This is a genomic window from Asaia siamensis, from assembly GCF_014635085.1.
GTDB classification, from domain to species: Bacteria; Pseudomonadota; Alphaproteobacteria; order Acetobacterales; family Acetobacteraceae; genus Asaia; species Asaia siamensis.
This window is the reverse complement of record NZ_BMCH01000006.1, coordinates 56,985-114,655: the sequence shown is the minus strand read 5'-3', so window position 1 is coordinate 114,655 and position 57,671 is coordinate 56,985. Positions and strand designations below refer to the sequence as shown.

The following is a 57,671-nucleotide window of genomic DNA, read 5'->3' as shown; positions in this document are numbered from 1 at the left end:
TCGTGGCATTATCCAGAGCCAGGAAACAGCCGGTTCGACCGTCATGATCCGCGCTCAGGTGCCGCTGAAGGAAATGTTCGGCTACATCTCGCATCTGCGTTCGGCCACCAAGGGCCGCGCGTCGTTCACGATGCAGTTCCATCACTATGATCCGGTGCCGCGCAACGTGGCCGACGAAATCATGGCAAAGAGCGCCTGATCCTTCGGATTTCAGCCTCTGGTTACGAGAAAGCCGCCCTTCGGGGCGGCTTTTTTCGTTTCAGCGGGCGTCATATTCAAACGGTGCGCGCTCTCCGTAAGGCAGCGTAGCGACGGTAAAGCGTTTTGCCCCTGAAGCTGAGCAGGATCATCCCGATCAGGCTTGTTTTAAGCACGATCCCGGCCGTGAGGGCGTCATGCGGATGCGTGTCCAGATAGAGCAGATAAATCCCCCTGATCAGAAAGAACCCCGCCCATATGCGCGTATAGAGGCGAAAGAAATGATCCAGAAAAGGTGTCTCACTTCCGAAGCCTGAGCCCTCTCTCTGCTCGGCAAGCGCCTGAATGAGCGACACACGGGTCAGACTGCCGATCAGGAAAACAAGCGCAAGAAGGAAGGCACAGAGAGCGCCGAATTCTTCAGGTGAAAGCCGTCCCGTGACAATGAGACTCAGGGCGCCGAAGCTGAGCGCCATGGCATTGAGGACGAACCAGATTGTCGGAAATCCGACATGCATCCGCCATCGGCTGACAGCATCGAGGCTGATCAGGGCAAGTGTCGCGGGGAGGGCGTAGCTTTGCAGCCCGGTGGCCTCGCCTAGCCAGACAAGGACCAGCCCTCCCAGCTCTCCGGCGAGAACGCGCAGGTTTTGCAGTCTGTCAAATAGGGGGCGAGTAGCACACATACCGGGAATCCTCATGAATCTTTACGATGTAAAGAACGCCTATTCCCGCCTCGTCAAGCGAAACTTTTCATTGTAAAGTTTGATGAGAGGGGAGATGGATGTGAGAACTGATGCGACGCCTTATCATCACGGCGACCTGGCCAATGCGCTCTTGCAGGCGGCGCGTGACCTGCTTGAGGAGGGGGGATTGGAGGCGCTCTCCCTGCGCGGCGTGACGCGACGGGCGGGTGTCTCGGCGACGGCGGCTGTGCCTCATTTTGGTACGCTGTCGGGCCTGAGATCGGCTCTGGCGGCGCGGGGATATGACGAACTTGCCGATGCCCTGACCCGCGCAAGGGAAAATTTCCCCCCAGCCGAACTTAGCGCTCAAAGAGAATCCTCAGGGGGGAGGCAGTACCCTACGGCGGCTCAGGCGGTAGGAAATGCCTATATCGCCTTTGCGCTTGCGAACCCTGACCTTTTCCAACTCATGTTTCGCAACGCCTTGCTCGATCATGACCGGGCAGACCTTGCGGCAGCTGCCGGACGAGCTTTTGAGGCTTTGCGACTCCTGTCTGGCCATGAAGTGCCGGGAGGCGCTCAGGCAGCGCGCATGGCGGGGCTTTGGGGACGTGTCCATGGTCTCGCCGTTCTTGCGATTGATGGCATGCTTGGACCGCTTCTGAAGGGCGCGGAATCTGCGTCCCTGACGGGATTTCTGCAGGCCGCGCTCGAGGCAGCCGGGTGACTGAGAGCAGGGTGACGTTTTCGAGAGAAACATGAACGACGTTTAACGTTCACATTCCGGTTACTAACCAAAATATTGCAAAAACATTATATAAAATTAATCAGAACTCTGCTTCTCTCCTTTTCGGCAGAGGGACCCCACTGGGTAAAACCCCCGCTGCTTCAGGCTCAAATCGGGAGGCTGGTCCCATGGCATTCGCCCAACAGACCACATTGGAAACGCAGGAAAGCGGGGCTCCGCTCCTGCATGTGGCGGGTATTTCTAAGACATTTTCCGGGATCAAGGTTCTCAAGGATGTCTCGCTCAACGCCTATGGCGGTGAGATTCTGGCCCTGATGGGAGAGAACGGGGCTGGCAAGTCCACCCTCATGAAAATTCTGTCAGGTGCCTACAGCGCCGATCCGGGCGGCGAGATCCGTATTGCCGGTGAAGTCGCAAAGATCACCAACCCGGCCTCGGCGCGCGCTCTGGGCATCGGGATCATCTATCAGGAACTGGCGCTCGCCCCCAATCTTACCGTCGCCGAGAATATCCATCTGGGTTCGGAGATTCGCAAAGGTGGCATGATCGATCGCGCCGCCATGAATGAGGCATGTCGCGGGCTGCTCAAGGAGCTCGGGGCTCCCTTCGGCCCGGAAGACAGGCTCTCTTCCATGTCGGTCGCCGAGCAGCAACTGGTCGAGATCGCCCGTGCGCTGCATCGCGATGCGCGCATTCTGGTGCTCGACGAACCGACGACCGCGCTGTCTGCGCGCGAAACGGACCGTCTGTTTGCGCTCATCAGGCAGTTACGCGCCAAAGGGCTCGCTCTGATCTATATCAGCCACCGCATGGACGAGATCGACGAACTCGCCGATCGTGTCTCCGTCCTGCGCGACGGAGCCCATGTCGGCACGCTGGAAAAGCATGAGCTTTCTTCCGGCCGGATCGTCAGCCTGATGGTCGGTCGCGACCTGTCGAGCTTTTACGAAAAGGATGGCAATCATATCCGTCATGACGCCGCGCCGATCCTGCAGGTCGAGGGGCTGAGCGACGGCCGGCGCGTGCAACCCATCAGCTTCGACCTGCGCCCTGGCGAAGTGCTGGGTATAGCCGGACTGGTGGGCGCAGGCCGCACTGAACTGGCGCGGTTGATCTTCGGTGCCGATCCCAAGGTTGCAGGAACAATCACGCTCGACTCACGCAAGGTCGACATCCGCTCGCCGCGTGATGCGCTGGCTGCGGGCATTGCCTATCTGACCGAAGATCGCAAATCGCTCGGGCTGTTCCTGGACATGTCCTGCAGCGGCAACATCAATCTCGGTGTTGTGGAGCGTGATTCGCGGCTTGGCGTGCTCGACCAGGGCAAGGGCCGGACGCGTGCGACCGGGTCCTTCGCCGCATTGCGCATCAAGGCGCAGAACATGCTGACCAATGTCGGCGGCCTCTCTGGTGGCAATCAGCAGAAGGTCCTTCTCGGGCGCCTGCTCGAAACCGGGCCGAGGGTGCTGATCCTCGATGAGCCGACGCGCGGTGTCGATATCGGCGCGAAGACAGAAATCTATCGTATTATCAACGATCTGGCAGCTCAGGGGCTGGGGATCATCGTCATATCGAGCGAAATGGCCGAGATCATCGGCGTGAGCGATCGCGTGCTGGTCATGCGCGAAGGTCATCTCACGGGCGAACTCACGGGCGACGCCATCACCCAGGAGGCCATCATGTCTCTTGCTGTTGGTCTTGCCCCCGTTTCCTCACTCGCCGCCTAGGAAATCTCTCAATGAGCACCACTCTCAATCCGGCGGTTGCGGCTACTCCCGCCGCCCAGCTCAACGCGCGCGCAACAACCCGCAGCATTCTTCAGACAGCTGGCATGTTGCCTGTTCTGATTCTGCTCGCCCTCGGCTTTCATTTTCTGGGCGGGCATCGTTTTCTCTCGGGGCAAAATCTTTCGATCATCGCCCAGCAGGCATCGATCAATACGGTCCTTGCTTCCGGCATGACCTTTGTGATTCTCACTGGCGGTATCGATCTGTCTGTAGGCTCAACCCTGGCTTTCGCGGCCATGTGTGGGCTGATTACCTCGCTCTCTCCTCATCTGGCGTGGCTCGCCGTGCCGGCCTGCCTCGGCGCAGGATTGCTGATCGGCGCATTCAACGGCGCCCTGATTGCCGGAGTGAAAATTCCGCCCTTCATCGTGACGCTTGGAACGCTCACCGCTGTGCGCGGTCTGGCCCGTCTGATGGGTAATGACCGGACCATCTTCAATCCTGACCTGTCCTTTGCCTGGATCGGCAATGACGGCATTGCGGTGACGTCGAGCTTCACCATTCCTTGGCTGGCAGTCATCGCCCTCGCTGTCGTGGTGGTGAGCTGGTTCATTCTACGTCGCACCGTTTTGGGCGTGCACATCTACGCCATTGGCGGCAATCCCTCTGCTGCCCGTCTGGCCGGTATTCGCGTCGGTCTTGTGTTGATGTTCGTATACGCCGCAGCGGGCCTGCTGGCGGGTCTTGGTGCCGTCATGTCATCGGCACGGCTCTATGCAGCGAACGGGCTGCAGCTTGGCCAGTCATACGAGCTGGATGCCATCGCTGCCGTCATTCTCGGCGGAACGTCCTTTGTCGGTGGTGTCGGTACGATCTGGGGGACTCTAGTCGGTGCCCTTTTGATCGCTGTTCTCACGAATGGCCTCATCCTGATTGGCGTGTCCGATATCTGGCAGTTCATCGTCAAGGGACTCGTCATCATCGTGGCGGTCGCTCTCGACCGGTTCCGCGCTCCTGCGGCGCGCACCTGATTTCGCGTTGCAGCCCTTTATCCTTCGAGTTTGTTTTTCTTCCGTTCCGGATGTTTCAAGATGATCACTCGTTCCAAAATCCTCCTCGGTATGCTCGCTCTCTCGACCACTCTGGCTGCGCCTGCTGCGCGCGCCGAAGGGATCAGCGCCGTCGGTGTATCGGTCGGTTCGCTCGGTAACCCGTATTTCGTGGCCCTCGTCAAAGGAGCGACGACGCAGCTCAAGACGACGGCGCCCAGTGCAAGCATCAATGCCCTGTCGGCCGATTATGACCTCAACAAGCAATTCTCCCAGATGGACAGTTTTGTCGCGTCAGGCGTCAATCTGATCCTGCTCAACGGTGTGGACCCGCAGGCCGTCATGCCGGCCATCAAGCGTGTGCAGAAATCGGGAGCGACCGTCATCGCCGTTGACGTGGGGTCAGCCGGAGTGGACGGAACCGTCCAGACCGACAACGTGGCGGCAGGACGCATCTCCTGCGAGTATCTTGCCAAAAAGCTGGACGGCAAGGGTGAGGTGGCTATCGAAAACGGCCCGCAGGTGTCGTCGATCATCGACCGCGTGAAGGGGTGCAAGGAGGTCCTGTCGGGCTATCCCGGCATCAAGATCGTCAGCGACGATCAGAACGGGGGCGCAGAGCGTGACCTTGGTTTCAAGGTCATGCAGGGCTTTCTTGTGCGCTTTCCGAATTTGAAAGGCGTGTTCGCGATCAACGACCCCGAGGCGATCGGAGGCGACCTGGCCATTCGTCAGGCGCGTCGGCAGGGCATTACGGTTACTTCTGTCGACGGTGCCCCCGATATCGTTTCGTCTCTCAAGGATCCGAAATCGTCAATCGTCGCCTCTGCCAGTCAGGACCCTTACCAGATGGGGAAGGATGGCATTGCAATGGGGCAGGCCATCAAGGATGGCAAAGTGGCAAAGGGCACGGTACGTCTGATGGCGCCGACCCTCATCACGCGTGACAATGTCGGCAGCTACAAGGGCTGGACTGGCGAATAAGACCCGCTTTCTCCCCGGCCCAAAGGCCGGGGAGTTTTTTCAGTTCTGGCTGTTATTGTTGCTGGCGAAAAGCCGATAGACCAGAAGCAGGATCATGGCGCCAAAAACCGAGGCGACGAAGCCGGCAGGCTGACCTTCATGATAGAAATGAAGCTTCTGCCCGATCCAGCCCGCGAGCAGGGCGCCCGCAATGCCCAGAAAGATCGTGATGATGAAGCCACCCGGATCGCGTCCGGGCATCAGAAACTTGGCGATCAACCCAACGAAAAAACCGACGATCAATGTCCAGATCAGATGCATGTCATCTCCTCATGCCTGAAGGCAGGTAGTCACATTCCTGTGACTAGCATGAGGGGGAAGACCGGTCCACGTCTGCGAGAGTTCCCGCGAGAATCGCCTCTTGAGGGCCTCTTACGGCTTGTGGGGGAACGCTTTTTCGAGCGCGTCATCCGAAGAGAGAAACTGTCCCGGGAGATCGACCGTCTTTTCATAGCGAAAATAGAGCGGTGTCCAGCCAGGCTCGCCATCAGAAGCCACGAGCCGGAAATAATAGAGACTTGCCGGGGCAGGGTCGGGCACAGGGCCGTCCTGATGTCTCAGAGCCTCGACCAGAAACAGCCCCGGATCATGAGGATCAGTCGACTGGGCGAAAGCAAAGGAGAGCAACGCATCCTCGCCGGTGTGAGGCGTATCGACGAGATGATCGCGCAGCGCCTTGTCCTTGCCTACGGGGAGCGGATCGAAACCGATCAGTCTCGTTTTGCCGTCCGGAGCTTGCAGGAGCACGATGGCGAAGTGGTAGCTCCAGGCATTGTTGTTCTCGCGCCATGTCTTGATTACCGAAAACGACGTGCCTGGTGCCACCGCCCATAAACGTTGCGGGTCAAACGCACCGCTGAGCGCAAGCCGTGTCTCACCATCAACTAGAGAAAAGGGCTGTAGCGCAGGCACTGTTGCAGCCCGCGCAGGGGCGGGCTGCACCATCATGGCAAGGAGACTGCACAGGAACAGGGAAGAGGCCGTTCTGACTATTTTCATCTGTCCCGTGCTCCTTGTTTCAGCCGAACGAGCCATTGGCATGCATGACCGCTACGCTGATTTCACGCAGAACGGCAAAAAGACGCGCCATCGGCGCGAAGATTTCTTCGTGCTCGCGCGTGAAGCCATGATCGTCACGCGGCCCGCTGGGCTCATGGAAGTCGAGATCGGTAACCATCCCGGCCGATTGCGGGAAGATTTCCGACAGACGCTTGAGCACAGCCGGAATCTCGAGTTGCAGCACGAGCTTGAGCAGCGTCTCGCGGTTGATGTCATTGCGCGGGCTGAAATAGGGGATGCGCGTGGCCAGAATCCAGATCTGGCCGATGACGGCATGACGGATCGCGTGAAGCGTACGCTCCTGCGCACTCATCTTGAGGGTGTGGCTCCAGACTGATTCGAGCGCGATGTGATCGGCCTGGATGCGTCGGAACATCGCAGGCAGGCTGCGCCAGAATTCCAGCTCTTCCAGTCCGCTCGCCAGAACGAGATGCTGGCTGCGCTGCTCTTCGTTGCGGGCAGAAGCCGCACGGTCGAGCCAGGTGCCGGGGTCGAGAAGGCGCACGATACCGCGCAGGGCACCGATATCGGAATGCGCCGCTGCCTGTCGGGCAAAATCCAGCGCAAGGCCGAAGCGTCGGCTGCTGCGGGCCAGTTTCTCGAAGGTTTCGGGGTGGCGCGAGGCTGCCGTGCCGAAGCCCTGAAGCACATTCGTCCACCAGCCGAGTTGTTCGAGAATGGCGTTGTTCGGGATGGCACGCAGCTGGCTCGGATGGGTGATCCGCGTCACGCTGATGCCATCGCCCTGACGGGCCGAGGGACGCGAGCCTGATTTATCGATGAGTGCCGGACCGAACGCCCCGAGCAGCCCTGCATAGCCGGGATCTTCAACCAGGCTGCTCATGTCGAGTGCGATGGTCGAGAAGAAGTCGGATGAGAAATCCGGCTCGTCATAGATCGGGTCGCGCGCGGTTGAAAGCGGACGGGTCAGATGCTCTGCGAGGGTCGCAATTGTCGAGGCGGCAAGCGGTGCGGTACCGAACAGCGTGTAGCCATCGCCGCCCTGAAAGGCCGCTTCCTCACGTAGGCTGATGCCAGCCTTGGCGAAAAGACCGCGGGTATGGTCCGGCGAGAAATAGCTGAGACGGTCCGACAGGCTGAAGGGATGGGCGCCGCGGCCGATGCTCTCGCCATGGGTGTCGAACAGAACGAGTTCGATATCCTTCATGCCGTGTTTCTGCATGAGCGACAGCGTACGCAGGCGCAGGCGCTCGACCAGATTGGTCGCGGCAAGCTGGCCGATATAGCGTCCCGAATCCGAATAGCCGAATTGCAGGCAGAGACGGCCATTATTGCGGATGTAGTCGCGCCAGTGCGGCGAGCGGAACGCTTCCTCGAGAATGATCTCGCCGTGTTCGAGAGCGCTCTGCGTTTCGAAAAGCGGCGAAATCTGGATCTGGTCGTCACGAATACCCAGCAGACGCGCCAGCCAGAGTGTCGCGAGCAGCGTATAGCCACTCTCGGTCTCGGCAATCAGGAAGCGGATCGGTGTGCCACAATCGATATGCTTGAGGATCTGCGCCATGGTCATCATCAGACGACCAGCCGAAGACTGCTCAATCATCAGTGCGCCGAAATCGACGGGAATGGGCGCCTTGAGCGATTCTAGGGCCTCGTTGATCTGCGACAGAACGAGGCGGCGGCGCGACGGAATGGTGGGATCGTCTTCAATGCCGAGACGATGACGCACCACGTTGTAAATCTGGGTCGCGTTCAGGCGGGTATGGATATGGGCTGCACCCAGGCCGTGTGCCATGAAGCCCGAGCGGGCTGTCAGCAGGGCTGCGCGCTTCGGGCCTTCGACCAGCGCGAGCGCCTCGTCGAAAAGCGGTGCCAGTATCTCGGCTGAACTGAGCGCGGCTTCGCGTCGGCTCACCAGAGTCCGGGCAAAATCGGCGATAGCGACGGCGTCATGATGCTGCTGGTCGGGGCAGGCGGCTTCCTGCTCCTTCACCGCACCCAGCGCGACATCGATACGGGCGACGAGTTGCGAGCATTGCGGCAGCAGGGATTCGAGCTGCGTGCGCAGGCGTTCGAGCTGTGTGCGCTTGAGCGCAAGGCGAATGCGCAGCGTGTCCCACCAGTGGATGTCGCTGCGGCCATCTGTGTCGAACCCGACCCAGGTCGCCAGAATGAGCGTTCTGATATCGAATGAAGCGAGAGCGGCCTCCTGCTCGGGCCAGCGCGCGGCAGCGTGTTTCAGGATGGACGCATTGAAGATATCGAGCGCATCGCGCCCGCGCAGGATGGCGGTAAGCGCCAGATTCTGCTCATGGGCGAGGGTAGGGGCGCCCTCGCGACGGTGCGACTTCAGTTCGGGCAGCTTGTGGCTGGGGTCAGTCGCCATCTCGACGATGTGGCGATAGACATTATCGGCCAGAGCGAAGGTCGGGTGCGCGGTAAAGACGGCTGCAAAGCCGGGGCGGGAAAGCTTGGCAATCAGCCCTTCGACCGTGTCGCAGCTTTCGACCGTCTTGCGTGCGGCCTCGTCGAGGCGCTCCTCGGGTGGTGCCTCACCTTTCAGGCCGACATAGCTGCGCAGCCGCGCAGCACGTTGCTTGAGATTGCCGTCGCGCAGCACGCGCACGGTGTTCTCAAGGGTCGCAACCGAGAGATTGCCGTCGATCAGTTCGTCACCGATCTGGCTCGATAATGTTTCGATCGGGTCCGGTGCGTGGCGCTCATGCGCGGCGCGATCCTGAAGCGCCTGCATCTCGCCTGTCAGACGTTCGGCAAAAACGGCGCCCTCACTGGCGATGGCGGCAGGTTTCTGGTCCGCCTTCTGGGCGGGCGTTCCGTCAGGGGCGTGATGCGGCGCGGTATTGGACAAGGCACTCTCGCTTGAATTCAGGTCACGGACTGCGTTTGGTTTTCCATGCCAAAGACATGATGGCAATGGAGGATCGCGGGAGGTGCAGGACTTTTTATCCGAGTGATGATAATCGGTTGAAAATGCAGCATCCGAATTCCGATAATTCCCCCGGCACTGAGCGTCAGGCAGAGAGCGGCACCACGGAGGCGGAAGCGCTTGCCGGGCTGAAAGCCTCACGTCGTCTTGCTGGTGGGCTGCTCGTCTCGATGGGCGGCGTCATGGTGCTTTCTGCCGGCCTGCCTGCAATGGGGCTGGTGAAGGATCATTTCCTGCTTGAAGTGCTGCGCTCGGGCGCGCGGGCAGGGGTTGTTGGCGGCATTGCGGACTGGTTTGCCGTGACAGCTTTGTTCCGGCATCCGCTCGGTCTGCCGATTCCGCACACGGCCGTTCTGCCCCGTCAGCAGCCGCGTCTGGCGCGGGCCCTCGGACGTTTCGTTTCGACCCAGTTCTTTACAGAGGAAGACGCCAGCCGCGCCCTCGCTTCGGCGGATGTGGCGCGCATTCTCGCCAATCTCCTGCGCCAGCCGCGCACAGCCAATGCAACGGCGTCAGCCCTTCGGCGCAGTGTGCCGGACATGCTCGACAGGCTTGAAGACGGGCGCGCCTCGGCCGCCATAGGCAAGGCCCTGCCGGTGCTGGCTCGTGGCGAAGCCTCCATCAAGGTCGTGACACGAGCCCTCAGGGCATTGGTTGACAACGAGCTGCATCAGGAAGTGCTTTCGGCCCTGCTCGAACGCTTCAAGGGGGGGGTGCAGAAGCGCGAAGCGACCTTGCGCAGCTTCATTGAAGAGCGTGTGCGCGAGCAGGGCGGGCGCATGATCGGCTGGGCCATAGGGCCGTCAGTAGCCAATCGCGTGATCACGGCGCTCTATCTCGAACTGGACCGTGTCGATCCGCAGGATTCGGAGCTGCGTGAGGGCTTTACCGGCTGGATCCGGCAGGAGATTGACCGGCTCGAGCAGGACCCCGAGCGCCGCGCACGCTTTGGCGATGCGATGTCAGGCTATCTCGGGCATGACAGCCTCAAGCTCTGGTGGTCGGAAATCTGGCAGCGTTTCAGAGGGCTCGCAGAGGCCGATCTGGCCAGTGATGACGGCTGGAGCCGCAGCGTGATCGAGGCTGCCCTGCTCAGCCTGGCCGATCAGCTCGACCACGATCCCGCCATGCGCGCCCGTCTGGAGCAGACGCTCAAGACGACACTTTCGCGCATCCTGCCTTCTCTGCGTGACAAGCTTGCCAGTTATATCGCTTCGGTGATGGAGCGGTGGGACCCGTCAGAGCTCTCGGCAAGGCTGGAGCAGCGCGTCGGGCGTGATCTGCAATACATTCGCATCAATGGCACGCTGGTCGGTTTTGTGGTGGGCGCGGTTCTGGACATGCTGATGCGGCTCTGCTTCGGCCATCTCGGCTAGGCAAAGTTTTTCTCTTTGTAACAAGGGCCGAAAAGGGTTGACGCAGAGACCCTCAGCGCGCATCTGCTACTAAAAATAGCACCATTTAGGTCTTTAATTTCTGTCCATGCGGGACTGATCGAGGGAGCACAATGCTCAGGTTATCGAAACTCGCTGATTACGCAACGGTTCTGCTCGTGCAGCTTGGCCAACAGGACACGCTCATGACAGCCACCGCGCTTGCGGGGGCGACTGGCGTGCCGGAGCCGACCGTTGCGAAACTGCTCAAGGGTCTGGCTGCCGATGGCCTCGTGGCCTCGCATCGTGGCGCGAGGGGCGGCTATCGTCTCGCTCGTGCCCTCTCCGAGATTTCGATTGCTGCTGTCATTACCTCGGTCGATGGACCGATCGCGCTGACTGCCTGTGTCGAGGGGCGTGTATGTGAGGCGAAATCGCTTTGCGCCCTGTCATCGGGTCAGTGGGATATGGTGAACAAGGCCATTCGCTCGACACTCGAATCCATCAATCTTGACGATATGAGCCGTGCGCATCTGACAGGCGGTTTCGCGCCTGCGTCGCGCTGCGTCGCTCATGATCACCATCCTGCCAGGGAGGGATGAGATGCCAGCTGTAACGGAAACCCGTGAAGCCGTCGAAACGCTCGGTCAATCGACCTATAAATGGGGTTTCGAGACCGATATCGAGATGGAGTTCGCGCCTAAAGGGTTGAGCGAAGAGACCATACGGTTCATTTCCGCGCGCAAGCAGGAGCCCGAGTGGATGCTCGACTGGCGTCTGCAGGCTTTCCGTGCCTGGCAGTCGATGGAAGAGCCGAGCTGGCAGAAGCCTGAATATCCGGCCATCGACTATCAGGACGCCTTCTATTTCGCCGAGCCGAAAAGCAAGCCCGGCCCGAAATCGCTTGAAGAAGTCGATCCGGAGCTGCTGCGCACCTACGAAAAGCTCGGTATTCCGCTGCATGAACAGGCCATTCTGGCCGGTGTCGAAGGTGCAGGCGAGCAGGAAGCGCGCCTGCCGGTAGCCGTTGATGCCGTGTTTGACTCCGTGTCGGTTGTGACCACCTTCCGCAAGACGCTGGAAGAGGCGGGCGTTATCTTCTGCCCGATTTCCGACGCCATTCGCGAGCATCCCGAGCTGGTGAAGCGCTATCTCGGCTCCGTGGTGCCGGTAAGCGATAATTTCTTTGCAGCGCTCAATTCGGCAGTCTTTACCGATGGCTCGTTCGTCTATGTGCCAGAAGGTGTGAAATGCCCGATGGAGCTGTCGACCTATTTCCGCATCAATGCGCGTAATACCGGGCAGTTCGAGCGCACGCTGATCATCTGCGAAGATCGCGCGACGGTATCCTATCTCGAAGGCTGTACTGCGCCGATGCGCGACGAGAACCAGCTTCATGCTGCGGTCGTCGAGCTGGTGGCCATGAACGACGCCAAGATCAAGTATTCCACGGTCCAGAACTGGTATCCGGGTGACGAGAATGGCAAAGGCGGCATCTATAACTTCGTGACCAAGCGCGGCGCCTGCCGTGGTCGCAATGCCAAGATCTCCTGGACCCAGGTCGAGACCGGGTCTGCCATTACATGGAAATATCCGTCCTGCATTCTCGCAGGAGAGGGATCGGTCGGTGAATTCTATTCTGTCGCCGTGACCAATAACCGTCAGCAGGCCGATACGGGTACGAAGATGATCCATCTGGCACCCAACACGCGCTCGACCATCATCGCCAAGACCATTTCTGCGGGTCATTCAGACAGCACATATCGCGGTCTGGTGCGCATGATGCCCAAGGCTCGTGGCGCACGTAACTTCACGCAATGCGACAGCCTGCTGATCGGCGATCAGTGCGGTGCGCATACCGTGCCCTATATCGAGAACCGCAACATGACCGCGCGCGTCGAGCATGAAGCGACCACCTCGAAGATTTCTGAAGACCAGCTTTTCTATTGCCGGTCACGTGGCCTGTCGGAAGAAGATGCCGTGGGTCTCATCGTCAACGGGTTCTGCAAGGATGTCCTGAAGGAACTCCCCATGGAGTTTGCAGTGGAAGCTCAGAAGCTCCTGCAACTCAGTCTTGAAGGTAGCGTCGGGTAAAGAGCCGCATCATGAATGATTTTCTGAAAATTTCCGGTCTCTGTGCGCAGATTGACGATAACGGAACCCCGAAGGAGATTCTGCGCGGTCTCGACCTCGAAGTGCCCAAGGGCCAGATCCATGCCATCATGGGTCCTAACGGTTCGGGCAAGTCAACGCTCTCCTATGTGCTGGCCGGTCGTGAAGACTATGAAGTGACAGGCGGCAGCGCCGAGTTTCTTGGCGAAGACCTTCTGGCGCTCGAGCCGGAAGAGCGCGCAGCTCTTGGCGTGTTTCTCGCTTTCCAGGCGCCGATCGAGCTACCGGGGGTGAATAACGCCAACTTCCTGCGTACAGCCGTCAATGCGGTGCGTCGCGCCCGCAAGGAAGACGAGCTTGATGCGGTGGGCTTCCTCAAGGCCGTTCGTGCCGAGACGAAGCACCTGCACATGTCTGACGAGATGCTCAAGCGTAACGTCAATGTCGGCTTCTCGGGCGGTGAGAAGAAGCGCAATGAAGTGCTGCAGATGCGCATGCTGCGTCCGAAATTCGCTATTCTCGACGAGACGGATAGCGGTCTCGATATCGATGCCCTGCGTATCGTCGCAGAAGGCGTGAACAGCCTGCGCGGTCCCGACTTCTCTGCGCTGATCATCACCCATCACCAGCGCCTGCTTGACTACATCAAGCCTGACCGCGTGCATGTCATGGCCAAGGGCAAGATCATCCATAGCGGTGGTGGCGAAGTGGCGTTGGCGCTTGAGGCGCAGGGCTATCAGCAATATCTCGAGGCGGTGGCATGAGCGGCGCAACCGCCATTTCTCCCGCGATCGAGTCCTTTCTTTCGCGGGCACATCAGGGCGAAGCACGCATCCTCCTCGAGCTTCAGGGGCTGCCGCAGCGTCGCCTTGAAGCCTGGCGCTACACGCCGCTGCGCGATCTGGACAAGACCGGGTTTGCCGCACCGGATGCCGTGTCGGTCGATGAAGCCAGGGCGCTTCTTGCCCGTCTCGCGCCCGAAGCGCTCGAGGGGCATCGCATTGTTTTCGTCAACGGTGTTGCGATCGCTGCTCTGACCAGCCTGCCGGATACGGTTGAAGTTACGGATCTGTCCGTTCCGCTTCTGGCTGATCGTCCGCTCAGCGTGCTCAATAATGCTATACAGCAGCAGGGCATTGCCCTGCGTGTGGCTGCCGATGTCGATGCTGGCCAGATCGCGCTCGTATCCCTCGTCACTAATGGTGACCAAGTCTCCACGCATCTTGCGCATCAGATCACGCTGGATACCGGCGCGAAACTGACACTGCTCGATATCCAGTCGGGTGAGGGGGCGTATCTCGCCAATCCGAGCCTGACGGTTTCGGTGGCGGAAAAGGCCCATCTGACCCATCTGCGCGTGCAGCAGGACAGTCTGGAAGCAACCAATCTCGCTTTGGTCAATGCCCGGATTGCCGAGCATGGCACCTATGACAGCTTCACCCTCACGCTGGGGGCAAAGCTCTCGCGTCACGAGGTTCTGGCTCATCTGGGTGGCAAGCATGCCATCGTGCATGTCAACGCGGCCCAGCTTCTGGCTGGTTCGCAGCACGCTGATCTGACCTCGGTGATTACGCACGCCGCCCCTGACTGCAATTCCCGCCAGACGGTGAAGAATGTGCTGATGGATGCGGGTCATGGCGTATTCCAGGGCAAGATCTATGTCGATCGCATCGCCCAGAAGACCGATGGCTATCAGATGAATCAGGCGCTTCTCCTTTCGGAGAAAGCTCAGATCGACAGCAAGCCAGAGCTTGAAATCTACGCTGACGACGTCAAATGCAGCCATGGTGCCACTGTCGGCGCGCTTGATGACGAGCAGCTTTTCTATCTTCGTGCCCGTGGCATTCCACACGCCGAAGCCCGCGCCATTCTGGTGCGCGCCTTCCTTCTCGACGCTCTGGCGCTGGTGACGGATGAGGCCGCCTACGCGTTGCTCGACCGGCGTGTCGATGCCTGGTGGCAGAAAAGAGAGGCATGATGACCTCAAACGACGTTCTCGATCGTTTCGCGACCCTGCGCAGCCGGTTTCCGATCCTTTCGGAAACCGTCCATGGGCGCCCGCTCGTTTTTCTGGACAGCGCCGCTTCGGCGCAGAAGCCGGATTGCGTGATCGATGCGATGGCGCAGGCCATGCAGCACCAGTATGCGAATATCCATCGCGGGCTGCATTGGATGAGCGAGCGCACGACGGAAGCGTATGAATCGGTGCGTACACAGGCGGCGCGCTTTCTGAAAGCGCCTGACCGTCACGAGATCATTTTCACACGAAACAGCACCGAGGCGATCAATCTCGTCGCGCATTCCTACGGAGCCTTGCTCAAGCCAGGTCAGGCTGTCCTGATTTCCGAGCTGGAGCATCACTCCAACCTTGTGCCGTGGCAGATGCTGCGTGACCGGCAGGGTATCGAATTGCGCGTCGCGCCCATTACCGAACAGGGCGATCTCGATCTGGCGGCCTATGAGGCCCTGCTTGAGGATGGTCGTGTCGGTCTGGTTGCCATTACGCATATGTCCAACGTGCTCGGCACGCTGACCCCGGCGAAGGAACTGGCGCGTCTTGCCCATCGGTATGGCGCCCGCATTCTTTTCGACGGGTCTCAATCGGCCGTTCATCGCGCGATTGATGTGCAGGATCTCGACGCGGATTTCTTCGTCTGCACCGGGCACAAGCTTTACGGTCCGACAGGGATCGGTCTGCTCTGGGGCAAGACGGAACTGCTCGAGGCGATGCCGCCTTTTCTGGGTGGTGGCGAGATGATCGAGAGCGTGAGCTTCGAGAAATCCACCTGGGCCAGAATACCGCATAAATTTGAGGCGGGTACACCGCCGATTATTGAGGTGATCGGTCTGGGAGCCGCGCTTTCCTTCATGGGAGAGTTGGGCGCCGAGGCGATTACTGCGCATGAAGAGGCGCTCGTCGCCTATACGCGCGAGACACTGGGTGCCTGTGAGGGTGTGCGTCTCGTGGGTGCCCCGAAGGAGCAGGGTGGTGTGGTGTCCTTCGTCGTTGAAGGAGCGCACCCACATGATCTGGCTGTGCTGCTGGACCGGCTGGGTATTGCCATCCGCGCAGGTCAGCATTGCGCTGAGCCACTGATCCGCCGTCTTGGCCTCACTGCGACAGCCCGGGCCAGTTTTGGCGTCTATACGACACGCGACGACATCGATGCCCTGGTCAAGGGCGTAGCCCGTGCCCGGCAGATGCTGGTCTGACACAGGAAGGATCTCTCATGACCGATGAAAACCATATCCTGACCAGACCGCTCGGTGCCCCGGCAGAAGAAGCCGCTGTCGAAGGTGCAGCCCCGGGTGTGCCCGACGAGGACAGCGTCATTTCGGCCATTGCGACCGTTTATGACCCCGAAATTCCGGTCAATATCTACGAGCTCGGTCTGATCTACGCGATCGATCTGCATGATGACGGTCGAGTGGATATCGAGATGACGCTCACCGCCCCCAATTGCCCAAGCGCGCAGGAATTGCCTGAGCAGGTGCGTGAGGCCGTGGCTGCACTGCCCGGTGTCAGCAAGGCGAGTGTGGTGATCGTCTGGGATCCACCATGGGATATGAGCCGCATGAGCGACGATGCGCGTCTTGCGCTGAACATGTTCTGAACGGGGAGAAAAGCCATGAGCGATACACAGACTGCGCCTTCACCCGTCAAGCGGGAACTGCCCCCTCTGATGCAGATGACCGAGCGTGCGGCAAAGCGCCTGAAACAGCTCTATGAAGGGGCCAATAAGGGTCAGATCCTGCGTATTGGCGTCAATACGCGTGGCTGCTCGGGCATGTCCTATGACATGAGCTTTGTGGAAAGCGCTTCACCGGGCGATGAATCCGTGACCGATCACGGGCTCAAGCTGCTTGTCGACCGCAAGGCCACATTGTTTCTGATCGGCACGGTGATGGATTACGAGGTCAAGGACCTCGAATCAGGGTTCACCTTCACCAATCCCAATGAAAAAGGCCGTTGCGGCTGTGGAGAAAGCTTTCACGTCTGACGACGTGAAAGTCTCTTCTTGCTTTTCGTGAAGCTGATGACGGCTTCGACTTCGGTAGACCAGAGAAACTGGTCGATAACCGACACCGACAGGACCTCATAGCCAGCCTTGGCCAACAGGGCTGCGTCTTTCTGCAGGGCCTGCGGGTTGCAGCTGACATAGATGATGTCTTCCACATCCGAACGCGCGATATGGTCCATCTGCGACAGGGCCCCGGCATGGGGCGGGTCGAGAACGATCACGCGTGCCTTGGCGAATTCCTTCGCGATGAGCGGCTGACGTGTCAGATCGCGATGCGTGGTTTCTATACGCTGGCCGATCGCACCGGATTTCAGGGCCGCGATTGCCTCGAAATGGCCTTCATAAGCCAGAACCCGGCCCTTCTGTGCCAGCGGGACTGTCAGCGTGCCGAAACCAGCAAACAGCTCGACAATCGGATCGCGTCGATTGAGCGCAGGCAGGGCGGCAAGAACAGCATCGGCAATGGCTGTTTCGCTCTGGTTGGTCGCCTGCAGGAAGCCACCGGGCGGCGGAGTGAGCTTGACCGCACCAAAGGCATGAAAGACCGGGCCCTGCTGGGCCACAATTTCATAACCCTCATTGGGGCGACGTCTGGACCGCCACGAGATACGGGGAATTTTGTGCTCGCGACCGAAGGCGGCGAGCTTGACCCGATCCGTCGGCACAAGCGCGGAATCGGTTGCGATCAGCAGATCGGGCCCCGAACTGTAGAGATTGATCTGGAGATCGCCGCCACCGGTCACCGCACCTAACCCGCCCAGAACCTCGCGTAGCGGGTCCAGCAGGGCCAAGAGGGTCGGATCGATGACATGGCATTCTGTCATATCGACCACATTGCCGTGGCGGCGATGCAGCCCCAGTATGATTTTTCCCGGTTGGCGCTGGAAAGCGAGATCGATTCGACGGCGGCTCTCTGCGGGGACCTGCATCGACTCGAATCGGGGGAGGGTCTCGAACCCCGCACGATTCAGGGCATGACGGACAAGCCCGATCTTCCAGTCCAGCAGTGCCGGTCGAGCCGTCGTCTGCATGGCACAGCCCCCGCAGGTTCCGAACAGGGAGCAGACAGGCGCGACCCTGTCGGGCGATGGAGACAGCAGGTCGATCACCTCGACATGACGTGATCCGTCATAACGCAGCTTGAGCGTATCACCCGGCACCGTTTCCGGTACGTAGGCGGGCTTGTCTTCAATGAGAACAAGCCCGTCACCATTTGCGCCGAAAGAAAGAACCTTCGTTTCGATAAGGGAAGCCATCAGAACTCAGACAGTGCCGCGATGCTGGATCGGCCCGATCTGGTCGTCATTTTCGGCTTTCCGATTGCGGCGGGGCAGAAGCATGAAGGCGGGTGTGTCGTGACCGAACCCCGTGCGCGGGGCATCGTGATCGAAGGGGGTGGTCGGCGCAACGGAACCATTGGCTGACTCAGCCCTGTCACGCGGCTGTTGACGCGCGGCTTCGTTCGCCACAGGGCGGTCACCACGGTCACCACGGTCACCACGGTCACCACGGTCACCACGGTCACCACGGTCACCACGGTCACGGTTCTCACCGCGACGGTTATGACGTCCACCACGTTCCTTGCCAGAGCGTTCGCGACGCTCAGGCTGTGCGCCGTCCTGCTCCGGGTCGGCCCAGGGCAGGCTTTCCACACCCTCGATTTCGAGCAGCGGAATCGGTGCGTGTTTCAGCTTTTCAATTGCCTCGGCCAGCAGCTTCTGGCGTGGTGATGCCAGGCTGAACGCATGACCCGTCTTGCCTGCACGGCCCGTGCGACCGATGCGGTGGATATAGTCTTCCGCGTTGAAAGGCAGATCGAAATTGAAGACGTGCGAGAGCCCGCCGATATCGATGCCACGCGCAGCGACGTCAGAGCAGACGAGAATCTGCAGCTCACCGCTCTTGAAGCGTTCGAGCGTCTTGAAACGCAGCGACTGCGCCAGATCGCCATGCAGATGGCCGACGGAGAATCCGTGCTTGTGCAGGGATTTGTAGAGCACATCGACATCGCGCTTGCGGTTGCAGAACACAATGGCGTTCTGGACGTTTTCACGCTTCAGCAGCTTGCGCAGAACCCGGCGCTTTTCATGCTCGTCAACAACCAGAAGGGCCTCTTCGATGGTCGTTGCCACAGATGAGGGGCGCGATACCGTGATTTCTTCCGGCAGGTGCAGGAACTGGTCGGCAAGCGTGCGAATTTCCGGCGCCATTGTTGCCGAAAAGAGCAAGGTCTGGCGATGAGCGGGGAGCATCGACACGATACGGGTGATATCGGGAATGAAGCCCATATCCAGCATACGGTCGGCTTCATCGATCACGAGGATGCCAGTCTGGGTCAGAAGCAGCCCGCCGCGATCAAAGAGATCCATCAGACGGCCGGGCGTTGCGATCAGGATATCGACACCCTGATTCAGCACGGCGCGCTGATCGGCCATGCTCTCGCCACCGATGAGCAGGGCATGGTTGAGGCGAAGATGCTTGCCGTAGAGGGTCAGGTTTTCAGCAACCTGCAACGCCAATTCGCGTGTGGGTTCCAGAATCAGCGAGCGCGGCATGCGGGCGCGAGCACGCGATCCGGCCAGACGCTCAAGCATCGGCAGGGTAAACGAGGCCGTCTTGCCCGTACCTGTCTGGGCAACGCCGAGCACGTCCTGACCACTGAGGACCACCGGGATGGCTCGCGCCTGGATCGGGGTAGGATGCTCGTAGCCCATCTCTTCAATGGCGCGCATGATCGGGGCGGAGAGGCCAAGCTCTGAAAACAGCGGCTTGGGAGCCTCGACGATCGCCTTCAGGGCCGGGTCGAGTTCCGGCGTCGCTGCAGGCGCTGCTTCAGGTGCAGGAACGACGGCAGTTGCCTTCGCGGATGCGCCGCGTCTGCGGCGGCCACGCTTGGCAGAGGACTCGCTGACCGCTTCTGGCGTCACTTCAACCAATTCGGCCGCAGGGGCGTCGATCGCAGGAGCATTATCCTGTGCGGCGACTTTCTCTGCGGCGTCCTTCACAGCGGCCTTGCGGGTTTCAGCCTTGGTCGTGCTGCGTGGTGTGCGCTTGCGGGCGGCAGGGGTGTTCTCTGTGGCGACTTCGATGGAAGGTGCTTCTGCCTCTGCTACGACAGGAGCAGTCCTTGCTGCCTTGGCGCGTGGCTTGGGCGCTGCCGATTTGGCAGCAACAGTTTCCATGGCGGCAGCGGGCTTTCTGCCGCGTTTGGGCTTCGGCTCTTCAACTGGCGCCGCAACAGCGGCGGGTTCGCTCACAGAGGCTGCGACAGGGGTCTTACGGGGGCGACCGCGACCGCGCTTGACCGGCTCGGCTGATTCTATGGCCGCAACAGTCTCGGGAGCCTGCGTTGTCTTTTCGACGGGTGCGGCCTTGACCGTCTTCTTGCGCGCAGGCTTTGCAGCAGCGACAGGTGTCTCGACAGCTTCAGGTGCCTGAGGCTTGCGCCCGCGCTTCGCCTTGACCGGGGGTTCAGCCGCCGGGGCTTCGGACGGAATGTCGCGTGGCAGGGCTTCTGCCACGGATTCCACCACACCATTTTCCGTCTTGGAAGAGGAACGTTTCTTGCGTGCGGGGGAGGTTTTTGCCGAACCTGCGGTCGATTTTGCGGTCAAACTGCTCTCTGATAACTATGGAGGTCTAGAAAAATAATCTGGCGCTCGGGCAATGCCACGCTGAAGCCGGGCAAGCGCAGAGCCTGAGCCAATCGCCCGTGCGTTATCTTGAAATCCTGCAAAAGGCAAGATTTTCCGTTGCTTGGGCACGAAAACGCAATGAATGACGCGTTTTTCGCACCTCAAGCCAGTATCGGAGTGTGAAAGATCAGAAATCGCCGCCCATGGCAGCGCAGAAAACGGTGAGCACGCCCACAGCGACCATCAGAATGACGCGCAGGCGCACCTTGGCGAAAAGGGCGGGCTGGGGGCGGATGGCGCGGCGCAGGCTCTGGAAAGGGCCGAAATAGGCGCTCAGGAAAATCAGCGCCATGATCAGCGCAAGGCCCTGCATGATATTGATCGGCAGGCTCATCGCGCCGAATCCGCCCATATGCAGAACAAGAAGCCAGCCCGTTACCAGGGCGGTCGGCACGATATGCAGGAGGGCGCGGAAATAGCGTGCGATCAGCTGGATCTGCACATTCTGGCGCTGGGCTGGCTCAAGCAGGGCCACAGTGCTGCGGCTGACAATGGCGGCATAGAGACCGCCGCCAATCCAGTAAGCCATGCAGAGCAGGTGAAGCGCGAGGATGACGCTCCAGAGAAACGGGTTCGACATGTCTTCTCCACCAGAAATCAGGTCCGGGACACTTCGCGCCCTCAAAAGCGCGGGATCAGGAATACCGGAAGGTTATGCGACGTTCCCTAGCAGTATGCGCGAAATCATCAACTGCGGAGTGACATGCCCATGAAGTCTGACCTGCGTTTTTCCCTGCCCACGCCGGCGCAATGTGGCGAGATGGATCGAAAGGCGAGCGAAACGATCGGGATCAGCGCGCTGATGGATCGGGCTGGCTGGTCTGTGGCTCAGGCAATCAGGGCGCGTTTTGCGCCTTGCCGTGTGCTGGTGCTGTGCGGGCCGGGCAATAATGGTGGCGATGGTTATGTCGCTGCCCGCTATCTCGAGCGTGCGGGTTGGCCGGTTCAGGTCGCCCCTCTGACACCGCCCCGTGAGGGAAGTGCGGCCTCTAGGGCTGCGGCGCAGTATCGCGGGCGAATAGCGGATTTCACACCAGAGAATGCCCGCCGCGCCGATCTGGTGATCGATGCTGTTTTCGGTGCGGGCCTCGACCGCCCCCCGGCGCCTGAGGTGGTGGCGGTGCTTTCTGCAGCCAGGATGCTTGTGGCGATCGATCTGCCCAGCACGGTCAATGGCACGACCGGTGCCTCTTTGGTTGAGGGGCCGGATTATCGCATGAGCGTTACATTCGTCCGTCCCAAGCCCGGGCACATACTGTACCCGGGGCGCGAAATCTGTGGCGAGCTCGTCTGCGCGAATATCGGTATGCCTGAAATCTGCCTTGAGGCTGCGGGTCCCACGATCTGGCTCAATGAACCGGGGCTCTGGCACGTGCCGGCGATGAGCCTGGAAGACCACAAATACCGTCGGGGTGTCGTCAGTATCTGTGCAGGCCAGTTCATGCCGGGGGCAACCAGGCTGGCCGCGGCCGGTGCGCGGGCAAGCGGAGCCGGATTGGTGCGTATCAGTGCCGGAGAGGGCGCAGCGGCCTACCGGCTTGGTGCGCCCGGTCTGGTAATTGATGACGGGCCGCTGAAAACACTGCTTGAAGACGAGCGTCGCAGGGTCTGGCTCTGCGGGCCAGGCCTGACCGAGCCAGAAGTCGCTGCGAGTCTGCCGCTTCTTCTTGCATCGGAACGCATTGTTCTGGCCGATGCTGGCGCTCTGGGCTGGGCGGGAAGTGAGCCGGAAAAGCTCCATGGCGTTTCTGTCATTACGCCCCATATCGGAGAATTTACCAGACTTTTTGGTGCGCCGGGGGACGATCTCGTTGGTGCGGCGCAAAAGGCGGCGCGGCGTATCGGGGCGGTAGTCGTGCTCAAGGGTGCCGTCAGCGTGATTGCATCACCCGACGGGCGGGTTGCCCTCAATGACCATGCGAGCCCGGCTCTGGCAACAGCCGGTTCGGGCGATACGCTGGCGGGCGTGATTTCGACGATGCTTGCTGCCGGTATGATCCCTTGGGAAGCCGCCTGCGCCGGTGTGTGGCTGCATGGTGAGGCTGGGATGCGCGCTGGAAACTGGCCGATTGTCGAGGCACTTGATGCCCATCTGGGCGATGCGCGCGCCAAGGCGATCGCACTGGCTTGTGAAATCTGAAATTGTGCTGTAAAGCGGCGCGCTTGACGGCCCGGTCTTCGGCTGGGCTGCGTGTGCGGGCGTGGTGGAATTGGTAGACACGCCAGATTTAGGTTCTGGTGGCGCAAGTCGTGGGGGTTCAAGTCCCTCCGCCCGTACCAAAATATTTTCTCCTTAGTCGGGGCTTCCTGCCTTGCCTGTGCTGCGATGAAGCCGGGTGCAGGGCCCCGATGGCAACCCGGTCAATAGAGGATCGCCTGACAGATGCAGGTTACCCAAACGCAATCCGAAGGTCTGAAGCGCGGCTTTACCGTCACTGTGCCGGCTGGCGATCTGGAGGCGCGACGCGCCGCTCGTCTCGCCGAGCTCGGCCGCACGATCAATCTGCCTGGCTTCCGTCCCGGCAAGGTGCCCGCATCGCTCGTCAAGCAGCGCTATGGCGCCGCCCTGAATGGCGAGATCCTCGAGCAGGTCGTCAACGAGACCACCACCAAGGTGCTGGAAGACAACAAGCTGCGCCCGGCCGTTCAGCCGAAGGTCGAGCTGGTTTCCGGCGGTGAAGGTGAAGGCGATCTCGAGTTCAAGATCGAACTCGAAGTTCTTCCCGAGATCGCTGTTCCTGACCTTTCCGGTCTTGAGCTGACCCGTCTGACGGCAAAGCCCGCCGATGAGACCATCGACAAGGCTCTGGCCGAGCTGGCCAAGCGCCAGCGCAGCTTCGAGACGATCGAAGAAGACCGCGCTGCCCGTTCGGGTGACGTCGTCAACTGCGATTTCGTCGGCAAGCTCGATGGCACGCCTTTCGATGGTGGCACGGCGCAGGACGTCAATGTCGAGATCGGTGGCGACGGTTTCATCCCCGGTTTCGCAGAGCAGCTCGAAGGCATGAAGGCTGGCGAAGAGAAGGTGATTACCGTCACGTTCCCCGCCGAGTATCAGGCCAAGGAACTGGCCGGCAAGGAAGCGACGTTCGACATCAAGGCGAATGCGCTCAAGACCCCGGTCGACCCGACGCTTGACGATGAGCTGGCCAAGAAGATCGGCTTCGAGAACATCGCTCAGGTTCGTGACATCATCGTCAAGCAGGCAGAAGGCGAATACAGCCAGCTGTCGCGCCTGCGCATCAAGCGCGAGCTGCTCGACGCCCTGTCTGACAAGACGGATTTCGAAGCTCCCGAGAGCATGGTCGAGAGCGAATTCGGCCAGATCTGGCAGCGCGTCGAACAGGACCGCGCTTCGGGTGAGATGGACGAGGAAGACGCGGGCAAGGACGAAGACACCCTGCGCGCCGATTATCGCAAGATCGCCGAACGTCGCGTGAAGCTTGGCCTTCTGCTGGCCGAAATCGGCCGTACGAAGGAAATTACGGTTTCCCGTGAGGAGCTGATGCAGGCCGTCCGTCAGGAAGCCATGCGCTATCCGGGTCAGGAACAGGCCGTGTTCGAGTTCTTCAGCAAGAACCCGCAGGCAGCCGATGGTCTTCGTGGCCCGATTCTAGAGAACAAGGTCGTCGATTATCTGATCGAGCTGGCCAAGGTCACCGACAAGGAAGTGACGCCGGAAGAGCTCGCAGAGATCCCGCCGGCCGACCTCTGATCGTCTGATTCGCACCGCGACTCATGGAGTCCGTTCGTTTTTTGACGGACGGGCTCTAGGCGTTCATGGTGGCCATACCAAGATGGAAGAAGTCACACACCGGCCCGTTGAGGGCCGGTGGCAGTTAGGAACGGAAATGGCCATGAGGGATCGCGATCCTGTCGAGATCTTCAACAACGCGCTCGTACCGATGGTCGTCGAGCAGACGTCACGCGGTGAACGCGCTTTCGATATCTATTCCCGTCTCCTTCAGGAGCGGATCATTTTCCTGACAGGCCCGGTCTATGACCAGGTGGCCGCGGTCATCTCGGCGCAGCTTCTCTATCTGGAGAGCGTCAACCCGAGCAAGGAAATCTCTTTCTACATCAATAGCCCCGGCGGCGTCGTTTCGGCTGGTCTCGCGATGTACGATACCATGCAGTATATCCGCTGCCCGGTCAGCACCGTCTGCATCGGTCAGGCAGCCTCCATGGGGTCGCTGCTTCTCGCTGCTGGCGAAAAGGGGCGTCGCTTCTGTCTGCCGAATGCACGCGTGATGGTGCATCAGCCTTCGGGCGGCGCTCAGGGGCAGGCTTCGGATATCGAAATCCAGGCACGCGAGATTCTCGAAATCCGCAAGCGCCTGAACGAGATCTACCGCAATCACACGGGGCGTACGCTTGAGGAAATCGAGCAGAAGCTCGAGCGCGACAGCTATCTCTCGGCTGACGAAGCCAAGGAGTTCGGCCTGATCGACGAAGTCGTCCAGGCACGTCCCAAGAGCATTTCCGAGCAGGGCTGAGCCTGCTCCCGGTTGTGAGGTCCGGCCCTCTCGCCGGACCTTCAGCGGGGCTGCGACAGGCGGCCTCGTGCCCGGGGCTTGGTCGCCCCGTTACAGCCTCAGACCGGAGGGGCTTGCCGGGCTCTCATCGCCTGGCCTAAGTTTGGAGTTCCCCCTGTCGCGTTCCAGTCTCATGGCCGGGCCGATCGGGGAGGAGGAGCAGCGATGAATAATAAGACCGGCGATTCGAAAAACACCCTGTATTGCTCGTTCTGCGGCAAGTCGCAGCACGAGGTGCGCAAGCTCATTGCCGGTCCAACCGTCTTCATCTGCGATGAATGCGTCGAGCTGTGCATGGATATCATCCGCGAAGAGCACAAGACGCATCTTGTGAAGTCGCGTGACGGGGTGCCGACTCCCAAGGAAATCTGCAAGGTTCTCGATGATTACGTGATTGGCCAGTTCATCGCCAAGCGCGCCCTCTCGGTGGCCGTGCACAACCACTACAAGCGTCTGGCACATTCCCAGAAGAGCAACGATATCGAGATTGCAAAGTCCAATATCATGCTCATCGGGCCGACGGGCACAGGCAAGACGCTGCTTGCCCAGACGCTGGCGCGTATCCTCGATGTGCCCTTCACGATGGCCGATGCCACAACCCTGACCGAAGCCGGTTATGTGGGTGAAGACGTCGAGAACATCATTCTCAAGCTGCTTCAGGCTGCTGATTACAATGTCGAGCGCGCCCAGCGCGGCATTGTCTATATCGATGAGATCGACAAGATTTCGCGCAAATCCGACAATCCGTCGATCACGCGCGATGTCAGCGGTGAGGGCGTACAGCAGGCATTGCTGAAGCTGATGGAAGGCACGGTTGCATCTGTTCCGCCCCAGGGCGGGCGCAAACATCCGCAGCAGGAGTTCCTGCAGGTCGACACGACGAACATGCTGTTCATTTGCGGTGGCGCCTTTGCCGGTCTCGACAAGATCATCTCGGCACGCGGCAAGGGCTCGGGCATTGGCTTTGGCGCCGATGTGCAGAACCCTGATGACCGTCGTCTCGGCGCCGTCCTGCACGATGTCGAGCCGGAAGATCTGCTGAAATTCGGGCTCATCCCCGAGTTCATCGGTCGTCTGCCGGTCGTTGCCACGCTTGAGGATCTGGATGAGGAGACGCTGGTCGCCATTCTCTCCAAGCCCAAGAACGCCCTCGTGAAGCAGTATCAGCGTCTGTTCCAGATGGAAGGCGTTGCACTGACGTTTACCGATGACGCGCTCACCCAGATCGCCCAGCGTGCCATCGCCCGCAAGACAGGCGCTCGTGGTCTGCGCTCGATCATGGAGGCCATTCTGCTTGGCACGATGTTCGATCTGCCCGGTCTCGACGGGGTCGAAGAGGTCGTGATCAACAAGGATGTCGCCGAGAACCGCGCGGCGCCTGTCTATGTCTACGGCAAAGGCAAGGCCGAAGAACCCGCCGAGCAATCTGCCTGAGGGACACCCTAAATTCGGAGGACCGGCTTGCTGCCCCGGTCCTTCGTTATCATATGAAAAGAACTTGCCTTTTCGGCAGTCAAGACGCGGCGTCGTTCACGCCAAATTTCGGGTGACATTGCCGAGATCGTCCTCAAGGAGATCAGAGTTTCATGAGTGAAAAAAAGAGGAAGACTGCGGCGAGCAAGCTCAACACCGCAGCCAAGGCAGAAGCAGCCAAGGCAAAGCCGGTCGAGACAATTGCTGTCCTGCCGCTGCGCGATATCGTCGTCTTCCCGCATATGATCGTGCCGCTCTTTGTCGGTCGCGAAAAATCCGTTCGTGCCTTGGAAGCTGTCACGCGTGACAACAAGCAGATCCTGCTTGTTGCCCAGAAGAACGCTTCGCAGGATGATCCGCCGGCAGAGGATATCTACCGTTTCGGCACGATCTCCACGATCCTGCAGCTGCTCAAGCTGCCTGACGGCACCGTCAAGGTGCTGGTCGAGGGCATTCGTCGCGCGCGCATCAAGGAATTCCACGATATCGACGGCCATTTCGAGGCCGAGATCGAGGAAGTGGCTGACGCACCGGAAACCGGGAGCGAGGTCGAGGCCCTCGGCCGCACGGCGATTTCTCAGTTCGAGCAGTATATCAAGCTCAACAAGAAGATTGCGCCTGAAGTCATGGTGTCTCTCAACCAGATCGAGGATCTCTCGAAACTGGCAGACACCATTGCGAGCCATCTGAACCTCAAGATCGCTGAAAAGCAGGATATCCTTGAAGGCGGTTCTGTCAGCCATCGTCTGGAGCAGGTCTTTGCCCATATGGAGCAGGAGATCGGCGTTCTTCAGGTCGAGAAGAAGATCCGTAACCGCGTCAAGCGGCAGATGGAAAAGACCCAGCGCGAATATTACCTTAACGAGCAGCTCAAGGCGATCCAGAAGGAGCTCGGTGAAGGTGAGGACGGCCGTGACGAGACAGCTGAAATCGAAGAGCGGATCGTCAAGACCAAGCTGAGCAAGGAAGCGCGCGAGAAGGCCATGGGCGAGCTGCGCAAGCTGCGCGGCATGAGCCCGATGTCGGCTGAATCTACCGTTGTACGGAATTATCTCGACTGGATCCTGAGCATTCCCTGGAAGAAGCGCTCGAAAGTGTCGCGTGATTTCACGGCAGCGGAAGAAGTGCTTGAATCCGAGCATTACGGTCTTGAGAAGGTCAAGGAACGCATCCTTGAATATCTGGCCGTGCAGACGCGTTCCCAGAAGCTGAAGGGGCCGATCCTGTGCCTCGTTGGCCCGCCGGGTGTCGGCAAGACCTCACTGGCGCGTTCGATCGCCAAGGCGACAGGGCGCCAGTACGTGCGCATGTCGCTGGGTGGTGTGCATGATGAGTCCGAAATTCGCGGGCATCGTCGCACCTATATCGGCTCGATGCCGGGCAAGATCGTTCAGGGCATGAAGAAGGCCAAGACGTCCAACCCGCTCTTCCTGCTCGATGAGATCGACAAGCTCGGTTCTGACTGGCGCGGTGATCCGTCTTCGGCGCTTCTTGAGGTGCTGGATCCGGAGCAGAACAGCACGTTCAACGATCATTATCTCGAAGTCGATTATGATCTTTCGGACGTGATGTTCGTGACCACGGCGAACAGCCTGAACATGCCCCAGCCTTTGCTGGACCGTATGGAGATCATCCGTCTGTCGGGTTACACCGAGGATGAGAAGGTCGAGATTGCCCGTCGCCATCTGGTGGGCAAGCAGGCCGAGGCACATAACCTCAAACCGCATGAATGGTCGATCAGCGATGCAGCCCTGCGCAGCCTGATCCAGCATTACACGCGTGAAGCCGGTGTACGTAGCCTCGAGCGTGAGATCGCCAAGATTGCCCGTCGTGTCGTCAAGCGTCTCGTGACCTCTTCGGTCGAGACGATTGCCATCACGCCGGAAAATCTCGATGAGTTCTCCGGTGTGCGTCGCTTCAAGCATGGCGAGACGGAAACCGAAGATCTCGTTGGCATGGTCTCCGGTCTGGCATGGACGGAAGTCGGTGGCGAGATTCTGACCATCGAAAGCGTGATGCTGCCAGGCAAGGGCCATGTGAAGGCGACCGGCAAGCTGGGTGAGGTGATGCAGGAAAGCGTCTCTGCCGCGGTTTCCTATGTTCGCTCGCGTGCGCAGTCTTTCGGCATCAAGCCCTCGATTTTCGAAAAGCGTGACATCCACGTGCATGTGCCCGAGGGTGCAACGCCAAAGGACGGGCCGTCTGCCGGTGTTGCCATGGCGACCTCGATCGTGAGCGTGATGACCGGTATTCCCATTCGCCGCGATGTGGCCATGACCGGTGAAATCACGCTTCGTGGTCGTGTGCTCGAGATTGGTGGTCTTAAAGAGAAGCTGCTTGCGGCAACCCGTGCCGGTATCGCAACGGTCTTCATCCCGAAAGACAATGAGAAGGATCTCGCCGAGATTCCGAACAACGTCAAAGAGGCGCTGACGATCATTCCCGTTTCCCATGTCGATCAGGTTCTTGAGGCAGCGCTTGTGCGTCCGCCCGAGGCGATTGAATGGGACGAGGAAGAAGACGTACCGGCAGGGCGCGCTGCCGAGGTGCTGTCGAGCCAGTTGCCGCACTGACGCTGCCAGGGTGCTGTCCACGGGGAGGCGAGGGGCATCAGGCGGGTTAAGCCTGTTACCCTCTGCCTTCAGGGTCCAAATGTGGACCTTGCTCGCTGAGGGATATGACTACCTGTTTTCTGCAATGCATGATGGTCGCCTCGAAAGGGGCGGCCATTTTGCTTTGCATGGCAGGAAAGACGCAGCTTTGACTAAAGCGTTAAACAGCGTCGTCCCGTGGCGCTCTGCGCGGTTGACGTAACAGAAAACGCCTTCATAGTGCCCTGCAAGACATGCCGAGCGACCCATAAAGGGTCGGATTTTCAGGAATTCTATAAGGGAACGAGATGGAAAAGCCGCTGAACAAACAGGAGCTCATCGCAGCGGTCGCCGAGAAGACCGATCTGCCTAAAGCCAAGGCAGGTGATGTGGTAGAGGCGCTTTTCGCCAGTATCGAAGAAGCTCTGGCGCGCAAGCAGGAGGTGCGTCTGGTCGGGTTTGGCTCTTTCGCTACCGCCACGCGCAAGGCCGCCAAGGGGCGCAATCCGCGCACGGGAGAGGAAATCGACATACCGGCATCGGTTTCTGTCCGTTTCCGTCCCGGCAAGGGCTTGAAGGATGCCGTAAGTTAACGTATCCCCAGTTTCACGACAGGCAGCGATTCGACGCTTCCTGTCCTGAGGGCGATTAGCTCAGCGGTAGAGCGTCTCGTTTACACCGAGAGGGTCGGCGGTTCAATCCCGTCATCGCCCACCATTCCTCAGCATCTGGAAGAGTCATGAGCTTCCCCTGGTCCCTGACGTGTTACGAAACGCTCGGGTCGACCTCCGATTTCTGTAAGCAGCAAGCCGACCAAGGCGCCCCGAACGGTATGGCCGTTCTCGCGCATCTCCAGACAGCCGGGCGGGGTACGCGTGGTCGTGTCTGGACAGCGCCCCAGGGCAATCTGTCTTTCTCCTTCCTGCTACGGCATGAGCGCGTAGAGGCCCTGATTCTGGCCATGCCGTTTCTTGTGGCTGTAGCGGTGCATGAGGCGCTCTCCTTTTGGCTCCCTGATTCGGGGCTGCGGCTCAAATGGCCCAATGACGTTGTTTGCGGGGGCGCCAAGCTCTGCGGCGTACTGATCGAGCGCGGCGGCACGCCTCACGCTCCCTGGATCGTCACCGGTATAGGGGTCAACCTGCGTACCGCCCCCCTGATCGAGGGACGAAAGACCGTCTCGGCTGCGGCGCTGGGCGCGCAGATTGGGGTGGAGGATCTTGCAAGGCGTATTCTCGAGCAGTTCGGTCTCTGGCTCGACCGCTGGGAGCGTGGGGGCTTCGAGCCGATCCGCATCGCCTGGCTCGATCGGGCACACGAGCCAGGCTCGCGGCTTGCGGTTCAGAGGGGGGCTGATTATATAGAGGGTTTCTTCGCAGGTCTCGACGTGGGCGGTCGACTGCTACTTCAAACCGTTCAGGGCGAGATTCAGACGTTCGCGGCGGGGGATATTCTACTGCTTGGGTGAAGGACGGTCTGTGCTCCTCGTTGTCGACGCCGGTAATACCAATATCGTTTTTGCCGTGCATGATGGCAGGGAATGGCGCGGCACCTGGCGCATCTCAACCAATGACCAGCGCACTTCTGATGAATATGCCGTCTGGCTTCTGAGTCTGATCGAACGTTCCGGCCTGAATCCCCAGGCTATCTCACGGGCCATCATCGGCACGGTTGTGCCAGCCGCGCTCTATCATCTGCGCCGCCTGTGTCGCGAATGGCTGGATCTCGAACCCCTTATTGCCAATACAGCCCTCGACTGGGGCTATCCGCTGAAGGTCGATACACCTTCGGAGGTCGGGGTTGATCGTCGCCTCAACGGGCTTGCAGCGCAGCATTTCTATGGTGGCCCGCTGGTCGTCGTCGATTTTGGCACGGCCACGACATTCGACGTTGTGGATGAGGAAGGGGCATTCTGTGGTGGGGCGATCGCGCCGGGTGTCAACCTGTCGCTCGAGGCGCTGCACCAGGCTGCGGCACGTCTGCCTCGCATCAGTGTCGGTCGGCCATCATCTGCCATCGGTCGCAGCACGAGTGTGGCCATGAGGTCCGGACTTTTCTGGGGTTATGTCGGTCTGGTCGAAGGGATCGTCTCGCGCATCGCGCTTGAGATGGCCACCCCGATCAAGGTGATCGCCACGGGCGGTCTGGCCCCGCTTTTTTCTGAGGGAACGAACCTGTTCCAGCATGTTGCTCCAACACTCACACTCGACGGATTGCGCCTTCTGGCTGCGCGCAATTCGACGGGTGAATTTATTCCGGCACCAGGATGAAGGTGTGTTTCTTCTATTTGTTTCTAGGAATTTTGAATGTCAGTGACTGAAAAGGGTCTCGCATTCCTGCCATTGGGCGGGACCGGCGAGATCGGTATGAATTTCAATCTCTACTGCCTTGACGGCAAGTGGCTGGCCATTGATTGCGGTATTGGTTTTTCGGGCAATGATACCCCCGAAGCCGAAATCCTTATGCCCGACCCGCTCTTCATCGCAGAGCGCCACAAGAGCCTGTGCGGCCTTGTGATCACCCATGCGCATGAAGACCATCTGGGCGCTGTTGCCCATCTCTGGCCCCAGCTGCGCTGCCCGATCTATGCGACGCCTTTTGCCGCCGCCGTGTTGCGACGCAAGCTGGGCGAGGCGCATCTTCTGCCGCAGGTGACCATCCACACCATACCGATGGGCTCGCGCTTCGAGGTCGGCCCGTTCGACCTGCAGTTCATCAACGTGACCCATTCCGTGCCCGAGGCGCAGTCTCTGGTGCTGCGCACGCCTTACGGCACAATCGTGCATACAGGGGACCTCAAGCTCGATCGTGAGCCTGTTGTCGGCCCGCTGACCGATCTCGATGCCTTCAAGGCCGTCGGTGACGAAGGCGTTCTGGCCATGGTGTGCGACAGTACCAACGTGTTCCGCGAGGGTATTTCGGGGACGGAAGGCCAGGTGCGCGATTCCATGGCGGGTCTGATCAAGACCCTTCATGGTCGCGTGGCGATCACCTGCTTTGCCTCGAACGTTGCGCGTGTCGAAAGCATTGCCCGTGCAGCCAAGGCGGCAGGCCGTCAGGTGATGGTTGTCGGGCGCTCATTGCGCAACCTCGAAGTGGCTGCGCGTGAATGCGGCTATCTGCAGGATATCCCGCCGTTCCTCGACGAGCGCGAAGCCAATTCGGTTCCTGATAACCGCTTGCTGATGATCATCACCGGCAGCCAGGGCGAGCCGCGTTCGGCGCTCTCGCGCATTGCCTCCGACGTTCATCCCAATATCTCCCTCGGTGAGGGCGATACGGTGATCTATTCGTCGCGCATGATCCCGGGTAACGAACAGGCTGTCATGGCGGTTCAGGACAATCTGACCCGTCGTGGTGCCACTGTGCTGACCGACAAGGATCATCTGGTGCATGTGTCGGGTCATGCGACCTCGGATGATCTGCGTCATCTCTACAGCCTTGTCCGCCCGAAGCTGAGCGTGCCGACACATGGTGAATGGCGTCATCTGACGGCCCATGCTGCTCTGGCTCGCGAGACAGGCGCGGAAGCGATCCTTCTCGAAGACGGCGATCTGCTGCGTCTCGGCCCCGACCACGCTGAAGTGGTCGATACGGCTCCTACAGGCCGTCTCGCGCTTGATGGCGGGCGTCTGCTGCCCATGACGGGCGGTGTTCTAGCAGCGCGTCGCAAGATGCTGTTCAACGGCATGGTACTGGCCAGTTTCGCGGTGGACGATGAGGGCTATGTAATCGGCATGCCCAAGATCAGCGCGCCGGGCCTGCTTGAGGCAGAAGACCCCGAGAGCACGCGCATCTCGGAAGAATTCGCAGATGCGATCGACGAGATTCCCGATGATCTGCGTCGTGACGATGCTGCTTTCCGCGATGCCGCCAAGACGGCGTTGCGTCGTGCGCTCGGACGCAAGCTGCAGAAGCGGCCGCTGGTCGATGTTCATCTGCTGCGGGTCTGATCCCGCAGCCAATACTCCTGAACGCGCCGTAAAAGGCGCGCGGTTTTTCTCCGGAATGGTCCAGCCTGATGCGTCTCTCCAGCGGTTTTCTGCCTACCCTCAAAGAAGTGCCTTCCGAGGCCCAGATTGCCTCGCATCGCCTGATGCTGCGCGCTGGCCTTGTGCGCCAGACATCGGCCGGCATCTATGCCTGGCTGCCAGCCGGGCTGCGGGTTCTGCGTAATATCGAGCAGATCGTGCGCGAAGAGCAGAACGCGATCGGTGCGCAGGAACTGCTGATGCCGACCGTGCAGTCTTCCGAGTTGTGGAAGCGTTCAGGCCGTTATGATGCCTATGGGCCGGAGATGCTGCGCATTCGCGATCGTCAGGATCGTGAACTGCTTTATGGGCCGACCAATGAGGAAATGATCACCGATCTTTTCGGCCAGGTGATTAAATCCTATCGTGAGTTGCCCCAGGCGCTCTACCATGTGCAGTGGAAATTCCGCGACGAACTGCGCCCGCGCTTTGGCGTGATGCGTGGTCGCGAATTCTTCATGAAGGACGCCTATTCCTTCGATGCGTCTTATGACGATGCCGTTGCGGCCTATCGTCGCATGATGCTGGCCTATCTGCGCACCTTCCAGCGTCTCGGCGTTCGCGCTGTGCCGATGAAGGCCGACACGGGCCCGATCGGTGGCGATCTGAGCCACGAATTCCTGGTGCTGGCCCCCACGGGCGAGAGCGGCGTGTTCTTCGATGCAGCGCTCGAGGAGCAGGACTGGCTGCACGAGGCGGTGGATATCGCCGATCACAAGAGCCTCGAGGCCTTCTTCAGCGGCGTGACGAAATTCTATGCCGCAACCGACGAAATGCATGACGAAAAGGCCTGGGAAGACGTGCCGGCTGATCGTCGTCGCGAGGGGCGTGGTATCGAGGTCGGACATATCTTCTATTTCGGCACGAAATATACGGAATCCATGGGGATTTCTGTGAGCGGCGCCGACGGCAACCAGTTCTTCCCGGAAATGGGTTCTTACGGCATTGGCGTGTCCCGCCTCGTTGGCGCGATTATCGAAGCCAGCCATGATGAGGCCGGTATCATCTGGCCTGACTCGGTGGCGCCTTTCCTTGCGGCCATTCTCAGCCTCAAGCCGGGTGACGAAGCGGTGGATGCGCTGTGCGAGAAGCTGTATGCGGCGGCTCCCGATGCGTTCCTTTATGATGACCGTGGCGAGCGTGCCGGTGTGAAATTCAACGATGCCGATCTGATGGGCCACCCCTGGCAGATGATCGTTGGCCCGCGCGGCGCGAAAGAAGGCAAGGTCGAACTCAAGCGCCGCGCCACGGGCGAGCGTTTCGAGCTTTCTGTCGACGAGGCGCTGGCCAAGGTGCTGGGCACTGACGCTTCCGGCAAGGGCGCTGCCTGATCATGTTCAATCGCTTCGAGCGCGTGGTGGCGGGGCGCTATCTGCGCGCCCGTCGCGGGGAACGTTTCGTTTCCATCATCGCCATTTTTTCGCTTATCGGTATCGCGCTCGGTGTCGCAACCCTGATTATTGTCATGGCGGTGATGAATGGTTTTCGCGCTGATCTGATGGGGCGCGTGCTCGGGCTTAATGGCGATCTGAACATCTTCAGCGCCGGTCACAGTATCAGCAATTATCAGGATGATGTCGTCGCCATCAAAGGCGTGAAGAACGTCACCCGTGTGACCCCGATGGCGGAAGGCACGGTGCTGATCGATGCTGGCAACTACTCGACAGGGGGTGTCGTGCGCGGCATTGCGCCGGATGATCTGCGTGATCTTCATGCGCTGAGCGATACCGTGGTTGAGGGCAAGCTGGCCGATTTCCAGGGTGACGATGCCATTGCCGTTGGCGCGACACTGGCAGCGCGGGCCGGGCTGAGCGTTGGCAGCAAGGTCACGCTGCTTTCGCCCAATGGGCGGGCGACGCCTTTTGGCACCATGCCGCGCATACGCGCCTATCATGTGGCGATGGTATTCGACGCTGGCGTCAATGATTACGATACGAGCGTCATTCTCATGCCGCTCGATTCAGCACAGCGTTTTCTCATGATGCCCGGTGCCGTGTCGCTCATTCAGGTGGCGACAAAAGACGCGCTGGAGGTGACACCGGTCACGCGTGCCATTGCCGAGCGACTGGATGACCCGAGACTGCGGGTCATGGACTGGACACAGAGCAACAATGCCTTTCTGGGCGCACTGACCGTGCAGCAGAACGTGATGTTCCTCATTCTTACGCTCATTATTCTTGTGGCAGCGTTCAACGTGATTTCGTCCATGATCATGATGGTCAAGGACAAGACACGCGATATCGCCGTGCTGCGAACGCTGGGGGCGAGCCGTGGGGCGATCATGCGCATCTTTCTGATGTGCGGTGCCTCCGTGGGCGTATCAGGCACGCTGATCGGCTTTGGCATCGGTGTGGTGTTCTGCCTCAATATCGAGCGTATCCAGCATGGTGTGGAGCATCTCACCCATACAAGCCTGTTCAATCCCGAGTTCTACTATCTCGAGCATCTGCCTGCGAAGCTGATCTGGTCTCAGGTTATCGAGGTGATGGTCATGGCGCTGGCGCTCTCCTTCCTTGCCACGCTGTATCCGTCATGGCGCGCGGCCAAAACCGACCCTATCGAGGCGCTGCGCCATGAGTGAAACACCGGTCCTCAGCCTTGAGGGCGTTACGAGGCGCTTTCGGTCGGGCGACGAAACACTCGAGATTCTCAAGGGAGCGAGCTTCGATCTCTATCCCGGTGAGATCGTGGCGCTGGTCGCGCCGAGTGGCACAGGCAAATCGACGCTTCTCCACATTGCGGGCCTGCTCGAATCCCCTCAGGAGGGCGCAGTCCGTGTCGCTGGGCGTGAGACACGCACGCTCAGCGATACTCTGCGGACGCAGATACGCCGGGACGAGATCGGCTTCGTCTATCAATTCCATCATCTTCTGGCCGAGTTTTCATCGCTGGAAAATGTGGTGCTGCCCCAGCATGTCGCAGGCGTGGCCCCTCGTGAGGCAAAGGCACGGGCGACCGATTTGCTGACCCGTTTTGGTCTGGCCCATCGTCTGCAAAATCTGCCCGGCAAGCTCTCGGGTGGTGAAAAGCAGCGCGTGGCGATCGCCCGCGCTCTGGCCAATCGCCCCAGACTGCTTCTGGCAGATGAGCCGACCGGCAATCTTGACGTGCATACGTCTGACGCCGTGTTTGACGAGTTGCTTCATGCCGTGCGTAGCGAGAATGTGGGCGCCCTGATCGCGACCCATAACGAGGAGCTCGCTTCGCGCATGGACCGTGTCGTCACCCTGCGGGACGGCCAGATCGTCGCGAAATAAAGAAAGGGATGAAGCCATGAGGCGGGTCTGATACATCCTGCCTCATGTCCCATGCCCGCTTTGTTCATCTTCGTAATCACTCCGCCTATTCGCTGAGCCAGGGGGCGATACGCATCCCCGATCTGGTGGCGCTGGCAGCCGAATCGGCCATGCCTGCGGTGGGACTGACCGATACGGGCAATCTGTTCGGTGCGCTGGAATTTTCCCAGTACTGCACGGCCAAAGGGGTGCAGCCAATCGTCGGCTGTCAGCTCGCCCTCCCATCACGCAGCGACAAGCCAGGCGCGCCGTCAGAGCCCATGGTGGCGCTGGCGCGCAACGAGGTCGGTCTTGCCAACCTGCAGTTCCTGTCCTCTGAAGGGTTTCTCAAAGGCGATCCGTCGGACCCGGCCATTCTGCTCGAGACGCTTTGCGCCCATTCTGACGGCTTGTTCCTTTTGACAGGTGGCACGCGCGGCCCGCTGTTCCGGCTGCTGGCCGAAGGGCAGGAAGATCAGGCAATGGCGTTGCTGCGTCGTTTGCAGGAAGGCTTTGGCGAGCACATGGCCGTCGAGCTGCACCGGCATGGTCTGCCAGAAGAAAAAGCCGTCGAGCCCGGGATGATCGCGGCCGCAGATCGTCTGGGCCTGCCACTTGTTGCCACCAATGAGTGCTTTTTCGCCAAGCCTTCCATGCATGAAGCCCATGATGCCCTGCTCTGTATTGCACAAGGCCGCACCATGGCCGAGCAGGAACGCTGGCGTGTTACGCCCGAGCACTGGTTCAAATCGCCCGACGCTATGCAGGCTCTTTTCGCCGATCTGCCAGAGGCCTGCGACAATACGCTCATGATCGCACAACGATGTGCGGTGAAGGTCTCGACACGCCCGCCGCTTCTGCCCGTCTGCCCCAAGGTCAATGAAGGCTCGACGGAAGAAGAGACGCTTCGGAGCATGTCTCAGGACGGGTTGAGACTGCGCCTCGAACGTATGGACGCCGATGAGGCGACACGCGCGCGCTATGAGGCGCGTCTCGAAATGGAGCTCGGCATCATCGCCCGTATGGGCTTCCCCGGTTACTTCCTGATCGTTGCGGATTTCATCCAGTGGGCCAAGGAGCATGATATCCCGGTAGGGCCGGGGCGTGGATCGGGTGCAGGCTCGCTTGTGGCCTGGGCATTGACCATTACCGATATCGACCCGCTGCCCTTCAATCTGCTGTTCGAGCGCTTCCTGAACCCGGAACGCGTCTCGATGCCTGACTTCGATATCGATTTCTGTCAGGACCGGCGCGATGAGGTGATCCGATACGTGCGCACCGAATATGGTGGCGAGCGCGTGGCGCAAATTATCACCTTCGGTAAGCTTCAGGCGCGTGCGGCGGTGCGCGATGTCGGGCGTGTGCTCGGCCTGCCTTTCGGCATGGTCAACCGCGTGGCGGAACTGATCCCGAATAACCCGGCCAAGCCTGTCACGCTCAAACAGGCGATCGATGGCGAGCCGCGCCTGCAGGAAATGCGCGAGAACGACGAGGCGCTGCGCCGCCTGATGGAAATCGCGTTGCAGCTCGAAGGGCTCTATCGCCACGCGTCAACTCACGCGGCAGGTGTGGTGATCGGCGATCGTGAACTGGTCGAGCTTGTGCCGCTCTATCGCGACCCCAAGAGCGATATGCTGGTCACGCAGTACAACATGAAATTTGTCGAGCAGGCCGGGCTGGTGAAGTTCGACTTCCTTGGCCTCACCACGCTCACCATTCTCAAGCGCGGCATCAATTTCATCGCGCAGCAGGGCATTGAGGTCGATCTGGCCACCCTGCCGCTGGACGACGCGCCCACCTATGACATGCTGGCCCGTGGCGATGCTGGCGGCGTGTTCCAGTTCGAAGGCGCAGGTATGCGCGACGTGCTCAAGCAGATGCGCCCGACGCGGCTTGAGGATCTGATTGCGGCGGTGGCGCTCTATCGTCCGGGGCCGATGGCCAATATTCCCGATTACTGCGCCCGCAAGCATGGCGCGGAGTGGGAGCCGCCTCACGAAGAGATCCGCGATATCCTGTCTGAGACCTATGGCATCATGGTCTATCAGGAGCAGGTCATGCAGATCGCGCAGAAGATGGCCGGGTATAGCCTCGGCGGCGCCGATCTGCTGCGTCGTGCCATGGGCAAGAAGATCCGCGCCGAGATGGACACGCAGCGCGAGATTTTCGTCAAGGGCGCAACCGGACGCGGGATCACGCCGGAAAAAGCGGCTGAAGTGTTCGACCTCATGGCCCGCTTCGCCGATTACGGGTTCAACAAATCCCACGCAGCCGCCTATGCTCTCGTGTCGTATCAGACGGCCTGGATGAAGGCGAACCATCCGGTGGCTTTCCTCGCCGGGTGTATGTCGCTGGCGCGAGAAAAGACTGACAAGCTGGCTTCGCTTTGTCAGGAAGCGCGCCGGATGAAAATCAAGGTGCTGCCTGTCGATATCAACCGCTCGAAAGCCGATTTCTCGCTCGAAAAGCAGGAGGATGGCAGCTGGGCCATTCGCTATGCACTGGCAGCGGTCAAGCGCGTTGGCTTCTCGGCCATGCAGGCGATCGTCGAGGCACGTGGCGACAAGCCGTTCATCAGCCTCGCCGATCTGGCCTCGCGTTGCGACGCGAAACAGCTCAACAAGATACAGATCGAAAATCTGGCCAAGGCGGGGGCATTCGACTCACTCGACAAGCCGCGTCATATCGTTTTTGCCAGCTCGGAAATCATCATGCGCCGCGCGCAATCGGAAGCGCAGGAGGCCGCTTCGGGCCAGATCGGTCTGTTTGGCGCAGCAGCCGAACCGGAAGAGCTTCGCCTTGCCGATGCGCCCTACTGGCCCGAATTCGAGCGTCTGGCGGCTGAGGCAGAAGCGATCGGCTTTCACATGTCGGCTCATCCGCTCGACGCCTATCGTTCGGTTCTCAAGCGCGCCAATGTGCTGACGTCGCAGAACCTCATGACGGCTGCCGAGAACGGGTCTTATCGCGTGCGTATTGCGGGATGCGTCGTCGACAAGAAGGAACGTCCGACCAAGAGCGGCAGCAAGATGGCCTGGGTGCGCCTTTCTGATGCGACGGGCGGCTGCGAGGTCACGCTCTTCTCTGAAGTGCTGTCGCGCTGCCGCGATCTGCTCGTGGCGGGTCAGGCCGTAATGGTAACCGCTGATCTCAAACTGGAAGGTGACGCGCTGCGCATCACGGCGACCGACGTGACAGATCTGGAAAAGGCGGCGGCTCAGGAAAGCTCTGAAATGCGCGTCTGGATAAGCGAGACCTCAGCCGTGACGAAAGTGCGCGATCTCCTGGGCAGCAAGGGCAGGGGACGCGGCAAGATTATTCTGGTACCGGCCGTCGACGACACCAAGGCCGTCGAAGTGACGCTCAGCGGTCATTTCCCGGTAACGCCGCGTCTTGGCGAGCAATTGCGGACGATTCAGGGGGTGTCACGCATCGATCATCTCTGACCTCGTCGCACCGCCTCGCTGTGTCGGCGTTTCGGACCATTACGCCGAGCTCTTTGCATTCAGGCACTAGCTCATCCCCCGCGTTTCGCCGCGAGGCCCCGTTTACGCGCAAGTTTCAGAAGACGAATCTGAAGCCCGAATATCAGCGCCGCCGAGATGGGACGTAACAGTGCTGCCTCTGTGATCATCACCGAGGCAAGCTTAAGTATCTGCACGGCGCGCCCCGTGACGCGTCTCGATATCAGCGTATGCCAGAAGGCACGCTTCATGGCGTCGGGTCGCGTATCGGCCAACTCGTTTTTTCGTGCATCGTAGGAGAGGACCGGGCTGCTGAGACCATCGCGCGCAGCGGGCCGATTCTCGCGCATCCCTATACGGAATTCTGGGTAGAGCGGTTTGACGTCAAGCCATCGAGTTATGGGTTGCCGGGAGCGAGGCGATGATGGGAAGGTCGGGCGTGATCGTGTCGGTATCATGCGGAGTGGAATCCCTTGGGTGAGCAGCAGATCTGCTCAGTTTTCTCGAACATTGCGCAGGAGGGCGACGGCCCTGAGCACAGCGCGTCCGAATGTCTCGTTTGCGGTGGCGCACCATGTGGCTACCAGCCCGTACTCGGCTCCAGACGTTACCATGATGGCGTTTGGAGAAGCCGAGAGAAGAGGTATCCGTTTTCGCTCATGGAACATGGCTTCAGAAGGCGAGGGAACAGAGAGCGCCAGACGCTGCTGGGAGGAGAGGTGGCAAGTGCCTGTCGTTTTCAGAACCATGCGGTGCGGCGGAATTATGCTTACTTGCATCATCGCAGTCTTGCCTCGTGGCCGGGGCTGACGACAATTGCGTCGTCAGGATGACCGGCTCTGAGGAACCTAGTTTCTGGACATTGCAGGAGTCTGACGGCGAGACCTTATAGAAGGGATTTTCTTCCTCCCATGTCATATCATCATCTGGGCGAAATGGACGGGTCTACGGGAAGGACCACTTTGAAACTTGCGCCACCCCCCGGTGTCTGGTCGATCTGTATGCTACCGCCATGAAGCGTCACGATGTCCCTCGCAGCAGCGAGGCCCAGACCAGTCCCTGGCTCGTGATGGTCCTTTCGCCAGAACGGCTCGAACACATGCTGACGATCTTCCTCGGCAATCCCCGCCCCATGATCGGAAACCGCGATGGTGATATGCGTAGGTGCAGCGTCCAGCTTCACAAAGATCGTCCCTCCCTCGGGTTCGGCCTTCGTCGCGTTGTCGATCAGATTCGTCAGAAGGCTACCAAGCGCCTGCCGATCACCAGTGATCTCACATTTCGGAACACTGCACTGCAGGTCGATCGATCGGCGGCTGCGCAGAACATAAGGTGCGCAATCCGCCAGCACGCCCTGTAAGAGGTCCACGATGTCGAGGGGCGTGAAAGAGGTCGTCTGTTGCCGGTCCAGACGGGCGATGATCAGGAGCTGATCGACCAGACGGCGCAGCCGATGCACATCGCGCCCCAGACTCATCCGGCTCTCGCTATCGAGCCTGATCTGGTCGATGCGTGCCTGGAGTATGGCAACGGGAGTACGCAGTTCATGAGCGGCATTGGCCATGAAGAAATGCTGCTGCTGCCAGCCGACAGCAATACGCGCGAGAGCAGCATTGATTGCCTCGACGGCGGGACGAAGCTCATTGGGCAATCCGTCTGTCGGAAGCGGATGATCGATATTATGAAGATCGATCGAGGCCGCAGCGCGTTTGACAAGGCTGAGCGGGCGCAGAGCCCAGATGATCAGAAGGGGAAGTGAGATGAAGACCCCGATCATCAGCGGGCTGTAAACAAGAACGAGAGGCTTGAATAACTCGAAAAAGCTTGGGATGTCCGCGATCCCGAACGCCTCTCCTGTCACTGCAATAAAGAGCTTGCCGAAACGGGTTTCGAGCGTGTCGAAATAGATCGGCCCCTTGCCGGGCCGCCTCGTATCAAAGCCTTCGGAGTCTTCCAGTCGCACGGGGGCAATTTGCTTCAGCAGGTCGCTGAGATATTTGTTCGAGCCACGGGCGATCTGCCCGTCAGCGCCTGCAATTGCGTAGATCAGTTCAGGCCGGGTGGCGGCATATCGGCGCAGGGCCGGTGTGGGGGCGATGACCAGCGCACCCGAGGCGTCAGCGGTGAGCGAGTCCTCGATAAGGTCTTGGGTCGTGATATCCGCGATGTCGGTATAGCTCGTATCTGGTATAAGAAACGGGTGCAGAAAGACCACGAAGAGCACACAGACGAGCTGAATGCCGAGCAGCAGGGCCGTCATGCGTATCCGCAAAGAGGTGAAACGGGGAATCCACATTCAGCACTGGTCCAGAAGATAGCCGACCCCGCGGATCGGATGAATTACAATACCCGCCTTGAAAGCGGTAAGTCGGACGCGCAGACGTGAGATATGCGCATCCAGCGTGTTGGACTGGATCTCATCGTCGAATCCATAGACTTCCTCGATCAGAGTCTCGCGCCTGACGACCCTGCCGGCGCGCCGTATCAGTGTCTCGAGGACAGCAAGCTCGCGCCGTTTGAACAGCACCGGGGTTCCATCGATCGTGACTTCTCGCGTCGAGGGGTGGAAACCAAGACGGCCGCAGATCATGGGCGGCGTGTCTTCAGCGCCGGGGCGACGCAGCGCGGCCCTTGCCCGCGCAAGAAGCTCCGCCATGTCAAATGGTTTGGCGAGATAGTCATCCGCTCCTTCATTCAAGCCCTGAACCCTGTCCGGCACGGCGTCCAGTGCGGAGAGGACGATGATGGGCGCACCGGGCTGCGCAGTGCGTAAACTCCGGATAAGGCTGAGGCCGTCCCCATCGGGGAGCCGGCGGTCAAGGATGATGAGCGCATAGGAGGCGAGGGCCGCCATTTCCCGTGCATCGGCGAGCGCGCGCGCGGAATCGATCGCGAATCCTGCGTCCTGGACGCTTCTGGTAATCAGCACCGCCATATCCAGTTCGTCTTCAATCAACAGGATCCGCATCGACGTAATTCCGAAAATGGGTGCCGCCGGGGCCACCCAGGTCAAAAGGTATGGCGCGGGTGTGAGGGACCCTGTGCGCGGCGGAGCGCTTAGCAGGGCAACATTGCGTGAACATGACACGTCCGGTGTGCACGCACAGGATTTTTCTTTCGAAATTGCATCGAATCAGCGGGTCCGGTTCACTTTTGCAAAAGGCTGCGGCCTGATGCGCGCGCTTGGGGCTCACGGTCCAGGCAAGGGAGGGCGCCAGTCAAAGCATCCGGCGATGCGCTGCGGCGCGCAAATAGCGTCGCTCCCTGACATCGTTCCAGGGCGGGATGCATGTTTCCTCTGCGATTGGGTGCTTCGTCCTTGCCTTTTGGGGCAAAAAAGGCGATACCGCGCCCGTCTAACTTCTCTGGCGGCTCCGCTGTCGGGGAGAAGGGCAATTCGCACGTATGACGACAGACTATCTGGTGTCGGCCTGCAAGGCTGGCGAAGTCATACGGAGGCACAACCAGAAGAACAGGAATTTGCATCATGGCGATGCCCGAATTCACCATGCGTCAGCTGCTCGAAGCCGGCGTTCACTTTGGTCACCACACGCGTCGCTGGAACCCGGCGATGGCACCCTATCTCTTCGGTGTCCGCAACCAGGTTCACATCATCGACCTGCAGCAGACCGTTCCCCTGCTCGACCGCGCCCTCCAGGCCGTTCGCAACACGGTTGCCGGTGGCGGTCGCGTGCTGTTCGTCGGCACGAAGCGCGCTGCAGCCGAGCACGTTGCTGAAGCAGCAACCCGTTGCGGCCAGTACTACGTCAACCATCGCTGGCTCGGCGGCATGCTGACCAACTGGAAGACCATCACCGGTTCGATCAAGCGTCTGCGCCAGATCGACGAGATGCTCTCCGGCGACACGCATGGTCTGACGAAGAAGGAAATTCTCGACATCACCCGTGACCGCGAGAAGCTCGAGCGTTCGCTCGGCGGCATCAAGGAAATGGGCGGCCTGCCCGACATCCTGTTCGTGATCGACACGAACAAGGAAAAGCTGGCTGTTGAAGAAGCCAACAAGCTCGGCATTCCGGTCATTGCTGTTCTCGACAGCAACTCCAACCCGGCTGGCGTGACCTACCCGATCCCGGGCAATGACGACGCTATCCGCGCCATCACCACCTATTGCGACCTCGTGGCGCAGTCGGTTCTGGACGGCATCTCGGCTGAAATGGCTGCTTCGGGCGTTGATTTCGGCGCTTCTGAAGAACTGCCGGTCGAGACGGTTGTTGAGGAAACGACGGCAGAAGCTCCGGCTGAAGCCTGATCTGCCTGTGGAGAGCTTTCGGGCTCTCCCGGCATCTGACTATTTTGGGCGTGCCCGGCTGAAAGGCTGTGGCGCGCCGTTTCATTCCTGAAGGAGTATGGAACATGGCGGAAATCACTGCTGCCCTCGTTCGTGACCTGCGCGAAAAGACCGGCGCCGGCATGATGGACTGCAAGAAGGCCCTCACCGAAGCTGCTGGCGACATGGATGCCGCCATCGACTGGCTGCGCGCCAAGGGGCTGTCGCAGGCTGCAAAGAAGTCTGGCCGCACGACGGCAGAAGGCCTCGTGGCCGTCGCTTCCGGCAAGAACAAGGCCGCTATGGTCGAAGTCAATGCCGAGACCGATTTCGTGGGCCGCAACGAAGCGTTCCAGGCATTTGTCGAGGCCGTGGCTCATGCTGCGCTCGAAGCCGGTGACGATCTCGACACCCTTTCGCAGGCAAAGCTGGCCACTGGCCGCACGGTCGCAGAAGAGCTGACCCACCTGATCGCCACGATCGGTGAGAACATGTCGCTGCGTCGCGCCAAGGTGCTGACCGTTCCTTCGGGCATCGTCGCTTCCTACGTCCACAGCGCGCTGCGTCCGGGCGTTGGCAAGATCGGCGTTCTGGCAGCTGTCGAAGCACCGTCGGAATCCGAAGCCCTGCTGACGCTGGGTCGTCAGATCGGCATGCATGTCGCGGCAACCCGTCCGGCAGCTCTCGAAGTGGCCAGCGTCGATCCGGAAGCTCTGGAGCGTGAGCGCCAGGTTCTGATCGAGCAGGCTCGTGAATCCGGCAAGCCGGAAGCCATCATCGAGAAGATGATCGAAGGCCGCATTCGCAAGTTCTATGAAGAAGTCGTTCTTCTGGAGCAGGTCTGGGTGCATGACGGCGAGACGCGCGTTGCCAAGGTTGTCGAGAAGGCCGGTGCCAAGCTCGTTGCTTTCGAGCGCTTCCAGCTCGGTGAAGGCATCGAGAAGGAAACCAGCGACTTCGCCGCTGAAGTGGCCGCTGCTGCTGGCGTCTGATCGTCTGATCAGGCCTCAAATCGGGCGCGGCGCATGAATTTCGAATGCGCCGCGATCGTCCTCTCTGCCCGCCGCTACGGCGAGGGCGGGGCGGTGGTCCATCTCTTCACCGAAGAGTATGGCCGCATTGCCGGTCTGGTGCGTGGCGGTTCGTCACGGCGTCAGGCCGCGCTCTGGCAACCGGGCAATCTCATTCTGGCCCGTTATGCCTCACGCCTGTCTGACCAGCTTGGTCAGTTGACTGGCGAAATGGTGCAGGAAACAGCCGTCAGGCTTCTTGACCGCCCCTTGCAGCTTGCCCTCGTTCAGGCCGCTGCCGAACTGACCGATTCCGCCTTGCCGGATCGCGAACCCCATCCTGATTTCTTTCTGCGGACGATACGCGACCTGACCGCCTTCTGCGTGCTGGCCGACCCGGCGCCGGTAATCGATTACGTCCGTTGGGAGACGGCGCTTCTTGCCACGCTCGGTTATGGTCTGACGCTCGTTTCCTGCGCAGTGACTGGCGTGCAGGATGGGCTGCGCTATGTCTCCCCGAAAACCGGTCGCGCTGTGAGTGCGGAAGGGGCAGGAATCTGGACCGACCGCCTTCTGCCACTTCCTGCCTATCTCCGTCCGGATGGTGGCGATGAGGGCGCTGATGACCCGATACTTTGGGCACAGGGCCTTGCTCTGACAGGGCATTTTCTCGCTCGCCATTTGTTTGGCGCACGCCATCGGCCTGTTCCTGGCGCAAGGGAGCGACTGGAAATGCGCGTCAGAGCGCTGGCTATGCCGAAAGCTGACGAAGAGGGCGAGCAGGAGGATCGTTCGCTATCGCCGTCAGACGGGGCGGGTGGCTGACCAGAGCTGCGTTTCTTCTTTTATTTGGCCTGTCAGGAAGTCGAATACCATATGAGGCAGCGTCAACGCCGCCAGAAGCTGGAAGGTAAGGGAAAGCAGCCGCTCGACCATGGGGCCAGTATAAAACGGGATCAGCAAGGCGCCGATAATCAGCGTCGCTGCCGTCAGACTCAGGCTGTAGCGTAACGCCGCTTGCGCCGAGACCAGGCGTTTCCATCGCCTGTCTTCGACAAGCGTCGCGACATGGGCCGGCGCGTGCTGGAAAATGAAATAGATCATGAATGCCTGCAAAGGCGGCAGCACGGCGAACACCGCAGTCAGCCCGCAGAGCAATCCCAGTTTCTCCAAACGTTTCTCGCGAGGGGTTACGCCAAGCCAGGCACTCGCTGCCATGACCCAGAACGGGAAAAGCCAGACCAGCCAGAAGGGCGGGGAGGTAAGATGCGTTGGTGGCGCCATCGCGCTTAGCAGGGAGGCTGTTGCCGCCGGGTGAAAAACGCACGGCAGGATGAGTGGCGCGCCGCCATATATCAGCGCGCTGAGTATCGATGCGCTGCTCTCGCTTGTCTCACTTCCGAAATGCCAGAGGGAGAGGGCAAGGAAGCCGGTCAGCGTTGCAAGCGGATAGAGGCGCCACAGAACGAGCACGAGGGCGAGCAGGGCGAGATAAGGGAGCGCAAAGAGAATGAACCATGCCGCTCCGCACCGGGGGCGTAGGATCTGACGCGCCATTTCACCATCGAGGGCGCCATGGGGCAGCCCGAAAAGAATGATCGCCGCGAGGGCCAGTAATGTGCTGCTGGTCAGGATCGAGGCTGCGGCGAGTATCACGGCGCAGCCCCAGTAGAGGCGTAGAAAAGGGTCGTGGCGTCCTGTCATGATCACAGGGCGCGCCCCGGGCGAGACACGGTCAGACGCTCGCCAGCTTCCGGTCATCCGACAGGCTGATGAAGCCGAACCCGACCTTCGCAAGGACATCGGTAACCGCAATCACCAGGACACTGGCGGAGTCCGAGACAATGCCCAGCCCGTCGGGCGAGAGAGCCAGAATGATCGGGTAGACCATCCACAATACCGACAGGATCGTAGCGCTTCGGATATAGGCGCTCTGGACTTCAGGGTGTTCGAGACGGTTCGCCTCGAGCTGAGAGACCCAGATAACGTAATACACGCCCAGAAAGGCGATGCAGGACAGCAGGAACCAGATCCAGCGGCTGGCGATGTTTTCCGATGCGCTGAACGCGAAGGCCGTGATCACCATGATCACATCTGCCGAGACCGCCCCCAGCAGCAGATCGCCCCGCTTGCGGCCGCGGAACATGCCCAGAAACCCCAAGCCAACCAGAAGAAGCGGCGTGGTGAAGACCCAGTCGATATAGCGACCGAACCAGAAGATGCGGGTCGTGCTGGCGGCGCCCGCCAGAGTGGCATCCGTCGGGAGAAGCATGGCGCCCTGTCCGGTCGCCATGGCGACGTAGAGGCATCCAGCGATGATGGGCACGATACCATGGGCAAGGCTCATTACCCCTTCGGTTTCCGCGCGGCGCTTGCCGAGCACAAGCAGGGCCGTCCCACCGGCAAACATGATCAGGGCAGTTAGCCAGAGAACCGTCAGGGTCATAATCGCTGTCTTTCACAGGAAGAGGAGAGCGATGAACGGCGTCTGACACATAAAGTTGTAAATCTCTTAACTTGACATGATACTTTTCTCTGGCCGTTGCGCGAAAAGCTGCGCGATCGAGGGGCAGGACGGGCAAATCATGACCCTGGCCCGGTGCAATGAAGATGGGAACAAAAACGGGGTATTTGCTCTGGACAGCGCCCCTCGCGCCGCCTTATCTGCCTTGAAACGAAAGGGCGTGGCATGAGTCAGGATCTGGCAGGACATATCGAGGATACGAAGCTCGCCGATGCGCTGAGCGAGCGGTATATCGCCTATGCGATGTCGACCATCATGGCACGCTCCCTGCCGGACGTGCGTGACGGGATGAAGCCGGTCCATCGCCGCATCCTTTACGCCATGCAGCAGCTGAAGCTGGACCCGAGCTCCGGCTTCAAGAAATGCGCCCGCGTGGTGGGTGACGTCATCGGTAAGTTCCACCCCCATGGCGATGCCGCCGTCTATGAGGCGCTGGTGCGTCTGGCGCAGGATTTTGCCGTGCGCTATCCGCTTGTCGAGGGCCAGGGCAATTTTGGCTCGATCGACGGCGATAACGCGGCAGCCATGCGTTACACCGAATCCCGTCTGACCGAAGTCGCCAAGGCGCTGCTGGAGGGCATCGAGGACGACGCCGTCGATTTCCGCCCGACCTATGACAATGAAGACGCCGAGCCGGTTGTGCTTCCGGGCGCTTTCCCCAATCTGCTGGCCAATGGGGCTGCCGGTATTGCGGTTGGCATGGCGACCAGCATACCGCCCCATAATGCTGCCGAAATCTGCCGTGCCGCGCGTCATCTGATTGACGACCCGCAGGCGCCCGTCGAAACGCTGATGCAGTATATGCCTGGGCCGGACTTCCCAACAGGTGGCGTGCTGATCGAGGAAGCGCAGAGCATGCGCGCCGCCTATGAGACCGGGCGTGGCAGCTTCCGGACGCGGGCGCGTTGGGACGTCGAACAGGGGCGTTTCGGTACCTGGACCGTTATCGTGACCGAAATCCCCTATCAGGTGCAGAAATCGCGCCTGATCGAGCAGATTGCCGAGCTGATGGAGCAGAAGAAGCTGCCGCTGCTCGCCGATATCCGGGATGAGAGCACGACCGATATTCGCCTTGTTCTTGAGCCGAAGACCAAGGGTATCGAGCCTGAAGTGCTGATGGAGACGCTTTTTCGCGTCACGGCGCTTGAGAGCCGCTTCAGCCTGAACATGAACGTGCTGGATGCCAACCGTGTGCCACGTGTCATGGGGCTGCGGGAGGTCATCCAGTCATGGCTCGATCACCGTGAAATCGTGCTCGTTCGTCGTTCGAATCACCGTCTCAGCGCGGTGGAACGTCGCCTTGAAATTCTCGAAGGATTTCTGGCGGTCTATCTCAATCTGGATGAGGTCATCCGCATCATTCGCGAAGGCGATGAGCCCAAGCCCGAGCTGATGCTGGCCTTCAGCCTGACAGAGCTGCAGGCCGAATATGTGCTGAACATGCGTCTGCGTTCGCTGCGCAGGCTCGAGGAAATCGAGATCCGCAAGGAGCGCGATGCTCTGCTCAAGGAGAAGGCAGGCCTTGAAGGGCTGCTTGGCAGTGAGCGCAAGCGCTGGAACCGTATCGGCAAGGAGCTTGAGGCGACCGCAGCGCGCTTTGGCGATGGCGCGCTTGGCGCTCGCCGTACGCAGATTGCAGCGCCCCCTGCGCCGATCGATCTGAGCGCAGCCATCCAGCTCGATCGCGAACCGCTGACCGTTCTGTTGTCGCGTGAAGGCTGGGTGCGGGCGATCAAGGGGCACGGTATCGACCCAGAAAGCCATAAATTCAAGGAAGGCGACGCCTTCGGCCTCTCGCTCGAATGCCAGAGCACCGAGCGACTATGTCTTCTGGTGAGCGGGGGGCGTGTCTTCACGCTCAAGGCAGCCGATCTGCCGCGTGGACGTGGCTTTGGCCAGCCGATCCGTGTTCTGGCCGACCTGCCGCAGGAAGAAGAGATCGTCACCTTCTTTGTTCTCGACGAGAACGGCCGCCATATTCTTGCGAGCGAGAGCGGGCGAGGGATGGTGGTGCGCGATGTCGACATGGCGGCAGAAAAGCGTACGGGCAAGCAGGTACTGACCCTGCGTGACGGTGACCGCGCCTCGTTCTGCGTGGCTGTGACAGGCGAACAGATTGTGACCATGGGTAGCAATCGCAAGGCCCTGTCATTTGCGGTCTCTGCCTTGCCGGAGATGACCAAGGGCATGGGCGTCACCATTCAGAAACTTCCGCCGGGTCAGCGTCTGGTTGATCTGCGTGTGTTCTCGAGCACTGAGGGGCTGGTCTGGCATGAGGGGCAAAAGCCGCGCAGTGAAGCAGATCTCGCCTCGATTACAGGCAAGCGCGCCGATCAGGGCAAGGCTGCCCCTCAGTGGATGACACGCAAACCCGCATCGCGTGGCTGACACGAGCCTCGCCGTTCAGTCTTCCTGAATGGCAAGACGCTGCCACTGCCCGGATTTGAGGATTTCTGCCGGGCGAAAGCGCGATTTATACCCCATCTTGGCGCTGCCAGGCACCCAGTAGCCGAGATAGAGATAGGACTTGCCGCGTCGGGCGGTTTCTTCGATCAGCCAGAGGATCGAGGCCGTGCCGTAAGAGCGTTGAGGGTCATCGACGCAATAGAAGGTATAGACCGCCGACAGACCGTCGGAGAGCATGTCGACGAGAGAAACGCAGACAAGTCTGCCTTCTCTTGTGCGGAATTCGAAGATACTCGTCTCGATCGGGCTGGTCTCGATCATGGCCTGATAATCATCGAGCCCCATGAGCGCCATGTCACCATCGATGTGGCGCTGCTCCTGATAGGCGCGAAACAGGTCATACTGCTCAATGGTGGCGACGATGGGCCGTTCCACTACGGTCAGATCGGCGAGACCCCGTCTGATCCGCCGCATGGTGCGGTCAGGCTCGAACTCGAATACGGGCAGCCGTATGGGGATGCAGGACTGGCAGTTATGGCAGACCGGCGCGTAGACAATGCCATGGCTGCGTCTGAAACCGGCGCGCGACAGCCGGTCATGCAGCAGATCGGCATCGATCCCGGTGAGCTCGGTCATGACCTTTCGCTCGATGCGCCCTGGCAGATAAGGGCAGGGGGAGGGTTGGGTCGTGTAGAAAAGCTGTGGACGATGTGCCGACATAACCACCCTTTCTTCCTCCCCTGCGTTATCCGGTGTCTTTGAGTGATGCTCCTCCATCCTCGCATATTTTACGATGAATTTTATCGTTGCAAGATGGTAGCCTTTGAATTTCGGCCGAATACGCTAACGTAATGAGTGATGAGCTGGCCTATCACGCTTTTTGACTATTTCATGATCGTCCTGCGGGTCTGTCTTGCCGTGGCGGTCACGCTGCATGTTCTGAGAACGAAACAGAACACGGCGGCCTGTGCCGGCTGGATAGGCGTCAGCTGGCTCATGCCGGTCTGCGGGGCCCTGCTTTATCTCATGTTCGGCATCAATCGCGTCAGGCGTCTTGCCCGGCGGCTGGTAAGCGATCATCACTGGCGCGACCGGGGGCTGGCCTATCATGCCCGTTATCGTCTGAAGGGTGATTTCGAGCCACTGGCACGTATGGTGGGCAAGCTGACCGAGCGCCCCCTTCTCGGCGGTAACGCGATTACCTGCCTGCATGACGGCGACAATATCTATCCGCGCATGCTCGAGGATATTGCGTCTGCCCGCGTGTCGATTCTCCTCTGCTCCTATATTTTCAGAGCCGACCGTATTGGCGACCAGTTTGTCGAGGCGCTGGCGCTCGCCCATGCCCGGGGCGTTGCGGTGCACGTTCTGGTGGATGGTATCGGGGGCGGGTATTTCTTTTCGGGTATTGCCAGAGCGCTGCATGCCAGAGGCATTCCCTGTCATCGCTTCATGCATTCGCTCCTGCCCTGGAAGATGCCGTTCATCAATCTGCGCAACCATCGCAAGATGCTGATCATCGATGGACGGATTGGCTTCATGGGTGGCCTCAACATTGGCGAGGAGAATCTGCGTCGCCTGCGTACGAAGCATCCTGTTGCTGATACGCATTTTCGTCTCGAAGGGCCGGTAGTGCATCAGCTGTCAGAGGCTTTTGCGCGGGACTGGTCATTTACCTGCGGTGAGCAGCTCGATGGCGAAGTCTATTTTCCCGAGCTGGAACGTCAGGGCGACATACCGATGCGTGTCGTGACGTCGGGGCCGGATAACGATCTGGAAAAGATCGAATTCTCGATGCTTCAGGCCATCGCGCTCTCACGACGCTCCGTGCGCCTCATGACACCCTATTTTCTGCCCAATGAGCGTCTCGTTTCAGAGCTTTGTCTCGCTGCCCTGCGCGGGGTCGAGATTGATATCATCCTGCCAAAGCGCAGCAATCACCGGCTGATCGATTATGCCCGCGATGCCAGTCTGGCCCCGTTCCTGACAGCAGGGTGCCGTATCTGGATGAGCCGCCCGCCCTTCAATCACGCCAAGCTGATGGTGGTTGATGGGGCCTGGTCGTTTGTGGGGAGCAGTAATATCGATGCCCGAAGCCTGAGGCTCAATTTCGAGATCAACCTTGAAATCTACAGCGAGTCAGTTGCGCAGGAACTCAATGCGTTCATGGAGCGCCATCGCACGAGACGCCTGACCCATCATGCGCTCGACAGCATGAGCAGCGTTCGCAAGGTCCGTAACGCCTCGGTCAGGCTTTTCAGCCCTTATCTTTGAGCTGCTGCCTGTCCTTGAGCCGCTGAAAGAAGCTCCGGTGCCTGTCCGGTGCGTCGAGGCGCAATGTCACGCGGATAGGATGATGGTCGGAGCTCTGATTGGGCAGAACCGCCGTCTCGAGAGGCGTCATGCCGCGCACCATGCATCGATCAATGCGAATGGGCAGCACATCCGCCATACGATGCGTCGCTTCTCTGGGGCCGACATCCCGAAAGCCGGGCATCAGGGTAGGGCCGATGAGATTGAAATCGCCCATGACGAGCGCATTGTGTCGCAGCATGGGAGCGATGCGTCGCAGCTGGCGCCGGTTGAGGATCTGCCCGTGCGACAAATGAACATTGGCGATGGAAAACGAGCCGAAATCGATCAGCTGCGCGGTGCGCTTCACCATCACTCCCGAAGGCAGGGCACAGGAGACAGGGGGACGGGCGAAAGGAAAGCGGCTCCAGCATGCCGTACCATGAATACGGTCGGGCAGGGGGATACGCGCGTAATGCCCCCCCAATATCTGGGGAAGACGGTCAAACGTGCCGATAGCCTCCTGCATCAGAAAGATATCCGGCTTCACGCTGCGCGCAACGGCAACGACCTCGTCAAGAGGGGCGCCTACAGCGCGCAGAAGATTCCAGCTGAGTATGGTAAAACTCTGACCGATTCGCGGGGCCTCGGCCTCCGCGATGGAAGAGTCTGGCTCTGTCTGAAGTAAAGATTGGCTCATTGCAGCATTTTCTTTTCGGTCTGATAGGCGCCGCGAGCGAATTCGGTCGTCAATGTATAGCCGACTCCGAGCAATACTGGACCAAGGAAAATGCCCAGTCCACCCAATGTGACCACACCACCCAGAACGCCAAGCACAGTCAGCAGATAGGGCAACTGCGCACCGCGCGCGATGAAGGCGGGACGGATGATATGATCGGCGCCTGAAATGAAGATAATGCCGTAACCGGCCAGAAAAAGCCCCCAGCCGAGATGATGATGCAGGGCAAGCCAGATGGCGGCGGGCGCCCAGACAAGAGGGGCGCCCACGGGGAACACGGCAACGAAAGCGGCCACGCCACCCAGAAGCACAGGGGCGGGCACACCGGAAATGAACAGGCCGATGGCCGTCAGCACGCCCTGAACGATGGCGGTGCCGAGAATGCCGTAAACCGTGCCACGGATTACCCCGCCGATGATCGTGATGAGACGGTCGGCATAATTGCCCGTGATGCGGGTAAGGACGGCATGAATGACGCGCCCCAGCGAGTCTCCGCTGATCCAGAAAAACAGGGCGATGAACAGCGCCATGACCAGCTCGGCCAGACCGCTTGCCATCTGCATCAGGGCCTTGAGGGCATAATGCGCTATCTGCCCGGCATAAGGATGCAGGGCTTCACCAATACCTCTGACATCGTGGTTCCAGTGCAGATAGGCGGTCGATAATTGCGGGCCGATTGCGGGGAGGGAGGCCAGCCAGTTCGGTGCGGGGTGGGTACGGCTCAGCGCCTCGATTTCTGAATTGATCCCTTCGATGATGAGGGGCAGGTCAGCGATGCCGGTGGAGGTGAGAAGCGCCAGAGGCATGACGATGGCAATGGCGCTGCAGACCATCATGGTCACGGCAGCAAGGGAGGGACGCATGTGCCTACGCAGGCGCTTGAAGAGCGGCCATGTCGTGAAAGTGAGAATGGCGCCCCAGAGAATGGCCGAGAGGAAGGGCCACAGAACGACGCCGCAGCCATAGGCCACACCGACAAGCAGCAATCCCAGCATGATGCGTTCAGTCGTCACAAAATCTCCCGTGGCCCTCAGCCGCGCCAGTTGACCAGATCGTGCTTCTGGCTGCTATCGTGCGGTCCTCAACTGGTTCTCGCAAGGTCCGTTCATGACGCTGGCACCCCTCATCGATGTGCAAACCCTGATGGCGCTTCCCGTGCGCCGTTACCGCTATCTTGACGCCTCGATCCTTCTGCCCGGGCAGGAAGGAGATTTCGAGGCCGCGTTTCATGAACTAGCGTTTCCGCAGGCCGATCGTTTCCGCATCAACGAGATATGCGAGAAGGCGGACAGCCTGCCGCATATGGTGCCGGGTGCGGCTGTGTTCGCGTCGTTCATGACGGCACTGGGTATTACCCGCGAGACCGGTATCGTTTTTTACGACCAGAAAGGCAGCATAGGCGCGTGTCGCGCCCACTGGATGGCCTCGCTTTTCGGACATGATGCCGTTCATGTGCTTGATGGCGGATTGGCTGCCGTCACCCGCGCCGGGCTGAATCCCCAAGAGATACCGGAGCCGGCTCCAAAAGCTCAGGAACCTTATCTGACACGCACACGCTATGCGCTGCTTGCTGGCAAGGGTGACGTGCTTGACGCGCTGGATGATCCGGATGTGGTGATTCTTGATGCCCGTAGCCATGCGCGGTTTCACGCGGAGGTGCCGGAGCCAAGACCGAACACCCGTGGTGGCCATATGCCGGGCGCGTCCAGCCTGCCTTACAGCGATCTGATCGACGAGCAGGGCTGCTTTGTGCAGCCTGACGTACTTCTGGCGCGTTTGCAGAGCCTCGGTGCCGGGCAGCGCCGCGTCATCACCAGCTGCGGTTCGGGGCTGACAGCGGCAACAGTGACCATGGCGCTGCGCGTGGCCGGTCTTGCGCCGGGGCGGATTTACGATGGGTCATGGGCAGAGTGGGGGAGCGACCCCGCGACCCCGATAGAAGCGTCTTAGGAGACAAGAGAGAGTGGAAAACACCGCAAAGCAGGTCACTTCCGGCTGGAAGCGCCTGTCTTCCCTTCTGGTGCAGGGTGGTCGCCCCGAGCCAACGCCCGAAGAGGGAAGCTTCGTCAACGCGCCTGTGACACGCGGTTCTACCGTCCTGTTTCCATCCCTCGCCGCCATGAAGGAACAGGGTCTGCGCAGTCATGAGCACGAGCTGATCTATGGCGCTATGGGCTCGCCGATCCAGCACGAGCTTGAGAAGCTGATCGCGCTGATCGAAGGGGGCACGCACAGCCAGGTGGTCTCATCGGGGCTGGCAGCCTGTACTCTGCCCCTTCTGGCGTTTCTCAACGCGGGTGATCATCTGCTTCTGCCGGATTCCGTTTACGGACCGACACGGCGTTTTGCGGGTACGATGCTTGCGCGCCTGGGCATCGAGACCAGCTATTATGCGCCGCTCGCCGATGAAGCGACGATTGTCGGGATGATGCGCGAGAATACGCGCGTGGTCTTTGCCGAAAGCCCCGGTAGTCACACCTTCGAGGTGCAGGATGTGCCGATGCTGGCGCGGGTGGCGCATGAGCGTAACGCCCTGCTTATGCTCGATAATACGTGGGGGATCGGCATTTTCCAGCCTTTCCGCCACGGGGTGGATGTCTCTATCCAGGCGCTGACCAAATATCCGGCCGGTCACTCGGATGTCATTGCAGGGGCAATCACCGTGGCCGATGGCGCGCTCTGGAAAGATCTGCGTGATGCCGCCATCCAGATCGGCCAGCTTGCCGGGCCGGATGAATGCTGGCTGACCCTGCGCGGTCTGCGCACCATGGCGGTGCGTCTGGAGCGTCAGGCCCAATCAGCTCTGCTCGTGGCCCAGTGGCTGCGTGGCCGACCTGAAGTGGCGCGCGTGCTGCATCCGGCATTCGAGGAATGCCCCGGCCACGAGTTCTGGCGGCGTGATTTCGAAGGGGCGAGTTCACTCTTCGGGGTGGAGTTGCGGGCCGATCTTTCGGTTGCCGGCATGCGCGACATGATCGACGCGCTTGCCCTGTTTGGTATCGGCGCCTCATGGGGCGGCTATGAAAGCCTGGTTCTGCCTACAACAGGAGGGGTGCGGCGTTCCCTGCCCGATGCCATGCCCGAGGGGCCAAGCTTCAGACTTCATATCGGGCTTGAAGACCCCAATGATCTGATTGCCGATCTCGAAGGCGGGCTGGAGGTGTTGCGCGCCTCTGTAGCCGGATAGGCGAGCGTCTAACGCACTCTGAAACCGAGCGCCTCGCGGATATGCGGGGCGCCAACGACGTCAGATGCAGCCAGATCGGCAATGCTGCGGCTGGCGCGAAGAAGCCGTGTCAGACCGCGGGCTGACAGGCGCAGTTTCTCGTCAGCCTCGGTCACAAGGCTGCGTGCTTCCTCGCTCAGGGCAATTGTCGTTGCGTTCGCTTGCGCGTTGGGTACGCCCTGACGTGAGATCTGTCTGGCGCGCGCCGCGCAGACACGGGCGCGAACAAGGGCGCTGCATTCTCCCGGTGGCGCAGTGATCATGTCGATTGGCGATACCGGGGTGATGAAGAGCGAGAGATCCATACGATCCAGCATCGGGCCCGATAGCCGCGACAAATAATCCTCGCCGCATTGGGGCGCTTTTCTGCAAGCCCTGCTGGCATCGCCCAGATAGCCGCAGCGGCAGGGGTTCATGGCAGCGATGAACTGGAAGCGAGACGGGTAGAGCACGGTCTGTTTGGCTCGTGCCACGGTAATCGTGCCGGTCTCGAGTGGTTGACGCAGGGATTCGAGGCAGGCGCGCGAGAACTCTGGCAGTTCATCCAGAAACAGCACTCCGTTATGGGCCAGGCTGACTTCGCCCGGCCGTGACCGGGCGCCGCCGCCTATAAGCGCGGGCAGGGTGGTCGAGTGATGGGGGGCGCGAAATGGTGGCTGCGTGACCAGCAGGCTGCCGCTCGCCTGACCGCCGAGACTGTGAATGCGGCTGCATTCGAGGATCTGCTCATGGGTCAGATCCGGGAGGATGGAGGGCAGGCACTGGGCCAGCATGGATTTCCCCGCTCCCGGAGGCCCGGTCATGAGCAGGGAATGGCCGCCGCATGCAGCGATCTCGAGCGCCCGCCTTCCGAGATCGAGGCCTCTGATTTCTGCCAGATCGGCCAGAGGGGGCGGCATGTCGACCCGTTCGAGCTCAGGCGGCGAGAGGATATGATCGCCGTTGAAATGGGCCAGAAGGGCGCGCAACGTCTCCGGGGCGAGGATGTCGAGCGTATCGCTGGCCCAGCGTGCCTCCTGCGCCTGCGGTTTGGGGCAGATCAGACCATGACGCGCTCTGACCGCCTCAAGTGCGGCCGAAAGCACGCCGCCGGTTGCTTGCAGACGACCATCGAGAGAAAGTTCGCCTATGGCCGCATAGGCGCTTACGGCCTCATGAGACAGAATTCCCATGGCGGTCATGATCGCAAGAGCGATGGGGAGGTCGAAATGGGAGCC

The 57,671-nt window shown here is 60.3% G+C and carries 48 protein-coding genes and 2 tRNA genes (2 of these 50 cut by a window edge); 35 read left to right on the top strand and 15 right to left on the bottom strand.

Going from position 1 to position 57,671, the window contains the following annotated elements:
* Positions 1-199, top strand: the final stretch of a protein-coding gene (gene fusA, locus IEV53_RS11530; protein ID WP_188426960.1) for an elongation factor G. Its footprint begins 1,907 nt before the window's first position; the window shows 199 of its 2,106 coding nt (coding positions 1,908-2,106); the start codon falls outside the window, past its left edge; the stop codon is at positions 197-199.
* A 76-nt stretch (positions 200-275) separates the two neighbouring features.
* Here fusA and IEV53_RS11525 read toward each other — a convergent pair whose 3' ends face one another.
* Positions 276-884, bottom strand: a complete 609-nt coding sequence (locus IEV53_RS11525) for a hypothetical protein (RefSeq protein WP_188426958.1) — start codon at positions 882-884, stop codon at positions 276-278.
* A 94-nt stretch (positions 885-978) separates the two neighbouring features.
* On the opposite strand from IEV53_RS11525, the gene IEV53_RS11520 reads away from it, so the two are divergent.
* From IEV53_RS11520 to IEV53_RS11505, 4 genes are all read left to right on the top strand, one after another.
* Entirely contained in the window at positions 979-1,611 is a 633-nt protein-coding gene (locus tag IEV53_RS11520) for a TetR/AcrR family transcriptional regulator (protein WP_188426957.1), read from the top strand.
* Between the two features lie 188 nt (positions 1,612-1,799).
* Positions 1,800-3,359: a sugar ABC transporter ATP-binding protein gene (locus tag IEV53_RS11515; RefSeq protein WP_229719846.1), complete on the top strand. Its 1,560-nt coding sequence runs from the start codon at positions 1,800-1,802 to the stop codon at positions 3,357-3,359.
* A gap of 11 nt (positions 3,360-3,370) precedes the next feature.
* Entirely contained in the window at positions 3,371-4,390 is a 1,020-nt protein-coding gene (locus tag IEV53_RS11510) for an ABC transporter permease subunit (protein WP_188426955.1), read from the top strand.
* 60 nt (positions 4,391-4,450) lie between these two features.
* Positions 4,451-5,392 carry an ABC transporter substrate-binding protein gene (locus IEV53_RS11505; RefSeq protein WP_188426953.1) on the top strand — a complete coding sequence of 314 codons (942 nt, stop codon included), beginning with the start codon at positions 4,451-4,453 and terminating at the stop codon, positions 5,390-5,392.
* A gap of 39 nt (positions 5,393-5,431) precedes the next feature.
* On the opposite strand, the gene IEV53_RS11500 is transcribed toward IEV53_RS11505, so the two are convergent.
* The 3 genes from IEV53_RS11500 to IEV53_RS11490 form a co-directional block, all read right to left on the bottom strand.
* Positions 5,432-5,692: a GlsB/YeaQ/YmgE family stress response membrane protein gene (locus tag IEV53_RS11500; protein WP_188426951.1), complete on the bottom strand. Its 261-nt coding sequence runs from the start codon at positions 5,690-5,692 to the stop codon at positions 5,432-5,434.
* Positions 5,693-5,803: 111 nt separating this feature from the next.
* Positions 5,804-6,430, bottom strand: a complete 627-nt coding sequence (locus IEV53_RS11495) for a hypothetical protein (protein WP_188426949.1) — start codon at positions 6,428-6,430, stop codon at positions 5,804-5,806.
* A 19-nt stretch (positions 6,431-6,449) separates the two neighbouring features.
* Positions 6,450-9,203 (bottom strand): phosphoenolpyruvate carboxylase, encoded by a 2,754-nt coding sequence (locus IEV53_RS11490; RefSeq protein WP_188427098.1) that lies wholly within the window; start codon positions 9,201-9,203, stop codon positions 6,450-6,452.
* 239 nt (positions 9,204-9,442) lie between these two features.
* Between IEV53_RS11490 and IEV53_RS11485 the strand changes: the two genes are divergently transcribed.
* The 8 genes from IEV53_RS11485 to IEV53_RS11450 all read left to right on the top strand — a co-directional run bounded on the left by IEV53_RS11485 (position 9,443) and on the right by IEV53_RS11450 (position 16,884).
* Entirely contained in the window at positions 9,443-10,774 is a 1,332-nt protein-coding gene (locus IEV53_RS11485; protein WP_188426947.1) for a DUF445 domain-containing protein, read from the top strand.
* Between the two features lie 131 nt (positions 10,775-10,905).
* Positions 10,906-11,373: an SUF system Fe-S cluster assembly regulator gene (locus IEV53_RS11480; RefSeq protein ID WP_188426946.1), complete on the top strand. Its 468-nt coding sequence runs from the start codon at positions 10,906-10,908 to the stop codon at positions 11,371-11,373.
* Between the two features lies 1 nt (position 11,374).
* Positions 11,375-12,865 (top strand): Fe-S cluster assembly protein SufB, encoded by a 1,491-nt coding sequence (gene sufB, locus IEV53_RS11475; RefSeq protein WP_188426944.1) that lies wholly within the window; start codon positions 11,375-11,377, stop codon positions 12,863-12,865.
* 11 nt (positions 12,866-12,876) lie between these two features.
* Positions 12,877-13,647, top strand: coding sequence for a Fe-S cluster assembly ATPase SufC (sufC, locus tag IEV53_RS11470; protein WP_188426942.1), 771 nt, complete (start codon positions 12,877-12,879; stop codon positions 13,645-13,647).
* Positions 13,644-14,861: a Fe-S cluster assembly protein SufD gene (gene sufD / locus IEV53_RS11465; RefSeq protein WP_188426940.1), complete on the top strand. Its 1,218-nt coding sequence runs from the start codon at positions 13,644-13,646 to the stop codon at positions 14,859-14,861. Before sufC ends, sufD begins: the two co-directional genes overlap by 4 nt.
* Entirely contained in the window at positions 14,858-16,096 is a 1,239-nt protein-coding gene (locus tag IEV53_RS11460; RefSeq protein ID WP_188426938.1) for an aminotransferase class V-fold PLP-dependent enzyme, read from the top strand. Before sufD ends, IEV53_RS11460 begins: the two co-directional genes overlap by 4 nt.
* Positions 16,097-16,113: 17 nt before the next feature.
* A complete protein-coding gene (locus tag IEV53_RS11455) occupies positions 16,114-16,497 on the top strand; it encodes an SUF system Fe-S cluster assembly protein (RefSeq protein WP_188426936.1) in 384 nt (127 codons plus the stop codon).
* A 15-nt stretch (positions 16,498-16,512) separates the two neighbouring features.
* Positions 16,513-16,884: a HesB/IscA family protein gene (locus IEV53_RS11450; protein WP_188426934.1), complete on the top strand. Its 372-nt coding sequence runs from the start codon at positions 16,513-16,515 to the stop codon at positions 16,882-16,884.
* Here the strand turns inward: IEV53_RS11450 and IEV53_RS11445 are convergent.
* The 3 genes from IEV53_RS11445 to IEV53_RS11435 all read right to left on the bottom strand — a co-directional run bounded on the left by IEV53_RS11445 (position 16,875) and on the right by IEV53_RS11435 (position 21,180).
* Positions 16,875-18,161, bottom strand: a complete 1,287-nt coding sequence (locus tag IEV53_RS11445; protein WP_188426932.1) for a class I SAM-dependent RNA methyltransferase — start codon at positions 18,159-18,161, stop codon at positions 16,875-16,877. The two genes, IEV53_RS11450 and IEV53_RS11445, sit on opposite strands and share 10 nt — an antisense overlap.
* 6 nt (positions 18,162-18,167) lie before the next feature.
* Positions 18,168-20,087, bottom strand: a complete 1,920-nt coding sequence (locus IEV53_RS11440) for a DEAD/DEAH box helicase (protein WP_188427097.1) — start codon at positions 20,085-20,087, stop codon at positions 18,168-18,170.
* Positions 20,088-20,727: 640 nt separating this feature from the next.
* Positions 20,728-21,180 carry a hypothetical protein gene (locus IEV53_RS11435; RefSeq protein WP_188426930.1) on the bottom strand — a complete coding sequence of 151 codons (453 nt, stop codon included), beginning with the start codon at positions 21,178-21,180 and terminating at the stop codon, positions 20,728-20,730.
* A 123-nt stretch (positions 21,181-21,303) separates the two neighbouring features.
* Here IEV53_RS11435 and IEV53_RS11430 point away from each other — a divergent pair, with 123 nt between their 5' ends.
* From IEV53_RS11430 to dnaE, 15 genes are all read left to right on the top strand, one after another.
* Positions 21,304-22,740 (top strand): NAD(P)H-hydrate dehydratase, encoded by a 1,437-nt coding sequence (locus IEV53_RS11430; RefSeq protein ID WP_188426928.1) that lies wholly within the window; start codon positions 21,304-21,306, stop codon positions 22,738-22,740.
* A 55-nt stretch (positions 22,741-22,795) separates the two neighbouring features.
* Positions 22,796-22,880: transfer RNA gene (locus tag IEV53_RS11425), tRNA-Leu, on the top strand.
* Positions 22,881-22,983: 103 nt separating this feature from the next.
* Positions 22,984-24,315: a trigger factor gene (gene tig / locus IEV53_RS11420; protein ID WP_188426927.1), complete on the top strand. Its 1,332-nt coding sequence runs from the start codon at positions 22,984-22,986 to the stop codon at positions 24,313-24,315.
* Between the two features lie 142 nt (positions 24,316-24,457).
* A complete protein-coding gene (locus IEV53_RS11415; RefSeq protein WP_188426925.1) occupies positions 24,458-25,096 on the top strand; it encodes an ATP-dependent Clp protease proteolytic subunit in 639 nt (212 codons plus the stop codon).
* A 204-nt stretch (positions 25,097-25,300) separates the two neighbouring features.
* Complete coding sequence (clpX, locus tag IEV53_RS11410) at positions 25,301-26,569, top strand: ATP-dependent Clp protease ATP-binding subunit ClpX (protein WP_188426923.1); 1,269 nt, start codon at positions 25,301-25,303, stop codon at positions 26,567-26,569.
* A gap of 152 nt (positions 26,570-26,721) precedes the next feature.
* Positions 26,722-29,181: an endopeptidase La gene (gene lon, locus IEV53_RS11405; RefSeq protein ID WP_188426921.1), complete on the top strand. Its 2,460-nt coding sequence runs from the start codon at positions 26,722-26,724 to the stop codon at positions 29,179-29,181.
* A gap of 326 nt (positions 29,182-29,507) precedes the next feature.
* On the top strand, positions 29,508-29,792 hold the full coding sequence (locus IEV53_RS11400; protein ID WP_023977491.1) for an HU family DNA-binding protein: 285 nt from the start codon (positions 29,508-29,510) through the stop codon (positions 29,790-29,792).
* Positions 29,793-29,841: 49 nt separating this feature from the next.
* A tRNA-Val gene (locus IEV53_RS11395) sits at positions 29,842-29,916 on the top strand.
* A 22-nt stretch (positions 29,917-29,938) separates the two neighbouring features.
* Positions 29,939-30,667 carry a biotin--[acetyl-CoA-carboxylase] ligase gene (locus IEV53_RS11390; RefSeq protein WP_188426919.1) on the top strand — a complete coding sequence of 243 codons (729 nt, stop codon included), beginning with the start codon at positions 29,939-29,941 and terminating at the stop codon, positions 30,665-30,667.
* A gap of 10 nt (positions 30,668-30,677) precedes the next feature.
* Entirely contained in the window at positions 30,678-31,469 is a 792-nt protein-coding gene (locus IEV53_RS11385) for a type III pantothenate kinase (RefSeq protein WP_188426917.1), read from the top strand.
* A gap of 36 nt (positions 31,470-31,505) precedes the next feature.
* Positions 31,506-33,152 (top strand): ribonuclease J, encoded by a 1,647-nt coding sequence (locus IEV53_RS11380; RefSeq protein ID WP_188426915.1) that lies wholly within the window; start codon positions 31,506-31,508, stop codon positions 33,150-33,152.
* 68 nt (positions 33,153-33,220) lie between these two features.
* Positions 33,221-34,561, top strand: coding sequence for a proline--tRNA ligase (proS, locus tag IEV53_RS11375; protein WP_188426913.1), 1,341 nt, complete (start codon positions 33,221-33,223; stop codon positions 34,559-34,561).
* 2 nt (positions 34,562-34,563) lie between these two features.
* Positions 34,564-35,811 (top strand): lipoprotein-releasing ABC transporter permease subunit, encoded by a 1,248-nt coding sequence (locus tag IEV53_RS11370; protein ID WP_188426911.1) that lies wholly within the window; start codon positions 34,564-34,566, stop codon positions 35,809-35,811.
* Positions 35,804-36,487 (top strand): ABC transporter ATP-binding protein, encoded by a 684-nt coding sequence (locus IEV53_RS11365; protein ID WP_188426910.1) that lies wholly within the window; start codon positions 35,804-35,806, stop codon positions 36,485-36,487. The genes IEV53_RS11370 and IEV53_RS11365 overlap by 8 nt, the downstream gene beginning before the upstream one ends.
* 44 nt (positions 36,488-36,531) lie before the next feature.
* Positions 36,532-39,951 carry a DNA polymerase III subunit alpha gene (gene dnaE / locus IEV53_RS11360; protein WP_188426908.1) on the top strand — a complete coding sequence of 1,140 codons (3,420 nt, stop codon included), beginning with the start codon at positions 36,532-36,534 and terminating at the stop codon, positions 39,949-39,951.
* Positions 39,952-40,891: 940 nt separating this feature from the next.
* On the opposite strand, the gene IEV53_RS11350 is transcribed toward dnaE, so the two are convergent.
* The gene (locus tag IEV53_RS11350; protein ID WP_188426906.1) at positions 40,892-42,265 is read right to left on the bottom strand and encodes a sensor histidine kinase; all 1,374 of its coding nucleotides are present in this window, start codon (positions 42,263-42,265) and stop codon (positions 40,892-40,894) included.
* On the bottom strand, positions 42,266-42,937 hold the full coding sequence (locus IEV53_RS11345) for a response regulator transcription factor (RefSeq protein WP_188426905.1): 672 nt from the start codon (positions 42,935-42,937) through the stop codon (positions 42,266-42,268). It lies immediately after the preceding gene.
* Positions 42,938-43,456: 519 nt separating this feature from the next.
* Between IEV53_RS11345 and rpsB the strand changes: the two genes are divergently transcribed.
* From rpsB to recO, 3 genes are all read left to right on the top strand, one after another.
* Positions 43,457-44,239 carry a 30S ribosomal protein S2 gene (gene rpsB, locus IEV53_RS11340; protein WP_188426904.1) on the top strand — a complete coding sequence of 261 codons (783 nt, stop codon included), beginning with the start codon at positions 43,457-43,459 and terminating at the stop codon, positions 44,237-44,239.
* A gap of 104 nt (positions 44,240-44,343) precedes the next feature.
* Positions 44,344-45,249 carry a translation elongation factor Ts gene (tsf, locus tag IEV53_RS11335; RefSeq protein ID WP_188426903.1) on the top strand — a complete coding sequence of 302 codons (906 nt, stop codon included), beginning with the start codon at positions 44,344-44,346 and terminating at the stop codon, positions 45,247-45,249.
* A 33-nt stretch (positions 45,250-45,282) separates the two neighbouring features.
* A complete protein-coding gene (recO, locus tag IEV53_RS11330) occupies positions 45,283-46,092 on the top strand; it encodes a DNA repair protein RecO (protein ID WP_188426902.1) in 810 nt (269 codons plus the stop codon).
* On the opposite strand, the gene IEV53_RS11325 is transcribed toward recO, so the two are convergent.
* Positions 46,072-46,971: a Brp/Blh family beta-carotene 15,15'-dioxygenase gene (locus tag IEV53_RS11325; protein ID WP_188426901.1), complete on the bottom strand. Its 900-nt coding sequence runs from the start codon at positions 46,969-46,971 to the stop codon at positions 46,072-46,074. The genes recO and IEV53_RS11325 overlap by 21 nt on opposite strands.
* Positions 46,972-47,002: 31 nt before the next feature.
* A complete protein-coding gene (locus IEV53_RS11320; RefSeq protein WP_188426900.1) occupies positions 47,003-47,713 on the bottom strand; it encodes a bacteriorhodopsin in 711 nt (236 codons plus the stop codon).
* 243 nt (positions 47,714-47,956) lie between these two features.
* On the opposite strand from IEV53_RS11320, the gene parC reads away from it, so the two are divergent.
* Complete coding sequence (gene parC / locus IEV53_RS11315; RefSeq protein WP_188426899.1) at positions 47,957-50,179, top strand: DNA topoisomerase IV subunit A; 2,223 nt, start codon at positions 47,957-47,959, stop codon at positions 50,177-50,179.
* Between the two features lie 15 nt (positions 50,180-50,194).
* On the opposite strand, the gene IEV53_RS11310 is transcribed toward parC, so the two are convergent.
* Positions 50,195-50,974, bottom strand: a complete 780-nt coding sequence (locus IEV53_RS11310) for an arginyltransferase (protein WP_264784236.1) — start codon at positions 50,972-50,974, stop codon at positions 50,195-50,197.
* 78 nt (positions 50,975-51,052) lie between these two features.
* Between IEV53_RS11310 and cls the strand changes: the two genes are divergently transcribed.
* Positions 51,053-52,471 (top strand): cardiolipin synthase, encoded by a 1,419-nt coding sequence (gene cls, locus IEV53_RS11305; RefSeq protein WP_371869870.1) that lies wholly within the window; start codon positions 51,053-51,055, stop codon positions 52,469-52,471.
* Here the strand turns inward: cls and IEV53_RS11300 are convergent.
* Positions 52,455-53,189 (bottom strand): endonuclease/exonuclease/phosphatase family protein, encoded by a 735-nt coding sequence (locus IEV53_RS11300; RefSeq protein WP_229719844.1) that lies wholly within the window; start codon positions 53,187-53,189, stop codon positions 52,455-52,457. The genes cls and IEV53_RS11300 overlap by 17 nt on opposite strands.
* On the bottom strand, positions 53,186-54,241 hold the full coding sequence (locus IEV53_RS11295; RefSeq protein WP_188426896.1) for an AI-2E family transporter: 1,056 nt from the start codon (positions 54,239-54,241) through the stop codon (positions 53,186-53,188). Before IEV53_RS11295 ends, IEV53_RS11300 begins: the two co-directional genes overlap by 4 nt.
* 94 nt (positions 54,242-54,335) lie before the next feature.
* On the opposite strand from IEV53_RS11295, the gene IEV53_RS11290 reads away from it, so the two are divergent.
* Together IEV53_RS11290 and metC are read left to right on the top strand one after the other, a co-directional pair.
* On the top strand, positions 54,336-55,178 hold the full coding sequence (locus IEV53_RS11290; protein WP_188426895.1) for a sulfurtransferase: 843 nt from the start codon (positions 54,336-54,338) through the stop codon (positions 55,176-55,178).
* Between the two features lie 13 nt (positions 55,179-55,191).
* Entirely contained in the window at positions 55,192-56,415 is a 1,224-nt protein-coding gene (metC, locus tag IEV53_RS11285) for a cystathionine beta-lyase (RefSeq protein ID WP_188426894.1), read from the top strand.
* An 8-nt stretch (positions 56,416-56,423) separates the two neighbouring features.
* Here the strand turns inward: metC and IEV53_RS11280 are convergent, their stop codons facing one another.
* Positions 56,424-57,671 carry the 3' portion of a YifB family Mg chelatase-like AAA ATPase gene (locus tag IEV53_RS11280; protein ID WP_188426893.1) on the bottom strand. 243 nt of this gene lie beyond the right edge of the window, so 1,248 of the gene's 1,491 nt are visible here — the last part of the coding sequence; the start codon falls outside the window, past its right edge; its stop codon occupies positions 56,424-56,426.

Coding starts and splice junctions, on each gene's coding strand:
- IEV53_RS11380 (WP_188426915.1), top strand. CDS start 31,506: ATGTCAGTGACTGAAAAGGGTCTCGCATTCCTGCCATTGGGCGGGACC.
- IEV53_RS11350 (WP_188426906.1), bottom strand. CDS start 42,265: ATGTGGATTCCCCGTTTCACCTCTTTGCGGATACGCATGACGGCCCTG.
- parC (WP_188426899.1), top strand. CDS start 47,957: ATGAGTCAGGATCTGGCAGGACATATCGAGGATACGAAGCTCGCCGAT.
- IEV53_RS11415 (WP_188426925.1), top strand. CDS start 24,458: ATGAGGGATCGCGATCCTGTCGAGATCTTCAACAACGCGCTCGTACCG.
- IEV53_RS11300 (WP_229719844.1), bottom strand. CDS start 53,189: ATGAGCCAATCTTTACTTCAGACAGAGCCAGACTCTTCCATCGCGGAG.
- tsf (WP_188426903.1), top strand. CDS start 44,344: ATGGCGGAAATCACTGCTGCCCTCGTTCGTGACCTGCGCGAAAAGACC.
- IEV53_RS11320 (WP_188426900.1), bottom strand. CDS start 47,713: ATGACCCTGACGGTTCTCTGGCTAACTGCCCTGATCATGTTTGCCGGT.
- IEV53_RS11345 (WP_188426905.1), bottom strand. CDS start 42,937: ATGCGGATCCTGTTGATTGAAGACGAACTGGATATGGCGGTGCTGATT.
- IEV53_RS11325 (WP_188426901.1), bottom strand. CDS start 46,971: ATGACAGGACGCCACGACCCTTTTCTACGCCTCTACTGGGGCTGCGCC.
- IEV53_RS11505 (WP_188426953.1), top strand. CDS start 4,451: ATGATCACTCGTTCCAAAATCCTCCTCGGTATGCTCGCTCTCTCGACC.
- IEV53_RS11365 (WP_188426910.1), top strand. CDS start 35,804: ATGAGTGAAACACCGGTCCTCAGCCTTGAGGGCGTTACGAGGCGCTTT.
- IEV53_RS11370 (WP_188426911.1), top strand. CDS start 34,564: ATGTTCAATCGCTTCGAGCGCGTGGTGGCGGGGCGCTATCTGCGCGCC.
- IEV53_RS11445 (WP_188426932.1), bottom strand. CDS start 18,161: ATGGCTTCCCTTATCGAAACGAAGGTTCTTTCTTTCGGCGCAAATGGT.
- rpsB (WP_188426904.1), top strand. CDS start 43,457: ATGGCGATGCCCGAATTCACCATGCGTCAGCTGCTCGAAGCCGGCGTT.
- IEV53_RS11435 (WP_188426930.1), bottom strand. CDS start 21,180: ATGTCGAACCCGTTTCTCTGGAGCGTCATCCTCGCGCTTCACCTGCTC.
- IEV53_RS11400 (WP_023977491.1), top strand. CDS start 29,508: ATGGAAAAGCCGCTGAACAAACAGGAGCTCATCGCAGCGGTCGCCGAG.
- recO (WP_188426902.1), top strand. CDS start 45,283: ATGAATTTCGAATGCGCCGCGATCGTCCTCTCTGCCCGCCGCTACGGC.
- IEV53_RS11480 (WP_188426946.1), top strand. CDS start 10,906: ATGCTCAGGTTATCGAAACTCGCTGATTACGCAACGGTTCTGCTCGTG.
- dnaE (WP_188426908.1), top strand. CDS start 36,532: ATGTCCCATGCCCGCTTTGTTCATCTTCGTAATCACTCCGCCTATTCG.
- tig (WP_188426927.1), top strand. CDS start 22,984: ATGCAGGTTACCCAAACGCAATCCGAAGGTCTGAAGCGCGGCTTTACC.
- sufD (WP_188426940.1), top strand. CDS start 13,644: ATGAGCGGCGCAACCGCCATTTCTCCCGCGATCGAGTCCTTTCTTTCG.
- IEV53_RS11510 (WP_188426955.1), top strand. CDS start 3,371: ATGAGCACCACTCTCAATCCGGCGGTTGCGGCTACTCCCGCCGCCCAG.
- sufC (WP_188426942.1), top strand. CDS start 12,877: ATGAATGATTTTCTGAAAATTTCCGGTCTCTGTGCGCAGATTGACGAT.
- IEV53_RS11515 (WP_229719846.1), top strand. CDS start 1,800: ATGGCATTCGCCCAACAGACCACATTGGAAACGCAGGAAAGCGGGGCT.
- clpX (WP_188426923.1), top strand. CDS start 25,301: ATGAATAATAAGACCGGCGATTCGAAAAACACCCTGTATTGCTCGTTC.
- IEV53_RS11460 (WP_188426938.1), top strand. CDS start 14,858: ATGATGACCTCAAACGACGTTCTCGATCGTTTCGCGACCCTGCGCAGC.
- IEV53_RS11430 (WP_188426928.1), top strand. CDS start 21,304: ATGCCCATGAAGTCTGACCTGCGTTTTTCCCTGCCCACGCCGGCGCAA.
- IEV53_RS11455 (WP_188426936.1), top strand. CDS start 16,114: ATGACCGATGAAAACCATATCCTGACCAGACCGCTCGGTGCCCCGGCA.
- IEV53_RS11450 (WP_188426934.1), top strand. CDS start 16,513: ATGAGCGATACACAGACTGCGCCTTCACCCGTCAAGCGGGAACTGCCC.
- IEV53_RS11500 (WP_188426951.1), bottom strand. CDS start 5,692: ATGCATCTGATCTGGACATTGATCGTCGGTTTTTTCGTTGGGTTGATC.
- IEV53_RS11520 (WP_188426957.1), top strand. CDS start 979: ATGGATGTGAGAACTGATGCGACGCCTTATCATCACGGCGACCTGGCC.
- IEV53_RS11390 (WP_188426919.1), top strand. CDS start 29,939: ATGAGCTTCCCCTGGTCCCTGACGTGTTACGAAACGCTCGGGTCGACC.
- sufB (WP_188426944.1), top strand. CDS start 11,375: ATGCCAGCTGTAACGGAAACCCGTGAAGCCGTCGAAACGCTCGGTCAA.
- IEV53_RS11310 (WP_264784236.1), bottom strand. CDS start 50,974: ATGGAGGAGCATCACTCAAAGACACCGGATAACGCAGGGGAGGAAGAA.
- IEV53_RS11290 (WP_188426895.1), top strand. CDS start 54,336: ATGACGCTGGCACCCCTCATCGATGTGCAAACCCTGATGGCGCTTCCC.
- IEV53_RS11485 (WP_188426947.1), top strand. CDS start 9,443: ATGCAGCATCCGAATTCCGATAATTCCCCCGGCACTGAGCGTCAGGCA.
- lon (WP_188426921.1), top strand. CDS start 26,722: ATGAGTGAAAAAAAGAGGAAGACTGCGGCGAGCAAGCTCAACACCGCA.
- proS (WP_188426913.1), top strand. CDS start 33,221: ATGCGTCTCTCCAGCGGTTTTCTGCCTACCCTCAAAGAAGTGCCTTCC.
- IEV53_RS11495 (WP_188426949.1), bottom strand. CDS start 6,430: ATGAAAATAGTCAGAACGGCCTCTTCCCTGTTCCTGTGCAGTCTCCTT.
- IEV53_RS11525 (WP_188426958.1), bottom strand. CDS start 884: ATGTGTGCTACTCGCCCCCTATTTGACAGACTGCAAAACCTGCGCGTT.
- IEV53_RS11440 (WP_188427097.1), bottom strand. CDS start 20,087: ATGGAAACTGTTGCTGCCAAATCGGCAGCGCCCAAGCCACGCGCCAAG.
- IEV53_RS11490 (WP_188427098.1), bottom strand. CDS start 9,203: ATGCAGGCGCTTCAGGATCGCGCCGCGCATGAGCGCCACGCACCGGAC.